Below are 50,394 nucleotides of genomic sequence, written 5' to 3'. Positions count from 1 at the left end.
TAAGATCATTAAATCTCAATTTAATCGTCTCCTAGAATCTTTATTAAATATTTTGATAGTCAATTCACCATCACTATACTCTCTCTCAAATCAATAAATGGAGCTGAGTATTAATTGAAGGTTGAGTAGCATGATTTTGAGGTGAATAGTCTCAAAATCTAAAAGTTTTCCAGCACTAGATGCAGAATCCTTAGCCAGAACTGGAGCAATGGATAGATTTAATCAACTTGCGCAGAGTAATACAAGGCTACCAATTCCAAAAACACATAAAGTGATATGTTTAACGTTAATGGAGTTTCTATTTTCAGAGTAGTGCTGCTAATTATCTACAACTGCATATAGAAACATCTTGCATCCCGCAACAGCATTGCTCTTGTATTCAAGATTATTACTGCTGTATCCGGATCATCTAATTTTGGTGAACTATATTTCCGTATCACTCAAGTTAAGCTCTTTAAAGCAGAAATTCCTATTCAAGATTGGTAGCCTTCACACAAACTTCAGGTACCTCGAAAAACCTATTAAGAGACAGCTAAGAAATCATTAATCTGCTGTCAAGCTACGTGTAAGGAAGAAATTAACGAAACGCTAGAAAATAACTACGGTAGTAAAGTATTTGAGTAAAAAAGTTTATTCGCAAAAAGTCTTAGTCTCATAAGCCTTTCCGAAGGCATGTTTACTTCTCTTTGCAAGGATTGAACCCTAGCTCATATCTAAGCTACATAAGTGCGGCAACCTTTGAAGACGGAGGCAGGTTCCGAAGTTTTATGATTCAGCAAGGCTCTTTTTTCCCAGACCTTCAGGACAGGGAGTTACCCTTGAAGCTGCTTTTCGGCTGGAGGGTTTAAGGCATAAAGCGAATAGGCTACCCCATGCCATTAGGGTTGTAGGTCGGCTTATGATTGACCTGACCGCAGTAGTAAGAGCTTGCCATTTATGCCCAGCTTGATGTTCTTGCCAAGCTCGATGAATTAGTAGCTTTTGTATATGTTCCCCAGTCTTCATAGCTTTTCTTTCTGTACTTTGAGGTAGAGCTGGTGGACAGCCCCGCTCTAGGTCATCGCTACCTTGGAGGAGACGCTGCTGTTGAAATTCGATCGCCACCAAACTAAAAAATTCTCTTTCAACATTGCTTTGAACATGAGTAATTGAAGCGTCATGAAGGCGATATCTATAGAAGATTTCAGGCAGATAACAGACTCTACATGTTTCTCCGATCCGCAACTGCAAATCAATATCTTCTGCCGTTTTGAAATATTGCCGACAGCCACCTATTTTTCTCAAGACTCTGGTTCGTACCGCATAAGTACAAAAGTGAGTTGAAGTTACACCAGCCCGCAATTCATCAGTAATTTCTCTGTGATCGCTGTGAACATCAAACTGAGCAATCAGACGCCCAGATAGATCAATGGTTGAGAATCCGCCACACACCGCATCATACTCTGGATGTTGAAACAACCAATTCACCTGTGTTGCTATTCGTCCAAGAGGATAGTGATCATCAGCATCGCACCGCATGATAATGTCGGACTTTGCAGCTGCCAATCCAGCGTTCAAGGAGGCTGAAATTCCTTGGCAAGGTCCATCTATAACTCTGATTCGCTCATCCTTGACAGCAAGCACGTGACTAAGTGACCTGTCTGTAGAACCATCGTTAACAACGATTACTTCTAGATCAATGGTTTGCTCTTGCAAGATCGAATTTAAAGTACTCGATATGAATGCTTCAGCGTTGTACATCGGTATAACAACACTCACTAATGGCATAATTATGTATTTCCAAAGAATAGAATAAGTGTTGTAGACAGCATGAAAACTCTGTTATGGCATCTCTCAGTAGATCACAAGAGGATTCTAAGCCGTGAAGCGAAGACATCTCCACTTTTCATAACCTATCTCAACAGGTTTATCTAAGATATGAGTAAAACCATTACTGGTTCATCAAAGTTCTTTAGTAATCCTATTAAGCGTTTAAGTGAAGTATGGGAGGCCTACTCCTATGCAGGAATAAACCTCCTGAACTCTCTGTTCACAGACTATTTCAGCTCACCATAGCAGACTTAATACTGATGCTTCAATGTGTTGTACTAGACACCGATGTAAGACTCTGCCTTCACGAGAGAAATGGGCTTACCATCAAAATGTGAGGGAATTTCGACATCCATGAGCTTCATGATTGTCGGAGCGATATCAACGGCTTGTCCATCTGGAATACTAGAACCTGGAGTAATTCCTGGTCCTTTTGCCATCAAGAATCCTCGTGACAAATAGTGCCCTCCGGTTCGATCATAAACAACAGGCCCAATGCGCCCACAATCTGGGCTATCCACTACATCGCTGATACCGGGTTTCCAAAGAACTACAAGATCGGAATCTGGCAGCTTCGGATCGTTATCGGCAGGCGATCGTCTTGTCCGCACAACCTCATCAACAATAGGTTCTCCCGTTCTGGCATCTTTGACTCGATAGAGAAATTGGGTAATCTCTTCACACAAAGCATCATACTCAGAATGCTTGACAATACCGTCTTTCTCACGCCCCTCTAAGTTGATCCGGATATGTCCATCTGAGAAAGCCGGTAGCGCAAAAGCTTTCATCTGAGGCCAAGCAGAGCGATACCACATACCTGGCATCCAGTTTAAGTTGGCTGACGAACCCTCTAGCTTAGACATATCTGTGAGCTGAGGTTCGGGCCAGAGACGAGAGAATAGCCCAGGCACCAGCTTTTTCACAAGTCGCTGCATCAGGGTGGGATTTGCCATGGTCGTGGTCTTCAGAATCTCGACCGGCCAAGGTAAGGAAGCGTCGGTAATGATAGGCGGTGGCGCATCTCCCGATTTGCCGGGTGCCAGAGCAACTTTTCCAGGGAAGCTAAATCGATAGAGAAGCTCAGGCAAAAAGACCAAGCTAAAGAGGTCAGTGTTATTAGCAGCAATACCGTGAACTGCGTAAACAAACACGTAAGCATCTTCGGGGGCTTCGGCAAGAATCTCCCCAACCGCCTGATCCACTGCTTCGTAGCAAGCCAGCATAGGGTCTTTCGCGGGATCATTGTCGCTTCTAAAGTGATCATACAAAGGATGATCGGACTGGCTGAGGTACCAGAAATTATGCCCTGCGCTATGGGTTTCCCCAAACGTGGTTAGGAACAGATCCCAGTCCTGACGCTTCATCAAATCGCGAATGATTTCTGAACGAGTTGCGACTGCATCTTTGATTCCCTTCTCAACCCATTCCTCATACTCTTTATCCCACCAGAATCCAGCATCTTTGTAGAATACGGGATGTTCCCCATACTTCTGGATAATCTCTGGCAGAAGTTCAGGAGGACTAGAGCAATTATCTGTTGCCGGAAAATGCCCCCCCCAACCCAAGACTTGCAATCCATTAACTTTGTCGTACAGCGAGGCGGACAACAGATCAAATAGGATGACACGGCGGTCTTCCATCAATCCGTAGAAGGGCGGATACTCCTTGAAGTCATAGGCCCCTCGAATGTCAAGGCTCATATCATAGGTTTCTGGATAAAACTTTTCAATCCCCCAGTAACCCGTCTTGTTGCTGGTGCAGCCAGTCCAAGTGTTCGCCCAAAGCCGTTCAGTAATGGAGGTTTCTCTGACTTGATCACAGTAAGTGACAGTGTTGGTCAAATGCCCGTAGGCTCCTTCGCTGCGGAGTTGGCTCAGGTTTTTGAGATGTCCTTGATCCATCCATTTTTCCATGACCCGATAATCAGCCGCATCTAGCCCAATTGCAATCACACGCTTTTTCATGATTGTTCTCCGTTGTGAATCTTTTACAAACTTTTGAGTTAAGCCTTTTGAGCTACCCCTGGTAGTAGCTTCAAGGCAGAAGACGTCAGTAGCTTCCAACCTCCTGCTGCGAAAGGAAGCGCCGCGATCGCCTTCGTTCCATAAAGACTGGCGGTTCCAAGGTGTCCACTATTGAAAGCCCACCAGCCATACTGAAGCATGAAGCGGTATTGAGATGCAGCATCTTGGGTCGGTCGCCAAGGCTCTTCTGCCTCAAAATGCCCCTCAATCCCTCGTCGTAACCAGGCTCTTTCACAGATCTCTCTGGCTGCTTGACGCTGCAAGACTCCATTCTTTTCACTAATAGAACTCTTGAGCAGCCGATATTTCAAGATTGTGTCTTTAAGATTTGCTAGCGCACCAACTTCACCTAATTTGAGCCACACATCCAAATCTTCAGCGCATGCCAGAGTTTCGTCATACCCGCCAATTTCTATTAGCGCTGTCCGACGAATCATAGCGCAGGGATTACAGATACTCCCATGTCCTGCTAGCGCCAATTTCTGAATCTGATTGTCATGCTCAGGAAGAAGAAGCCGCGTCAAAAAACGTCCCTTTTCGTCAATTAACTCGTGGGCGCCCCCAACACAAACAACGTTGGAGTTGGCGTTAAGAAACTCGACTTGCAGGGTAAAACGATTGGGCAAAGCAACATCGTCAGCATCCATGACTGCAATGAGTTCACCCGTTGCCTGTGCTAGTAATTCGTTCCTCGTTCGGATAACGCCTTTGTTCTCTCGACTGATTAAGTGAATCCGCCTATCTTTAGCAGCATACTCCTCCAAAATCTTCAGGGAGGCATCTTTTGAGCCGTCATCTAAAATGACGAACTCAAAATCTTTAAAGGTCTGCGACAGAATACTCTCTACCGCCTGAGCGACGTAGCGTTCAGCATTGTAAACTGGCATCAGAACTGAAACTAAAGGCTTGTGACTCATTGGAATTTAACTAGAAATTTCAACAGGGTGTATGGATCAAGGTATGCGGATAGACAGTCTATAAAATGTGACTTAGCTAAAGAAGTTGAAGAAGTAGAGGCTTCCGACGACTGAAGTTGCTAGAGCAATAATTGGCAAATCTACTTCGGGTTGCCAGATTGAGAGGCGTGCAAAGAAGATAGCTTTAAGAGGATAGAGAACCCAGGCAAAGCAAGATATTCCAATAATTACGCCGTTTTCGCCCCATATGTACCCTCCTACTACCATTGCCGTTAGCTCTACTGCTACCTGAACTGCCAGAAGGCTAGTCATCGTAAACGTTTTACCCATCGCCATTAAAGCATCGTCGTAGGTGAAAATCAGGACTCCAATTAGTGCGTTAATTGGAAGAACCTTCAGCATCCATCCTGCCTTGGCATAGCGATCGTCATAGAGAAAGCTAATGAGTGTCTCCCCAAACGCCATCAAGAACAAAGAAGCAACCCAGCTACCTGCAATTAAGAAGAGTCGAGTTTTTCGCAGTGTAACGTAGAGCTGTTCTGGACGCTCCCGAATTAGCTCGGAGTAGGAGGGGAACAGGACTTTACTCCCTAACTTCATAATTGTCTCGTTCACCAGACGAGCCATCGTAATGGCAACTGTATAGATTCCGAGCGCTTTTACATCTAGCAAACGACCGATGACTATGCGATCGCCCTGCCCTGCAAAAAAGGTCAGAACCGTACTCAGAAATATCCATCGACCAAACTGCTGGAGCGATCTGAATGCTTCCTTATCCCAGTGAAAGTAATTTCTTTCCCCTTTGAGGTACACATGGCTAAGGATCATTTTGGCAAGAGCAGCCACGATCCCACCACCTACCAGAGACCAGACAGACGGAAAAATCCAAGCCCAAACCACCATCACAGTGAGTCCTAAGACATAAGACCCTAAATCAAGTAGGGTTAGTCTACCCACTGATAGTTTGCGGTTTTCAGTCGCTAGCTTAGTGGAGTTAAATCCTGCGATCAGAGCCGTTAGCCCGCTGATGGGCAACAACTGCATGAGCATAGGTTCGCGATAGAACTGTGACGCAGGTACAGCGATTACACAGGCAAAGATCCACAGCATTATTCCCCGACCGACCTGGATTGTCCAGGCAGTATTAAGGAATGCAGGCTCGTCACCCCGCTTGTTTTGGATAATGCCTGGAATGATACCCACATCCGAGAACATTTCCAGCCCCATGATAAAGACCTGGACGAGGGACATGAGTCCAAATGCCTCAGGAAAAAGCAAGCGAGTAAGGACAAGATTTCCCCCTAGGCGCAGAACATATTGAGTGCATTCGCCGGCGAGCGTCCAGGCAGAGCCACTAATGGCTCTGCTCTTAAGCGATGGAGGTGGGTTGTTCTCGGCTTCAAGTGGCGAGTTTTCTGATTCTGCCCTAGACATTCCGTGCTCCTAGCGACTTGAGTGATGATGCAATGGTCATTGAAAAATCCATGATTTTATGCATCTCATTGAACCCTGATTCTCTCTGGGCCTTCTGGCAAAAGTCCAGCTGCTTTGGGAGCTGCTAGATACCCTACGTCAAAAACTCGCATAGGGATATGCTAACCTCAACCCCTAAATCTCAGAAGAGTAGGTTTACTGTAAGGCTCACCTGCTGGTACTCAAAGTTCAGATTGGATAGAGTTCGGACGAAGACATTGAGAGATACAGATAACCCGAACCTAGGGCACAGGTTAATCTGTGAATCGATATCATCCATCAAATACCAAAGGTGTAGGGTAAAGCCACTAGATAAGTCGATCTTCACCTATTCTTTGCTTCTGATCGCTGTTATTTTGAGCGATCGTAAAGCTTAAATAAAGCGCAGCTTCATTTGAAGGGTAAGTCTCCCTCCTATCCTGTAATTACCAGCAATACCCGTCAGAATTTAGAATTATCAGTGCAAATCTTCATATACTTAAAAAGTTTGTATATGAGGTCAACATCTGAAATTCCACTGGATTACTGCTTTCATGCAAAGACTTCTGAAAAAGAGACTAAGCTTAATCCATACAAAGGTTATAACCTATAGGGACTACACTCCTAGAGTTATGTGAAATCTCTCTAAAACAACAGACTTAAAAGCTTAAGATTAAATCTTTTAAGCTACATAACTGACCAATTTTAACGCTTTGGTAAGTTGCATTAGTTCTCTTTTCATGTTAATTGCCTTTGGAAATCCCAGCTCGGAGATATATAGTATCAAGCTCTATAAATTAAGAGGATTTAATCTTATTTTTCTCTAAAATTATTGCAATAGTTTTAGAGAAAAAGTTGGAGTGGTAGAACAATTTTCACTTCTCTTCAAACGTGGGATAAATCAATTCTCAACCCATGAAGACTGACAAGAAGTCTATGAGTAATCTGTAAAGGCAAAGTCAATGAAGTGAATAAACGGATTACCTCTGTAAAGCCTGCATGAAATGGTAATGGAATCACAGTACGTCTGCGATCGTATAGAGATGTAGGCTGTGCGGAGAATCTTACAAGCTCAGTAGTTTCATCTATATCACTGTGAGGATGCTAAATGGACAGACTTCATCGACATCTTGATGAGATCAAGTAACAGCCTTTTCAGTAATCCTATGGGTGGAACAAACCTTAACCTCACAAAAGCCATGTAGGATGCGCAGAATCACGGATGTAGATTTCTCTTGCCATCCGCATAACTGGATAGGATTCTAATTTGTACGGAGAGAGCAACCAGAAAAGTTTGAATCCTCTTCTGGGTTGTCCTAGGATAAAGGCTGAACTTAGAGCCCTGCGTAGTCTGCCGCCACAGGAGATTTATTTAGCGATGGCAAATCAAAAAGTCCTGATTATCGATGACAGCAAGACTATCCGAATGCAGGTTAGGGATATGCTCCCAAAAGGCAATTTTGAAGTTTTGGAAGCCGTCGATGGCGTTGAAGGGCTAGAAATTGTTAGTCGAGAAAATCTCAGCTTGATCTTAGTAGATTTCTTTATGCCTCGGATGAATGGCTGGGAGGTGGTGCAAAAGCTGCAAGATAATCCCAGGCTGAAGAGCATCCCAGTTGTGCTGATGTCTGGACGCAGAGAGGATGTCGAGAAAGCGGTTCCTGACCAGTTTGGCTATTTTGAATTTATCGGCAAGCCCTTTGAGCAGCCCGTGCTAGTCCAGGCTATTAAGTCAGCGATGGCAAAAGCTAGAAGTCGCCAGCAGCTACTTCAAAAAGCTCCACCAGCCGTTTCGCCAATTGAGCCTGTTGCTCCAACCGCTCAACCTATGGGAGTGCCTACGCCATCTTCTGCCAATCCTGAAATTCAAACGTTACAGGCTGAGGTTAAAGCACTTCGCCATGAAAATGTGCAGTTAAAAACTGAAGTGGATGGATTGAAGAAGCAAGTCGCCCAAATTATGACATTTATTCGTCAGAAAATGAAATAAAAGAAGAGCAAAGGTAAGCTACCTTTGCTCTTCTTTAAGAAATTGCTGCTTCGGTATCGGAGAGATAAGCGTTAGAGAAATCACTAATCTTCGGTTTCTAACCCAGCAACAATGACGGCACAAATGCTAAAAGCTGCCACCAAAGGCATAGGGCAATCTAAAAGGTAGGTAGAAACGATCGCTACAACGCTGGCTCCGATCGCCGTCAAGTATCCAACCTTCTCGTGAGTCGTCAAGCCATTCTCTTGCTTCAGATGATGAAGCACCTGGGCAGGAATAGGGACAGGCATTACGCCATTAGGTGGGAACGCCCAGAACTCGTTGCGTCGTTCTGCGAACGGTTCAGACCAACCATTTTCAAAGCACCAGTTTTCGATCCAGGTTAGACAATAGTGATTCATAAAGCCATTTTCTATGGGGTAATGATGAGCTAGTTAAAAGTAATGACTAAATATCAGCTCAAGCTTCTGTAGGAAGGAAAGCACCTCAAGACTCCTGAGCGAGTTTATTTATTTGAGAGCCAGGTTAAAGAACAAAAATCTTTATTTATAAAGACTATCAGAGCTACCTCAAAGTCAGGTTTGAGGGAAATTAAAGTTTACGCAATGGGCGATCGAGTTTAAGTTGAGTAAAGTGCGATCGCTAACTCTGGCTATTTTTGCTTAATTTTTTGTCAAAATCAGCTTGCAGAGCGTGACTGAATCCGGCATGATTTTCAGCATTGGTTTATTCACTAATTTTCAAAGAAGTTTTGTTAACAAAAGTTTCATTCTATTTTCTAAGGTCAATATTTCTCCTATGAACAGCCTCGCGCGAAAAGATTTTTTCTTCTGTTTGGGAATTTGGTTGGCGATCGAGATTGTCTGCTTTGCGCTATTACCGATGTTGAACTTAGCAGAATCCAGCCCACCGCTTGAGGTGTGGTTTATGGTGAGCTTAGTTTGCGGCATTGGCGGAGCAGCGCTGATTGCTTACGGTACCCATATTGCAGCAAGAGGAAGAGCGCCCAGACGAATCACTCGTCTGACTATTTCGCTCTTGAGCTGGCTAGGGCTGGTGGGAATTGCTTTTCCATTAATGTTTGCGAGTGCCCAAATTTTTGCCAAGCTGTTTGCCCTGGCAAAAATCTAGCGGTTTGTGGCTAACGTTTTAAGGTGTCGGCGCTGTGGGTTCAGGCTGAACGGGTACAGGTTGAGTAGCCTGTTCAATTTGAGTCGTAAAGTAACCGACCTTATAATTCAGCTGCTGAGCAATCTGAAGCGCCTGTCGGAAGGCAGCGATCGCCTGACTCGTATTACCTGAGGCGCGGTAGAGCTGACCCATTTGATCATAGGTGTTCAGCTTACCCAACGTGTTGTAGGACTGCTGCTGCACGTCTATGAGAAGCTGATACACGACAATTGCATCTTCTGGACGGTTTAAGGAGCGGTAGAGCGCTGCCAGCCGCTCTAGGGCATCACTTGCCTGAGCATATTGCTGAACCGATCGCGCCGTTGCAAACGCCTCTTGATAGCTGGGAGCCGCTAGGTCAGCTCTTCCCATGGCAACATAACTGTCTCCCATGTCAATTTTAAGTAGAGGAATGGGGATAAAGTTCTTTTGCTTTCTATAGAGATCAACCAACTGCTGCTGCATGGCAACTGCCTGAGTCGGCTGGCTATTTTGCTGATAGATATATGCCAACTGTTTTAAGTAAATTTCCTCGTTGGGGCGATCGCTCTGCTGTTGAGCAATTCCCAAAAGCTGCTCGTAGGCAGCGGCAGCACTAGGGTAATCAAAATAGGCGAGCTGCATTTCTGCCAGTGCCGTAAGGATTTGCTGCTCTAGCGCCTTATTTTGCTGCTGCCGAGCCTGGGCAAGGAGTTGATCATATAGCGTCACGGCAGGTGTACGGGCACGCATGGTCTGGTATGCCTGGGCAATTTTGAGCAGCAGGTCATAATCTATAGGGGTCTGAGCCTGCACCTGCTGTTGAATTTCTTGCAGCCGCGCGGTGATCACTCGAACCTCGGTCGTTTCGCTTTGTCGCCATGCCACCTCGCCTACCCGGCTAAGGGATTTAACTTCTTCGGCAGTTCCCAAGAAGCGACGCAGCCGTAGCTCCCGGTTCCAGGTTTCTAGTGCGCCTGGTAGATCGCCTGCCTGCAGTTTAGCTAATCCCTGACGCTGCAATTCATCTAGAGCCGTTGTCAGGACAATCTTTTCTTGAGCGCTCAGCGGACGATCGACTACCATTTCAGGCAGCAGCGGATCAGGGGCAGTAATTTCTAGAGGACTGGGTGGGAGAGCATCAGAGGCTTCTTCTGCTAGAGCGGGTAAGCCCATACAGAGCAGAGCGAGCGCTACTCCCAAAGCTCTAAACACCCTTTTCTGCTTGCCCTGATTGATCGATCGCCCTACTTGAAAATTCATAGACCCGACTTCCAAAGCGATTAGGTTTAGTGACAAAATCTAGCCAACTTAATTTTCGCCAATTTCAACCCTACTTCGGGACTTTCAGAAAAGTCTTAATCTGAAATAGACATTTATGAATCGGCTTAAATTAATTATTCTAAGGTATGGTTGATTCTGCCCACGTGATTCTCTGACGTTAAATCTTTTGTCTAAAGAATTTTTCTAAAGAAGTAGGTTTTAGGACGTATCTTTGCTTCAGAGCTTCAAATTATGGGAATTATTTGGGTGAAAGGTCAAGAAATGCCAGCAAGGGTGAACAAAGCGTGAGAGTTTTGGTAGTTGGGAACGGTGGACGAGAACACGCCCTTGCATGGAAGCTTCTGCAATCGCCACGAGTCCAAGAAGTTTTCTGCGTTCCTGGCAATGGGGGTACGGCACAGCTCGATCGCTGTCGCAATATTGCCATGGGGGTTAGTGATTTTGAAGGTATTGCCCGTCTGGCATTGGTCAACAACACGGGCTTGATTGTCGTCGGGCCGGAAGTTCCCCTAGCAGAAGGAATTACGGACTACTTACAGCAGCAGAATCTAACCGTCTTTGGTCCTACTCAGGCTGGGGCGCAAATTGAGTCTAGCAAGGCTTGGGCAAAGGCGTTGATGCGAGAAGCCAAGATTTCAACGGCGGCATCAGAAGTGTTCACAGATGCCGCTAGTGCGATCGCCTACATCAAATCTCAGGATGCCGAATCTCAGGATGCCGAATCTCAGAGCGTAAGAACTCAAGGCACACCGATCGTTATCAAGGCAGATGGCTTGGCTGCTGGGAAGGGCGTAACGGTGGCTATGACCGTAGAGGAAGCGATCGCTGCTGTAGAAGAAAGCTTTGGTGGTCAGTTTGGGGCAGCGGGTCAGCAAGTTTTGATTGAGGAATACCTGATAGGGCAGGAAGTATCTATTCTGGCAATCACAGATGGTCTGACGATTCGTCCGCTGCTGCCCGCCCAAGATCACAAACAAGTTGGTGAGGGCGATACGGGAGCCAACACAGGCGGCATGGGTGCCTACGCCCCCACGCCAGTAGTTTCTCTGTCGCTAATGGAGCGGATTCAGACTGAGATATTGGAGCCAGCGATCGCCGCTTTACGCCGCCGAGGCATTGACTATCGGGGCGTTCTCTATGCAGGGTTAATGATCACGCCTGAGGGAGAGCCAAAGGTGATTGAATTTAACTGTCGCTTTGGCGATCCTGAAACTCAGGTGGTGCTGCCGCTGTTGGAGACTCCGCTAGATGAGGTGCTGCTTGCCTGCGTCGAGCAGCGTTTAGAACAGTTGCCGCCCCTAGCCTGGAAAGCTGAATCCGCTGCCTGTGTGGTAATTGCGGCAGGCGGCTACCCTGAAACCTACAAGAAGGGCTATCCCATCCAGGGCATTGAACAAGCAGAAGCATCGGGTGTGGCATCTGGAACGATCGTTTTCCATGCTGGAACTAAGCTGAAGCAAGATCAGCTGGTGAGCGATGGAGGGCGAGTCTTGGCGGTGACGGCTCTAGGGGAAACTTTTGAGACGGCGATTGCCCATGCCTATGAAGCCGTGGAATGTATAGAGTTTAGAGACTTGTATTACCGCAAAGATATTGGTCATCGGATTCTGAAGAGCAGAGCGAGGTAACTGCCCTGCGCCTTTATGGGTTAGAGTCGAACGAGGTAAAGTATTCTTAAGCAACGTTAAAATTAAGCAAAGTCAAAGTAAGCAACCTTGGTAGCCCTGCTGATCAAAATTCGAGAAACGATCGCCCGCTGGTGGTCAGACTTCACCCTTCAGACTCGTCTTATGGCGGCAGCAACTCTGGTGGTGTCGCTGCTGATGAGCGGTTTGACCTTTTGGGCGGTCAACACCATTCAGCAGGATGCTCGCTTGAATGACACTCGTTTTGGGCGAGATTTAGGGCTGTTGCTGGCAGCCAATGTCGCTCCTTTAGTCAGCGAGAGCAACCGGACAGAACTTGCCCGTTTTTCCCACAGCTTCTTCGGCAGCACCTCTAGCGTTCGCTACATGATTTACGCGGACGAAGACGGCGAGATTTTCTTTGGCATTCCCTACTCAGAGTCTGAGGTTCAAAATTCTCTGACGATCCGACGGCGGATTCAGCTTCCTGAAAATTATGCTGAGAACGCTGAGGAACCCATGGTGCGGCAACATATTACGCCCGATGGAGAAGTGACAGATGTATTTGTGCCCCTGAATCACAACGGCAAATATCTGGGCGTAATGGCGATCGGCATTAACCCCAATCCCACAGTAGTTGCCTCTTCGTACTTGACGCGAGACGTGACGATCGCCGTATTTATCTCGATCTGGGTCATGGTGATTCTGGGCGCCGTATTTAACGCGCTCATTATCACGAAGCCGATTAAAGAGCTGCTGTTGGGCGTGAAAAACATTGCAGCCGGAAATTTTAGGCAGCGAGTCGATCTGCCTGTGCGGGGTGAGTTGGGAGAGCTAATTCTCAATTTCAATGAAATGGCAGAGCGCTTAGAGAGCTATGACGAACAGAATATTGATGAACTGACCGCCGAAAAAGCCAAGCTGGAAACTCTAGTATCGACGATCGCTGATGGGGCGGTTTTGCTAGATACCGACATGAACGTTATCCTCACGAATCCGACGGCTCAGCGGATTTTTGGCTGGGAGAGCCATGAGGAAATCATCGGTAAAAATGTGCTCTACCATCTGCCCAACGCGGTCAAAGTGGAGCTGACTCGCCCCCTCTACCAGTTGGCTTCTGGCAGCGCCTCCGATGAGCTGAAGGACGGCGCAGAGTACCGCATTACGATTCCTGATCCGATCAGTCGCACGGTACGAATATTGCTGAATACGGTCTTTGATCAGTACCGTGAGAATATTCGCGGCATTGCTATTACAGTGCAAGACATCACTCGTGAAGTCGAGTTAAACGAAGCTAAGAGCCAGTTCATCAGCAACGTCTCCCACGAATTACGTACGCCTTTGTTCAACATAAAGTCGTTTATCGAAACGCTGCATGAGTACGGCGAAGATCTGAGTGAGGTAGAAAAACGCGAATTTCTAGAAACGGCTAACCGAGAGACCGATCGCCTCACCCGTTTGGTTAATGACGTTCTCGATTTGTCTAAGCTAGAGTCTCACCGCCGCTACAACCTGGAACCTGTTGAGATTGTTCAACCGATCGAGCAGACTTTGCGAACCCATCGCCTCAACGCCAGAGATAAGGGAATTGAGCTGATGCAGGATATTCAGCCAGATCTGCCTTCTGTGTTAGGTAATTACGATTTGCTGCTGCAAGTGTTCTCTAATTTAGTCGGGAATGGGCTGAAGTTTACGGAAGCAGGTGGCTCAGTAACGATTCGAGCCTATGCCTTGGAGCCAGAGCCTAGTCATCAGCTCAGCCATGACTCATCCAGCCATCACCAGTCCGTCCAACCCGTTCAGCCCCAACCCATGCAGGTTCGAATTGAGGTTGTCGATACAGGAATCGGCATCGATCCAGAAGATCAGCAGGCTATTTTCGATCGCTTCTTCCGAGTCGAAAATCGAGTCCACACTCTAGAGGGTACTGGGCTGGGATTATCGATCGTGCAGAACATTATCGAGAAGCACCACAGTCAAGTGCACTTAGTTAGCGAAGTGGGAGCTGGCACCACCTTTTGGTTTGATTTACCGATCTATCAAGAAGGCACAGTGCTGTTTGATGAATTGCCGATTCCTGAAGCCATTGCCTCAGCGCAGGCTGCCTCATCTGTAAGTGCTACTGCTTAACATCGCCATTGAACAGCTCAAAAATCTGGCGACAAAAGAGCTTCAGCTTCTCTCTAACCTCATCTGTTGGCGCCTTGGAGCCGATAAACCTCCAGTCTTTGATGGTGGACAGCCTCCACTGCTCGCCCAAATGCGTGAATCCTGCTACCTCTAGACCGATCGCCCGTCGAGATGCAGCAGCATCCTCTACTGAATCACTGTAGAAGCGAATTTGCACCAAAATACTACGGCTTTGAATAGAGCGACTCCAGCCCGGTAAATGAAAGCCAATATCAATGGAGTCAGGATCGGTTTGTTCTCTGGTATCAGGATCATTTGCCCAGGGCTTCAGGTCTGCGCGCGCATCGGGAAACTGCGCTTTAAATAGAGTCACAACAGCCGCAATTTTAGTGGCTAAGTCTAGACCGATCGCCTGCTCTGCTGCGTTCACTCCAATCTCTCCTTCATCCTTTGTCACATTATGGGCAGATCACGCTAGGAATGGGCAGTACCGACTGATACGATTTGGGCAGATTTTGGCTAGCCAAGATTTTCAAGGGAGTCAAGGAGGTGAAACCCCTTTTGCAAAGATAGAGTCTGGCAAAGTAGCTTCTCAGAAGCAACACAGTATTTGTAAAGAATTGTAGACTTAGGAAATTTTGTAGCAAAGATCACGAATGTTACCGATAGAAAATCAGCAGTGCTGAGCCAAAATGCAGGTTGAACCTGCTACATTAAGCTGAAATTTATGCCTGATTACAAAACCTTCCATCAAAGAGCTGATGACTCATTTGAGAAAATTATGGCTCGAATCTTACCTGAAGCAAAAGTCACCTTCACCGCCGACCAACTTAGTGCGCTAAAGCTTGCCTGTCATCAAGTGAATTGGAAAAATAGCCACTCGATTGATATTCGCTTATCCATTCCTAGCTATCCTCGTCGTTTTTATGTGGTTTTTCTAGCGGGTAGAGAACGCCGCTCGGCTCAAAGATACTCCCTAGGCAATAGTCATAAAGCCCTTGCTACTCTGACTGCTTTAATAATCTTGTCACTAGGATGCACAGTCATCTATGGGTTGCTTCAGCTCGCTCTTGCCGCGTCTCAGCGTGACAATATTTACCCAACTGCGATTCCCTGGCTACAAACCCAAGACGCCTGTGAGCAAACGGGCAGATTTTGGGAAGAGGGAAGATGCTGGGACGCGATGCAGAGTCCAGATTTTTAGTTGTGAGCAACAATGGACAACTTTGAAAAAATTGCTCCGCTCTCTCGAAGGGGGGAAGCGCGATCGCTATTCTGAGGATATTGTTACAAAGGTATACTAACGTTCCATGTTTTTCTAAGGATGCGTTAGCGTTAATTTACTGGATTTCGATCGCCTATTTTAGAGTTAGCTATGCGTCCTGGATCTGGAGATTGTGTAGAACCTGAATCCCTGCTCAGCTTTTGTCGCTACAGAGTTGAATCAGGGCTAAATCGGTCTTATCGCATCAATCTTTCATCCTTCAGAGCCACCGCAGAGTTGATCGCAAGCTTTTAGTTGCAATTATTGTCAGGAGCAGATTCATGATTATTGCCCATCAACCTAGCGCGAACCCGATTAGTCAGGGTTCTAGGGAAAAGTCTTTGGTTCTTTGGTTTGAAGAAGTGGGCATTGCAGATATCCATTTAGTAGGTGGAAAAAATGCCTCCTTGGGAGAAATGATTGGGCAGCTCCTATCCAAAGGGGTGAATGTCCCAACAGGATTTGCCACCACTGCTTATTCATTTCGCTACTTCATTGAAAATGCAGGATTGGAAGCGCGGCTGCGGCAGCTTTTATCTGACTTAGATGTTGATGATATTGCCAATTTGCAAGAGCGGGGTAAGCAAGCCCGATCGCTGATTCTCAACACTCCTTTTCCAACTGAGCTAGAAGATGCCATCACGAAAGCCTATCTCGAACTCTCTCAGCGCTATGGAGTTGATCAGGGAGCAGATCTGGATGTAGCGGTTCGCTCTAGTGCTACAGCTGAAGACTTACCAGATGCTAGCTTTGCCGGACAGCAGGAAACCTATCTCAATATTCAAGGTGTGAATGCGGTGCTAGAAGCCTGTCATCGCTGCTACGCCTCTTTATTCACCGATCGCGCTCTTTCCTATCGAGTCACCCAAGGCTTTGATCATCTGGATGTGGCGCTGTCTGTAGGCGTACAAAAGATGGTGCGATCGGATTTGGCTACCGCTGGCGTTATGTTTTCGATCGACACAGAGACAGGCTTCAAAAACGCGGCGCTCATTACAGCAGCCTATGGTCTGGGCGAAAACGTGGTTCAGGGTGCTGTTGTGCCAGATGAGTACTATGTCTTCAAACCGACGCTCAAGACTGGATTTAAGCCGATTCTGGAGAAGCGGCTGGGCAGTAAAGATATGCGAATGGTCTATGACACGACTGGCGGTAAGCTAGTTAAAAATATTCCTGTGGAGGAGAGCGATCGCCAGAAATTTGCTCTCAGCGACGACGAAATTCTTACCCTGGCACGTTGGGCTTGTACGATTGAAGACCACTATTCCAGCGTGCATGGCGGGGATACGCCAATGGATATGGAATGGGCAAAAGATGGGCATACAGGTGAACTGTTTATTGTCCAAGCGCGTCCAGAAACGGTGCAGTCGCGCAAATCTGGAACCGTTCTGCGTACCTACAAATTGAAGGATTCCCATCCGCCAGAGCCGCTGTTTACCGGACGGGCAGTGGGCGACTTGATTGGGCAAGGTCAGGTGAGGGTGCTGACGCAGGTCGATCGCCTGGATGAGTTCCAGCCCGGAGAAGTTCTAGTCGCCGATAAGACTGATCCCGACTGGGAGCCGATTATGAAAAAAGCTAGCGCCCTGGTGACAAAGCAGGGCGGGCGTACCTGCCATGCAGCGATCATTGCCCGTGAGCTGGGCATCCCGGCGGTAGTGGGTTGCGGTGATGCGATCGAGACTTTGCAAGATGGTCAGGAGATTACGGTTTCTTGTGCTGACAGTGATGAAGGCAAAATCTACGCGGGGCTATTGCCCTATGAAGTTGAGGAGCTGCATCTGGATGAGCTGCCTCAGATCCGCACCAAGATTTTGATGAATGTTGGCAATCCGCAGGAGGCATTTTCTCTAGCGGCACTGCCTTCTAACGGTGTGGGACTAGCAAGATCAGAGTTCATTATTGCCAATCAGATTAAGGTTCATCCTCTTGCTCTGATCTACTTTGATCAACTGCGAGACAAGGGCGCTAAGTGGGAAATTTCTCAGCTCACAGCGCACTATGCCCACAAGCCTGATTTCTTTGTGGATAAGTTAGCTCAGGGCATTGGCAAGCTGGCAGCCGCTTTTTATCCCAATCCGGTGATCGTCCGTATGTCGGATTTGAAAAGCAATGAGTATGCCAACTTAATTGGCGGCAGACAGTTTGAACCCGATGAGGAAAATCCGATGCTGGGCTGGCGCGGTGCCTCTCGTTATTACGACCCCAAGTACAGTGAGGCATTTGGGCTGGAGTGCAAGGCGATGAAGCGCGTCCGGGATGAGATGGGTTTGACCAATGCCATTTCTATGATTCCGTTCTGCCGCACTCCCGAAGAAGGGCGAAAGGTCTTGGCAGAAATGGCGAAGAACGGGCTGGTGCAGGGCGAAAACGGATTGCAGGTCTATGTCATGTGTGAGCTGCCCAGCAACGTCATCTTGGCGGATGAGTTTGGCGACATCTTTGACGGTTTCTCGATCGGCTCCAATGATTTGACGCAGTTAACTTTAGGGGTCGATCGCGATTCTTCGCTGGTAGCTCACGTGTTTGACGAGCGCAGTGAAGCCGTCAAGACTATGGTGCGGGTTGTGATTCAAAAGGCGAAGGCAAAGGGTCGTAAGGTCGGCATTTGCGGTCAGGCACCCAGCGACTACCCAGAGTTTGCCAAGTTTTTGGTAGAGCAAGGGATTGATAGCATCAGCCTCAATCCTGACTCGGTGGTAAAAACGCTGCTGGCGATCGCTCAGACTGAATCTGAGGTAGTGAGATAAGCCAGATGGCTCTGTGAGATTGATCGGAAAACGTTTGTGGTCAAGCTTTTATAGCTGTCGCCAGTTTACTTAGGACATTTTGGGTGGGGCGCTTCGCGCCCCACCCAAAATGTCCCCGTCCTAACCGCCAAGGCGGTTGCCATATTTTTAGTCCCTTTCCTGTTTAGGAGAGGGATTTTTCATGTCTCTACTCAGCCATGCCTTATATAAGCTTCTCCCTTTTACTTTTCCTTTGCGGTTACAAGATGCATTAACTTTTGCAACAGGTGATCAGGACGCACAGGTTGGGGTAGCCAGCCGTCTACATCTAGGTCTCCAGTATTAAGTTTAGAGTTTTGCTCTTCGGAGCTAAATTCTGGAACGGTTGACATTAAAGCAATAATCTTCAAGTGCTGAGTGGACGGATTACGTCGCAAGCGATGAATCAGCCGATCGCCATCCATGTCGGGCAGCTGCATATTGGTGATAACGGCGATCGGTCGCAGAGCCTCAATCTGGCTGACTGCGGTAGAGCCTTCCAGCATCCAAATCACCTGATAACCCGCGGCAGTGAGGACATCGCAGATTAGGTTTGCCGTTTCCTCATTGTGTTCGATCAAAACCACCCGTCCTTGCGGCGGTTCGGGCAGACCTTCCTTGAGTAGAGGCTCTTGCTGATCCGATCGCTGCATGGGAATACAAACGGTGAAAACTGTACCAATGCCTTCGATCGATTTCACCTGAATCGAGCCGCTATGCAAATCGACAAGCTGTTTAGTCAGCGCCAAACCCAACCCTGTGCCTTCATACTGACGACGGTAGCCCGTGTCTAGCTGCTGAAATTTTTGAAACAGCTCAGGAATTAAAGGTTCAGGAATGCCAATGCCTGTATCCTTTACCTGAAAAACTGCCAGATTATCTTCCACAAATACGCACAGCGTCACTTTGCCGCCCTTGGGCGTAAACTTGATAGCGTTGCCCAGCAAGTTGAACAAGATTTGCCGAATTCGATGCGGATCGGCAATGAAGCGATCGCCCGCAGGTTCAATTTGCAGATCAAGTCCTAGGCTCACCTCTTGTAAGACAGCCTGCCCAGTGAAGGTTTTCAGAGCTTGCTGAGCTAGCCGAGAAAGGGAAAATTCCTCCAAATTCAGAGCAATCTTACTGGCTTCGGCTTGAGACAAGTCTAAAATGTCGTTGATCATCGCCAGCAGATGCTTACCGCTATCGTGGATGGTCTGCAAAAAGCTTTGCTGACGATCGCTCAACGTCTCTGCTGACCAGCGCTGGAGGGTTGCCGACATGCCGATAATACAGGTCAGCGGCGTACGCAATTCGTGACTGACGGAAGCCAAGAATTCGCTCTTGGCTCGGTTGGCAGACTGCGAGGCAAGTACCATGTCTTGCAGGGCTTGTGTTCGTTCAATGACGCGCTGTTCCAGAGTTTGTTTTTGCTGTTGCAGTTCAGCATAGAGCTGGGCTTGGCTAATGGCAATTGCCAGATGTTCGGCTATCTGCTGCAAGAATTTCTGCTCACCCTCCTGCCACTGGCGTGGCTCAAAGCACTGGTGGGCAATCAGCAATCCCCAAATCCGATCGCCAATGGTGATCGGCGCAACCAGCTTTGATCGGATCTGTGCCCGCTGGAGAAACTCAAGAAAACAGGGCATTTTTCTGTAGCGAGCCTCCACATCTTGGACAGCAATTGCCAAATTTTGCCGCTGGACATTTTGGTAGCGCGAAGTTTGCACAAAGCAATGTGCCTCAGAAAAGTCCAGAACTGAAGGAATTTCTGTAGACAAGCGGGCTTCGTAAATAACTGAGCCGCCCTGCTGAGCGGGGTAATCAGACGATTCTTGAATCTCTACAGGTTTGGCGTCAGAAACCGCTTGATTCAGGCGATAGATTACCAGGCGATCGACCTCTAAGCACTGCTGCATCTGCTCTACAGCCGTTTGCAAAATAATAGGCAGCTCTAGACTTTGACGAATTTGAGCCGCAACCTGATTGAGTAAACGCTCTTGCTTTATCTGCTGAAGCAACGCCTTTTCAGTCGAGGAGGCGGAACTGACCTGATCGAGAGGCTGAGGCATGGGTAGCTGAGCTGAGAGGGCTGCCACTAAGCGCAGCGTAAATTCACTTTGAGTCCCGGCATGATTAGGCTGAACCTGCGTATGAACCTGCTGAAATGTCCTCTGTAGCAGAGCTTGAGGTCGCGCTAGCGCGATCGCCTGATCTAGAAAATCGCGGATTGCCTCTGGCTCAAAGGTCAGCGTCATGGGGGCAACGGTTTCCGTTTGAGAGAACGCTATCTTGCCCAGCAATAGAATGCTAAAAGCGGGCGAGACCATGAGCGTAAAATGAGTGACATGCAGGTGAGTCGCGATCGCCTCTGCGGTCAAGCCTTCGTTTAGCAGATTGACTTCTGAAAAGACCTCTGCCCTCAGCTCTTCAGCCATTTGCCGAATCAACGTTTGCAAGAGGGAAAATGCCGAAAAGGGGAAAGATTGACTAAGATTTGAACAGTAATTGGGCATCATCACGCCAAAATCAAGGCTCTGCGTCATGTCTAACTGCTAGAACAGGGAGCATTTAGGTAGTGTTTCAAATGTGTTGTTGATTTTTTTGAAAGGGGCGCGGAGCGCCCCTTTCAAAAAAATCAACAACATGTCTAGAACATCACCAAGCGTTTGCTAGTTCATCCAGCGAAGAATACTTATATATCTAGCTTAGCGGATGCCCTGTGCCTAAAAAGGTTCGCTGTCCTTAACGATCGTTTTTCTAAAGCTTTCACCTCAGTTTTTGCAAGGAAAAGCCTCGATCGCTACATAATTCCAGCTAGGATGCTCTAGTGCCCTTTTCAATAAATCCGCTTAGGCATATGGTTGCTGCAAACGTTTCTCCTAACAATTCTTCCAACACGCTATCTCGCCTGATCAACGGCATCTTATCCATCAAGCCCCTCTCTGATCTGGCTAAGCATCAGGCGAGATCGATGATGATTAAACGCGCTGAGTCGATTGGGGTGTATTGGCGCAAAGAAGTGGAGGTTTTGCGATCGCGCCACAGTGCAGCCGAGTTTTCGCCTGAATGGGATGATGCTCTACGCCAGACTCTTAACCCTGATCTGGTCTATCCAGACTACTATTTGCGATCGTTTCATGCCTATGAGCAGGGAAACCTGAGCTGGGAAGCCGCAATGGAGGTCGAGGTGGCGGCTCATGCCGTTCATGCGCGGATTTTTCCAGATGCGGGGGCACAAGGCGATGCCATGCTGCGGCAAAGCTACCATGCCGTGATGCAGCCAGCGATCGCAACGCCGCCTCAAGATATTCTCGATCTCGGCTGTAGCGTCGGCATGAGCACGTTTGCTCTACAAGATATCTATCCGCACGCGCAGATTACAGGTTTGGACTTGTCACCCTATTTTTTAGCGATCGCCCAATACCGCGCTCAGAATGTCGTCAGCACCGAAAAGCCGATTCACTGGCTCCATGCCGCTGCCGAATCAACTGGGCTGCCGGATGCCTCATTTGACCTGGTATCCACCCATCTGATGTTTCATGAATTGCCTCAGAGTGCAGCGATCGCCATTCTGAAAGAGGCGCGTCGCTTGCTGCGTCCGGGCGGGCACCTCAGCATCATGGACATGAACCCGAAATCGGAGATATACGCCAAGATGCCGCCCTACATCTTGACGCTGCTCAAAAGTACGGAACCCTATTTAGATCAATACTTCACGCTGGATCTAGAGCAGGCGATCGCCGATGCCGGATTCACGCCACCGACCCTGACCTGCAACAGTCCGCGCCACCGCACGGTGATTGCTCAAGTCCGCTAGGGGGAAGCAAAGGATGGGTGGATGAGTCGATGGGTGGATGAGTCGATGGGTGGATGAGTCGATTCCCATCTACCCACACACCCATCTATCCCTCTATCCCTTGACGCAAACCACCTGCTTTAGGGTGGCGACGACATCCACCAGATCTGCCTGGTTTTTCATCACCTGGGCGATCGGCTTGTAGGCTCCCGGAATTTCGTCCAGAACGCCCTCGTCTTTGCGGCACTCTACGTCTCGCGTTTGCTGGATCAGGTCATCTAGGGTGAAGTTGAGCTTGGCTTTGTTGCGCGACATCAGCCGCCCTGCCCCATGAGAGCAAGAGCAATAGCTATCGGCGCAGCCTTTCCCTTTCACAATGAAGGACTGTGCCCCCATTGAACCCGGAATGATACCATAGTCTTCCTCACGGGCGCGCACAGCTCCCTTGCGAGTCACATAGACCTCTTCGCCAAAGTGGACTTCCTTTTCGGCATAGTTGTGATGGCAGTTGACTTGCAGCAGCGGCTTGGTAGGCTTGCCGCCCGCTACATGCTTCTCCACCACCTTTTGGAAACGCGCCATCATCACCTCACGGTTAAATTTGGCGTATCCCTGTGCCCATTGCAGATCGCGCCAATAGGCGACAAATTCTGTTGTGCCCTGGACGAAGTATGCCAGATCGGGGTCGGGCAACTGGGTATCGCTCAGCTTCATTAGGTCTTTGGCAGTGCCAATATGACGCTGTGCCAGCATATTGCCGATGTTGCGGGAGCCAGAGTGCAGCATCAGCCACACCTGATTATTAGCGTCCAGACAAACCTCCAGAAAGTGGTTGCCGCCGCCGAGGGAGCCAAGCTGTTTCATGGCTTTTGACTCTAGATGCTGCACTCCCATATGCAGTTCTTTAAAGTCTTGCCAGCCCTGCCAATTAGTGACAGATTTCTCGATCTCCTTGTTTTCGCTGAAGCCAACAGGAATTGCTGCCTCTAGATCAAGGCGAATTTGCTTCAGCTTGCCCTCCAGGCGATCGCCCTCAAAAGGCAATTTGATCGCCGCCATGCCACAGCCAATATCCACCCCAACCGCTGCGGGGACGATCGCCTCCTGCGTCGCCACCACCGAACCCACCAATGCCCCTTTGCCGAGATGAACATCCGGCATCAGCGCCACATGCTTAAACACGAAAGGTAGAGAGGCGACATTTTTCGCCATTTTGATTTCTTCATTGCCTAGCTCATGATTTGCCCAGGAAAGGACGGGCGCACGAGTTTTAAAGGGAACCTGTTCGTAAGGCATTTGAGTTTACCTGCGCTTGTTTATTGATGCTTATAGTGTTGTTTTCAGGTCTTATGTGCCTGCTTCCAACGAGCTTTTTCTTCGAGCTGTGCCCGCTGATTCTGTCTGCGCGTTAGAGGGTTCGGCTCTTGCTGGAATTTTGGGTGGCTAAGCGGGAAAGGTTTAGTCTTCCCTAGGCGATCGCCTCCTGCACTCTGGTCGTTCCTGTTGACAGTCCTGAAAGCGGCGAGCCTCAAGTATCAGCAAAGACTTTCTGAAGACTATCTTCACCTGCCCAGATTTGTAGCTCTCGCAGACCGGGCGTATTGATGGTCAATGCGTTTCAGCATAGTAAGAATCAGCCTGTTTCCCCTAACCCACCCTCGCCTTCAATAGACCAGCATTTGGTAGTAACAGTACGCAGTACACGGTACAGATGTAACAGTACTGGGCGTAACTTGTGAGAGAACCCCTGCCCCTAGTGGGTCAACGGATTGGAACCCTTGGGTACCAAGTAAGCTATGCTCGCTTCTATCGAGTTGGCTACCAACAGGCTGATTTTTGATCAAGATTTCATTCAGCTACTCCATCAGTTCTATATTCCAATTAGCTTGCTGAATTTGCGTATCTAACTGCCGAATTTCGCGGGCAAGGCGATCGGTTTGGGTCTGCAAATCTGCCACATTAACGGTGCTGATCAGCTTAATTTCTGAAGCGCTGTAGCGGTTAACGGTGCTAGCCGCCGCATCAACCAAAGTGTTGTAGGCGCGTTGCTTCAGTAACAGGGTATCTCGTGCAGCCAGAGCATCGGCGATCGTCTCCTCGTTTTGAAACACGGTCAGGGCATTGGTTTTGTTAATTTGCTGAATCAGGCGCGTCAGCTGAGTGACGATTGCATCCACTTCGGCAATGAGAACCTGTGGATTTTCAGGAGGGGCTTCACCCTCTTGAATAACGGCGCTTCTAACTAGGCGCTGCTGCAACTGTGCCAGCCGCTTTTGGCAGTCGGCTCTCAGAATCAGGGCTTCAGCAAGTTTCATGGCAACAGCTCTCACCAGATATAGACATATACTACATATATGCTACAAGCACTACAATTGTCAATAGCTTGCTGCAAGGAATCCCCGTTTTGAGTTGGGATTTATTAAACTTTTCAACAGAGCCTCGCAAACCTATCCTCACAGTGATTCTTATGGCGGTTCGCAAAGACACGATTTTTGAACGCTTTCTTGCCCCAATCTTCCAGAATTTCTTGATCGATCGCGATGCCCTGATGCGCTACTACAAGAGCCGCGATTGGGAACAGGTCAGCAATCGCTTCCGCCAGCCCAACTTCACCTATCCTAACTACTACCAGGCACACAACTTTCATGGCGTGGAAGGGGGCTATCTTAGCCTAGGAGCCGCTCTGTCCTATGATCCGATTACCCAGTATGTGCTGCCGCCCAATGAAGCCTGGGTGCGGCAGGAGTTGATCGATCGCATTCGCTGCTATCCGCGTCGCATTCTGGATTTGGGCTGTGGCACAGGTTCGATGACGCTGATGCTGAAGCAGAAATTCCCCCAGGCTGAGGTGATTGGGCTAGATTTCTCGCCCTATATGCTGGCTGTTGCCGACGACAAGGCCAACGCTGCTGAAGTAGCGATCGCGTTTTTGCAGGGCAACGCTGAAGCCACAAACTTTGCCACCGAAAGTTTTGATGTGGTGACGGCGGCACTTCTATTTCACGAAACGCCACCCGAAGTTTCAAAAAATATCCTACGCGAGGGCTTGCGTCTGCTGAAATCCGGTGGAGAAGCGCTAATTTTTGACGGCAATCAGTCCACGCTGCGCCAAACTGAATGGCTAACGGAAATTTTTGAAGAGCCTTACATCAAAGCCTATGCCAAAGGCAACCTTGATGCCTGGATGGGGGCGGCTGGATTTGAGGATGTGCGAACAGAGCAAGTGTGGTGGGTTCATCAGATAACGCGTGGAGTGAAGCCCTTACCCGCTCGATCGCCCGATCATCCCAATGTAGCGGCAGAAAACAATCCTGCCTTCGCGTTCTAAAGCAAATAAGCTAAAAGAGCTGCCCCGTCTATAAAACAGACAAAGCAGCTCTTTTAGCCGCATCTTACTTGTTAGGCTGAGGAGTCATCCGCAGGTAAGGCTTAACCGCCGTATAGCCCTTAGGGAACTTCTGTTCTAGCTCTGCCGGATCGGTGATGGAAGGCACAATGACGCAATCGTCGCCATCTTTCCAGTCTGCCGGGGTCGCAACACTATAATAATCTGTCAGCTGGAGTGAGTCAATCACCCGCAGTAGCTCGTCAAAGTTGCGTCCGGTGCTGGCTGGATAGGTCAAGGTCAGGCGAAGCTTTTTGTTGGGGTCGATGATGAATACCGATCGCACCGTCAGCGTGTTGTTGGCATTGGGGTGGATCATGTCATAGAGATCAGACACCTTGCGATCGGGATCTGCCAAAATCGGGTAGTTGAGCGCGGTGCCCTGGGTTTCTTCAATGTCACCCACCCAGCTCTTGTGAGAGTCTACGTCATCAACGCTAAGCGCCAATGCCTTAACGTTGCGCTTGTCAAATTCGGGCTTGAGCTTTGCCACTGTACCCAGCTCAGTGGTGCAAACTGGAGTAAAGTCTTTGGGGTGAGAGAAGAGAATAACCCAGCTATCGCCTGCCCATGCGAAGAAATCAATGTCGCCGTGGGTAGAGGCTTGAGTAAAGTTGGGGACTGTGTCGCCGAGTCGGAGTGCCATAACTGAACTTCCTGTCTGTCGCTTTAAGTACGAAATTCGCTTTAACTGCAAAATTCTAGACCATTACTGATCATCTCACAAACCCCGGTATTCCGCCCGGAGTTTAGACCTTTCTTTATGTTTCGAGAGTTCTAAATATTAGATTTATTGCAAATTAAGCTGCAAGTTAAGCTGGGTGGAGGCGCAGCCTTCACCAAACTTAATCCCAAAACTTTAATCTGCGAGAAGTCTATTTCAGAAAGTAGGTTCAGAGGCGATATCTTTAGCTACTATTACTTTCTCTGAATATCGTGCTTTGAATATCGTGCTCTGGACATTACACCCCCTATGGCAGAACCGACCTCCAAAAACCAGCAGCCTAAAGATCAGCAGCATCCCCAGTGGGAGAGCGATCGCCAGGTTGCCAATACGCTTCTAGCCGGAGAGCCTAGCGATTACAATTTGGCAGAACTGGCTCGTCTACGCATCCGCTATCGGGGCTTTCCCGGAGCCAGAGATATTCAGGCCGACATGGAAAAAGTACTGAACCGATGGCAGCTTACTGAGGAAGCGCTATTTGCCAAAACCCGCCAAATTCATCAGACCTCTCAGATTTACCGAGGGCGCAGCAACCAGCGAGAAGACTGGAGCTAACTTGCTTTGGCGGTCGTATATGTGTCGCGCATATTTGCAGGTGCATATATGCGCAGGTGTACCTTGAATCAGAGAATCAGAACATTTGTCGCTTCGCCATGCCTCCCCTAGATCCTACAGATTGGTTCAGTACCCTAGCTCGATTGAGCCTTGCCCTTTTTGTGGGTGGCTTGGTGGGGCTAGAGAGACAGATCGATCGCAAACCCGCAGGTCTGCGTACCCACATGCTCGTCAGCCTAGGAGCCTCTCTATTTGTGATGACAGGGCTGCAACTCAGCCCCAATGCTCTCGAAAACACCAGCCGCATCATTCAAGGCATCGTGTCTGGCATTGGCTTCTTAGGAGCCGGAGAAATTTTTGCAAAATCCAGAACCACTCCCGATGAGGTCAAAATCCAGGGACTCACCTCCGCAGCGGCAATCTGGGTATCGGCATCTTTGGGCGTGGCAGCGGGTTGTGGGCTGTGGTTTATGGCATTGAGTGGGGCGATCGCCACCATCTTTGTCTTACTGGTGATTAAACGCACCGAAAAGAAACTCGATCGCAATAGCTAACCTCAGTGGATCGCAAAGCTTACACTCGATCCCCCCAATCCCTTAAAAAGGAGGCTACAGAAATTTCACTTGAGTTCGAGAAACAAGTCTACCAGCGACAGCACAATTTCTACCACAATCAAGATCACCACATACCACTCCATCCGCAGGCCTGTATTGTGCTGAAGCAAATCCAGCACTGTTTCTGCCGTGCGCGAAATCAGATCTAGCTTGCGTTCTAGTACGGTGTGCCGCTCCCGAATTTCATATTCGTTTTCCAAGCGTGCATAGAGCCGCTCTAGGGCAGGAGAGTCCCATAGCAGCTCTGGCTTGTCAATAATTTCTACCCGCCCAACAATCTTGTGCTGAATCATCAGAGTTCTGCCGAGCTGTCGCAACAGCTCCTTCCCCCAGCGCTCGTCTCTGGCACTGCGTTGAAGGCTATCGGCAAAGGGTTCAATTTGGTCAAAGACTTTGGCGGTGCCACCTTCATAGTGAGCCAAAACAACACTCTTACCCAGCACGTCAGCAACGATTTGGAACCGACTAATATCAAATTCTTGCAGCCAAATTGTGCCGTTCTCAATTCGCCCGCCAACGTTATCCTGCATCAGAACGGCTTCCTCTGTCTCAGGCTTGGCAAATGGCTCAATTACTAACGGCTTTAGGTAAGACAGAAAAGAAGCCTCTTCAATCGGGTTTAGCCCAAACAGGACAACGGCTCCGTATCGGAAAAGCACTGCACAACCCCGATCGCCCGCTTCTACCACCAGGGGCAGCGTTGCCAAATGAGCTGTCGTTTCCAGTGATTTGAGATCTAGCCGCTCTCCCAAAAACAGAGCGCGACCCTTGACCATAGCTTTGTCGGTGAAGAGTAGTTTCTCCATACTCCGATTATGAACGGTCTTCTTCAGATAAAACAGTGCCTGGTGTGGCGAAAGACAAAGTAGACAGCAAAATGCAGTACGGACAGCGCTCTTATTCAATCGCCTCTGGTTTTTTGTTGGCTTCGGGCTGGTAGTAATCTTGGGCTTGAATGGTGCCTATTCGATCGCGATCCTGATTGATGCAGGCTGGAGTTTTGGCATACTGGCAAACCCTTGCCCAGAGAACGGCGCGGGTGCCCGGAGCACCAGTGGAAAATAGGACGCGATCGCCACCAATCATTTTGATGATTTTTACCTTGCAGGTAGGGCAGACCTGAACTCCGGCTTCTGTCATAGCACTCTCTCTTTTCTAGTACCGCTCTAAAGTCCAAACAGGGTAGATATTTTTTGAGAGCCGCGCTTCGCGCGGCTCTCAAAAAATATCTACCTCACAATCAGTTTAAATGGGTATGCCTTTTTCTGAGTAATTGCTCAATCATGCTGGACAAAATCACGCTTTGCGACTCCCATATGAGTACGTAATTCTCAGTAGTTTTTTTGGTTTTCAAGTAATCTTTGAATAAGACTATCTGCTAGCCCTTAGACGAAATTCTCATCTTTTAGCGTGATTTTGCCAGTGAGTATACTGCTTTCAGACTTTCAAGACTAAAAACATGAGTAATAACCAGGATGACTTAGGCGGTACGATTAGGCACTCTAGCCTAGAGAGCATCTATCATCCGTCTATGCCTGAAGCTTATGGTTCTCGCTACATCCATCCTCCCATCCCATGCCACTTCCTTCCTTTTCACTGAAGTGATAAGGGATCTAGCAAGCGACCCCAATTCCCTCCGCATTAAGAAACTGCTTTTGTTTGCCTCTACACAAAATTGGGAAAATGATCTGCGCCAGCTAGAACAGATAGATTTTATAGATCTGGTGGGAAGCTTACTGGCGATCGCTCCCACGCTAGAACGGCTCCAGTCGCACATTCATGCTATTGCTGGCTCTCTCAATAAATCGGCTGAATATACTCTCGTAGCCAACACCATTATCAATCGCGTCAGTCGGCTGTATCTAGACTGTCCCGTAAGAGCGAGCGGACAAAAAGACTATGAAGCAGTCATACAAAGGCTGGCATGTGACCCTGACTCCCTTCGAATCAAGAAACTCCTGGTTCTAGCCAGTAGAAATATCTGGGAGACTGACGTAAAGCGGCTTGACGATCTGACTTTTCTGGATCTAGTTCAAGAAATCTATAGCCTAATGCCTACCCTAGAGAGTCTTAAGGCAGTTCTAGACAACTTGGCTAAGACCTTGAGTAAGCAAGCTGAGTATGGCGCGATCGCCGAGCGAGTTTGCCTCATCTTTCAGCCGCTTTATTCACCTAAACTGCCGCTAGCATCACAGGCGTATGAGCCGATAGAAATGACCTTGACAGAAGGCATGGAAGAATCATCCTTGATGCAACTACTCAGAGAGCCACCCATCGGGTCAGTTGAGTCAGCCATGCCGCCTGCTCAGGCAGCTGAATATGCTTACATCCGACAGTCGTTGCTCCCCGACCTCTTTGATTTGCGGCTTAACATCATCCAATCTGCTAACCCTCTACGGGTGAAAATTCTCCTCTTTTCTCTACTGCATGAAGTGTTTACACCCGGTGCTGAGCATGATTTACTGCTCAAAAATCATGAGCTAGATGACTTGTTGAATATCTTGCTGCAAACTCATAAACTTCTACATGAGCTGGAGTCGAGGCTGCTGAGTACCGCAAAATCACTCAAGGAGCCAAATGACTATATTCAGATTGCTCAGGTGATTGTGCGATCGCTTAAGCCTTTGTATATTTATCTGCCACTCAAGGCAGTTGCCGCCTCCGTACCCAAAGATGAAAGCCCCACCAATATCATCAGCGTAGAGGCAGATCTCCCTGAAATAACGGAGCCAGATGCTGTGAAACCAGATGCTTTGAAACCAGATGCTCTGAAAGGCGATCGCTCCCTGCATGAGCAATCTGAGTACACCTGTCAGGTGCTGTCTTTCCCCATCTGCAAAGAGGTGAACTCATGATCAAGGTGAATGAACTGCTCAAGCGCTACAAAGCAGGTGAACTTAGCTTCTGCGGCGAAAACCTCACGGGAATCAATTTGGCTCATGCCGATCTCATTGGCATCAATTTGCAGGAATCAGATTTACACAGCGCTACTTTTGTCCTGGCGTACCTCAACCGAGCCAAACTGACCAAAGCTAACTTGATGGCAACTCGACTGGGGGGTGTCAATCTCAGCCAAGCCGATCTGGTTCGAGCTAATCTGCGGGATGCCGACCTACATGGAGCTATTCTTCAGGGAGCCGATCTGCGTAGCGCTGACCTAACCCTGGCTAACCTGCTAGATGCCAACCTCATTGACGCTGACTTACGCAATACCAATCTGAGTGGCGCTAACCTGACGGGAGCCTGCTTGCGAGGAGCAAATCTGCGGGAAGAAAATCGTAAATATGCAGCAAATTTGCGAGGAGCCACCTTGAGAAAAGCAGATTTACGAGGGGCTAATCTGACGGGAGCCGACCTAGCACGGGTTGATTTGCGGGGTGCCAATCTCAGCGAGGCTACTTTACGAGGAGCCGATCTCAGCGGAGCCGATCTGACGGAAGCTACGCTCAAAGCAACCACCCTGACGGAAGCTAATTTAGAACGGGCCGTCCTGCGGGGTGCAAATTTGATGAACGCTAGGCTAGAGCGTACCAATTTGACGGAAGCTGACTTGGCTAGCGTCAACCTTCAAGGCGCAAACCTTGCTGATGCCAAGCTGATACGATCGCATTTGGCAAAAGCTAACCTGACGCTTGCTCGCCTAAACCGAGCTGACCTCAGCCGCGCTAACCTCTGGGGAGCCACACTCCGCGATGCGCACCTAATTGAAGCCTATTTAGCGAGAGCAATTCTCACCAACGCCGATCTCACAAATGCCAACCTGATGAGAGCAGAAATGAGCAGCGCCAACTTAACAGAGGCAATTTTGACAGGCGCAACCTTACCCGACGGCAGAATTCACCAATAGGCTGAGCTATTCACTCAGCCGCAATCTATCCTAAATGTCCTAAGCAAACTGGCACAGCTACAAAACCTAAAGATAGGCTATCCTGATCTCTAGCTGCGCTGATTTGCTTCTATGGTTTCTAGCCCTCAATCCATTCGGTCTACTCCTGGATTAACGTTAGGGAAACTGCGACGGGTTCACCATATTGCTTTGCATGTTCAAGACATCAACGCCTCTCGCTGTTTCTATGGCAAGCTGTTAGGGCTACGTGAGCTGCAAGGCGACGAAGTACCCGAAACTCTACGGCAAGCTTTTGAAGCTGGAGAAGTCGCCAACTTCATCACGCCCGATGGCACTATTCTGGATCTGTTCTGGAAACCCAACCTCACTCCGCCTCACCCCGATCCAAATCAGGAGTTTACCCGCGCTGGGCACTTGGCGTTTGACATTGATCCTCAGTGGTTTGACCAGGCGGTGGATGTGCTGCACCAAAATGAAGTTGCGATCGCTCATGGCCCTGTGACTCGCCCCACGGGTCGCGGTGTCTATTTTTACGATCCAGATGGTTTTCTGGTAGAAATCCGCTGCGATCCGTCATAGGTTCAGAAGTTTCTTAAATTATCCCTCCCTATTTCCCCCTCCAATTCTCTTAACTCTCTCATGACAGAAACCTCAGAATTTATGATTGGCGATCGCGTCCGGGTGAAATCTATTCCCCCCTATGTCAAAACCGCAGAACCTATGCCGATGATGCGTCCCTCCAACGTAATTCATCTGGGTGAGGAAGGAATTGTGATCGATCGTCGTCCGGGAGGATTCTGGGGAGTACGGTTTTCAAGAGGCATGTTTTTGATGGACAGCCAGTTTATTGAGGCGGCAGAGTAAAATCTAATCCTGACATTGCTTCTAGATGTTTTTGCGTAATGGCTTGTTGGGTAATGGTCTAAAGGAGTGAACGAAGGCGGATCGGATGGCTTCATTTCGTCATTCAGCAACGCTTGCTTAGTTCATCCAAAATGCTTAGCTCATCCAAAATGCTTAGCTCATCCAAAATGCTTAGCTCACCCAGATCTCCATCTAGACGAGCAGAAATGCCCACAGGCAGGGCGGCATTCTCGCCATCGTGCCCAAATAGCAGACCTGAAACGACCGGGATGCCTAAACCGCCCAAACGATCGCGTAGCACTTCAGCAACGGTGAAACTGGGAATATGGGCAGGCGGCTCACACTGACTAAATCGCCCTAGGGCAATCCCTCGCACGTCCTTAAGAGCGCCGCTCATACGCCACTGGGTTAACATGCGATCGATCCGGTAGGGCGCTTCAGAAACATCTTCAAAGGCTAGAATCACGCCTGCTAAGTTGGGTTGAGCTGGAGTATTTAACAGGTGCGTTGCTACAGTGAGATTGGCGGGCAGCAGAATGCCCTCGGCTTTCCCTCCTCCCCAGCCCTCTCCCTTTAAAGGTGGTAGCGATCGCCCTTCTACCCAATCAAATAATCGCTGGAGTGACCATTCGGGTTCAGCGGCGATCGTCGTCAACAAAGGGGCGTGAACGCCAGAAATTCCCTGAATACTGAGGCTCCATAGCAGGCTTGTGATATCTGAAAAGCCAATCAGCCACTTAGGTTCAGTCGTTTTATAATCAGCGGATTCAGGTGCAGCCCACCGCCAATCTTCCAGAATTCTTGTGCCACCGTAACCGCCACGGGTACACAGGATACCCCGACAGTCCGGATCGGTGAGGGCATGGGCAAGCTGCGATCGCCTCTCTTCATCAGTTCCCGCCAAATAGCCCCAGCGCCGATCGTAACCCGGACTTATCTCAACTTGGTAGCCGCGCGATCGCCAAATTTTTACGCCCTCTTGAAATGCTTTTTGCTCTCGTAAAGCTCCGCTGGGCGCAATTACCCGCAGTAAATCCCCTGCCTGAAGCGGAGCAGGAACCCTTGCGGCGACTCGTACTTGAGCATCTTTCAAAGCGTGCAGCAGCTAAGTGGACGCTTACGATTGTTCCGCATTTGGGAATCAGAAGCAACTGGTTTTGGAAAAACGGTTTCCCCTGCTACAAACCTTTCATGCTCTGAGGTAGGGGCTAATAGCGTTCTAACGTAAATAGTTTTGAGGTCTGGGCATTTGAGGTCTGGGCATCGTTAGCATTCATGTAGAGGTGATATTTATTACGACCTGCTTCTTTAGCACAATAGAGAGCCGTATCTGCATTCTTGAGCAACGTTTCTGTATCCTCTCCATCTTGAGGATAGGCAGCAATGCCAATGCTGATGCTGATGTGCAGCCGATGACCTGCCAGATTAAATTCTTCACGCAGAGATTCCAAAATTCGTTGGGCGATCGTCGTTGCATCCCTAATGTCGTGGATATTGGGTAGTAGCAGGGTAAATTCATCGCCTGCCCAGCGGGCAACAATATCGCTTTCTCTCAGACATTGGGTGAGTCGTTCTGCTACGCTTTGCAGCAGTAAATCTCCGGCCGCATGTCCTAGCGTGTCGTTGATGTTTTTGAATCGATCTAAATCTAAAAACATGACGGACAGCTGAGTTTTGTCTTGTTTTGCCCGATCCAGCGTTGCCTTTAGCCGCTCATTAAACAGCATCCGATTGGGCAGTCCAGTCAATAAATCGTGGGAAGCCTGATAGCGAATGATAGCCTCATTGCTATGACGAAGGGTGACATCTCTAAAGCTCCAAACTCGACCCACAATTTTGCCATTTAGCCACTGTGGCAAAGAATAACGCTCAAAGATTCGACCATCTTTCAGCTTCAACACGTCTTCATAGGTAGCTGCCGATGAGCTAAGTGCAGCCTCGGCTGAGCTAAAGCCCTCACTCGTAAAAAACGCATTGGGATCTTGAAGTTGATCCAAAATGGTATGGAACGGAATGGAGTTCTGTTGATCCAGATGTTTCGCGGTAGGTTGCGCGGTAAATCTTACGGTAGGTTCTGCCGTGATACCCCACATTTCTACGAATTTTTGATTAAAGCCTTCGATCCTACCCGTTTTGCTAATGACCAAAATGCCGTCTACGGTCGATTCGAGGGTGGCTTGCAGCCGCGAAAGAGCATGTTCTAGTTCTAAGTGAGTGCAGTGGCGATCGCTAATGTCTCGTTTAATCGCCACATAGTTTGTGATTTCACCCATGCCGTCATAAACCGGAAAAACAGTCGCATCTTGATGGTAGGTTGAGCCATCTTTGCGTTTCCCAGTGCAGCAACCTGTCCAGGATTTGCCGGAGGCGATCGTGCCCCAAATATCTTGGGATACCTCTTCATACGGCTCTATTCGCAGCAAAGTAGCAGGCGTTTGCCCCAGAACCTCCTCGCGCCGATACCCTGTAATCCTCTCGAAAGCCCGATTCACATAAACCAGCTGGAACTGAAGATCACAGATCTCGATCGCGTCTGTTGCTTGCTCTAAGATGGCGGTTGCCAGTGACGGATGAACCATGTCATGAGGAAAAGCTTTAGCGAGAGAGGAAGTTGAGAGCATAAGATTCAAGAAACATTGATCTAAAACCGCTCCCACAACTGGCAGCACATCTTCCGTCATTAGCATTTCCATCCCAATCCTCGGTTTTACGCACCCTGACTTGAACTTGGCAGAAAATCTTTGACTCGTCTGTGGCTAATCTTTGACCGGGTAAGTATCCGTGTTTGAAAAGATTTTTTATATAATATTATATACATGTAAGCATCAGTATAGCCGTCTTCGGATTTGCCGCACTAAGCCCTTTGGCGGATATGCAAGCAAATGTTTATTGGTTTGAAAAGGTCACTACAGACAGCTTTCAAACCAATAAACCGACAGAATGCGATCGATAAATTGGATTCAGAAGAGCAAGCATGAACCTTGCAACTTTTATGAACTCAACATTTCACCAACTCAAAGACGGGCATCACCCAAAACACAAATTTATACCGCTTCTCCCCGCCACAAAAAGCCATAGCTTAGCGGGTAGCACACAGTAAACCAAAGCGGATCAGACCTTGACGATAGCCCTGCTGCATCAGACCTAGGGAAAGCGCAGCTTGGATAGTTGTCCAGCCAGAACTGAGTAGACCCAAGACCGCAGCGGGCGTGATGGCAGAATCAATGACAACATCCCAGAAAGGCGCAACGGCTGTAGACCAATCGGCAGTGCGAATGGTTTGGAACCCTTGAGCTTGGGCGATCGCCTCATATTCCGGCAGAGAAATTACGTAAGGCAAGCAGTATACCTGGTAGATTTTCTCTAAAAGCTTTTGCTCATCGGAAGTCAAAGGCGGATTGGGAGGCGCGATCGGACGGTGGCACCAGGTCACAAAAATAAACTTGCCGCCCGGTTTCAGCACCCGGTAGCATTCCTGCAAAAATTTCTGCTTGTCAGGCATATGTTCGCCGCTCTCTAGCGACCACACCAAGTCAAACGACTGATCGGCAAACGGCATTTCTAAAGCATCAGCCACCTGAAAGACTGTGCGATCGCCCAAACCTGCGGCTTGGGCACGCGCGATCGCCCGATTTGACTGCACCGGACTCAGCGTAATGCCCGTTGCCGCAGCGTTATATTTCTGGGCTAGGTATAGCGAACTGCCGCCAATACCGCAGCCCACATCCAGGATCTGAGTCGCCTGTTGGACATCCGCCCACTTTAAAAGCTCTTCAATCAGGTCAATTTGCGCTTGCCGTCGCTCTTTGCGATCGGTGCCTGCTTCACCGTAGTAGCCGTGGTGCATATGCTCACCCCAAATCTGCTCCCACAGACCGGAAGATGCGTCGTAAAACTGCTGAATTTGCTGCTGAAGAGTGGGCATAGATAAAAAGAGTGCATGGCTTCTTGCTTAGTTTACGACGTGCCTTGCCCTCAGTTTGCGAATCCTCCCAGCCAAATCTCCCAGCCAAACCTCCCAGTAAAACCCGCAGTTCGATCAGCGCCTCGATCAGCTCACTCATACGAAGCGCCGAGGGGATAGGGGGGACGGCATTCCCCGCCGGGAGTTTTGGGAAGATCCTCAAGGCTATTGGTCTGTCTTCCAGACCTTCATTTCTCGTTAGCCTACTTAGGTTAACGGGAACAACTAGAGAGAGAAAATCCAGACGGGATAGGGCCAAACCTGTGTTGAAAACTCATCAAACACCCCATCCAATCCCTGTGGATCAGCCTGCTCCGGCTGGCTCTACAAGTCAATCCAAAAGCAAATCCAAAAGCAAGTCCAAAAGCAAATCTAAAAGTAAATCTAAAAGTAAATCTAAAAGCAAATCTAAGTGCCAAACTGTTAGCGCTAAGCCACCTCTGAGCTTGAAAGAGCAGAGGGCTGAAAAGCGAAAATACGATCGCATCCGCAAAGAAATCATTAGCTTTGCAGTCAGCGCGCTCTGCTTCGGCGGCATCATTGGCGTATTGGTGGGCATCCTTGGCGGCATCAAAATGGCGATCGCCAGCACACTAGGTGTCGTCATCTTGGCACTCGCCTTCAAATACCCCCGCTTCGCCCTATGGGCATTTTTGATCTACGTCCCCTTTGGCGGCACCATCACCTACGCGATCGGCAACAGTCCCTTGCTGCAATTGGCAAAAGATGGACTATACATTCCGGCTCTAATTGGCGTCATGCAGCACTGCAAACGCGATCGCCTCCCCTTTCTGATCCCTAAGCAAATCTTGCCCGCGCTGATGGCGCTACTCATGCTGTGCGGCATGACGTTGCTCGTGGTCAACGGCTATCAGCAGTTTTTTGGCAAAGGCGGAGAACAGCCGATCGCCATGGGCATTCTAGGACTCAAGGTGATGTTGGGCTATCTGCCGCTGATCCCTTGCGCTTACTACCTGCTGCGTACCAAGCAGGAGTTTTATTTCCTGATGCGTCTGATGCTAGTGCTAATCATTATCTGCTGCGCGCTGGCAATGGTGCAGTACCTCATGCTGCTGACGGGTAAATGTGCTGGAACCCGACTCTCCACAGGCAGCAGTCTATTCAAAGCCTCGCTAGAAGCCCGATGTGTGGTGGGTGGAGCATTACTCTATAGCCCGCAGGAAGGAGTGATTCGCTTACCCGGAACCTTTGTAGCCCCCTGGCAGTGGGGCTGGTTCTTGATTTCCAGCAGCTTCCTAGCGTTTCCTTCTGCCTTCAACGAACCCAAACCTCTCTGGCGAATTCTGGGGCTGGTGGCGCTGGGCAGCGTCTTTGTCATGGCGGTGATTTCGGGACAGCGGATTGCTCTGGCATTGGTGCCTATCATCATTGCTCTGCTGCTGCTCGTGACCGGACAAGTCGCTAACCTCAAACGATTTATCCCGATCGCCGCTGGATTAGCGCTCATTCTCAGCGTTGTTGCCCTGCAAAACCCCGCAACCGTGCAAGAGCGCATTGATAGTTTTGTTAGTCGCTGGAACGCTGCTCCACCCTACGAATTCATTTTTGGACAATTTCACTGGGCGATGAAAGACGGCAATCTTCTGGGCAATGGTCTGGGACGTGCCACCAACTCAGCTCGTGCCCTGGGCGAAACTCAGCTCGTCGAAACCTACTACCCAAAAATGATCTATGAGATTGGACCTTTTGGCACGATCGCCTTCCTTGTCCTAGTTTCTGTCCTCACCTACACCGCCTTCAAAGCCTATGGCTTGGTGCGCGATCGCAGTCTACGAGCCTATGGAGCCGCCCTTGCCTGGTTCATTTTATTCATCAGCTACAACACCTACTACTACCCGCTAGATGTCGATCCGGTTGCGGTTTACTACTGGTTCTTTGCTGGAGCCGTATTGAAACTCCCCGAACTTGATCGGCTTGCCCAGCTCGAAGTCGCCCAGCCAGAGGTGCTGTCGTCCCCAAAACGCGCCCGGAAAAAACAGCTAAAGCGATCGGCTTTCACCTAGTTTAGGAAACTAATCCAAAATGCTCCTCTCTCTCATCATCCCCACTTACGGACGCGAAACGGTTTTGTGCGAGACGATCGCCAGCGTATTGCAGCAAAACTATTCCCACTATGAAGTGCTGGTGATTGACCAGACTTCTACCCACACGCCAGACACTCAGGCTTATCTAGAAACTTTAGCAGCAGCGCAGAAAATTCGCTGGTTTCGGTTGAATTGGGCAAGCCTGCCCGGAGCGCGTAACTACGGCGTGAGGCGGGCTTTAGGAGAAATTATTTTATTTTTGGACGATGATGTGCTGCTGCCGCAAGGGTTTCTAGAAGCCCATGCGCAAAACTATACCAATCCTCAGATTGGCGCGGTTGCAGGCAGAGTGTTCGATCGCCTAAAGCTAGCTGATGCAATACCCGGACTGCAAATTGAGTACCTGCCGCCTGAAGCCATGGATGCCGGAATTGCTTGGTATCACATTGATCTGGTTCATACCGTCAAACCCCAACAGGTGATTACGGCAAGGGGCTGCAATATGTCCTTTCGGCGATCGCTTTTCTATGACCATGGCATCTGGTTTGACGAGCGCTTCAAAGGCAGCGCCGTGCGAGAAGAATCTGATTTTTGTCTGCACATTCGCCAGACGGGGTTAAAAATCTGGTACGACCCAGCTGCGCATCTGGTGCATTTGGGCGAGGAAACGGGGGGATGTCACGATGTCAGCACGCGATCGCTGCAATACCAGATCACTTTTTACCACAACCATTTTCTGATGGCGCTGAAAAACCTGACGCTCTGGCAAGGGCTACGTTTGGCTGCCAAGCTGTTTGACTGCCATGTATTGGGACATCCGCCCTGCTACAAAAGCGGCTCTCCGCTCAAAATCATCACGCGCGGTCTGTTTTACGCTGTGGGTTTTGGCAGCGCAGTGGGAACGCTAATCAAGTCCCTCAGCCATAACGGACAGGTCTATAGCCAGGGCGATCGCGCCTTGAAAAATAGTTAAAACCCTGTTCCCACTCCCTGCTCCCCCTATCTCCCCATTCTCTATGGCATCCCTGAGCCACCCTACTCAACCGATCGCCTCCCTATTCACTCCGTCACCGCTGCGAATTCTGGTAGTCAGCCACACCTACATTGTCGATCTCAACTGCGAGAAGCTGAGGGCAATGACACAAGAACCCGGTGTCGAAGTGACGGTGGTTGTGCCCCGGCAATGGCGACCGGGCGGAGTGCAAAATCACGTTGTCAAACCTCGACCCTGGCAGGACGGCAATTTTCGAGTGGTGCCTGTGGCTAACTTCAGTCAAAACAATCAGGGGCTACTGTGTTTTGGAGCAGGAATTGTGACGCTGCTGCAAGAATTTCGTCCTCACATCATCCAGGTAGAGCAAGGCTCAAAGTCGATCGCCTATGCCCAACTCATTACCCTCAATCGCATACTGGGACTCGGCGCCAAAAATCTGTTCTTTACCTGGTGGAATTTGCCCTACACCCTTAGGTTCCCGGTTTCAGCATTGGAGGCCTACAACCTGCACCATACCGACGGGGCGATCGTCGGCAATCAGGATGGCGTAGAGGTTTTGCGCCAGCGCGGCTATGCAGGCGCGGCTCAGGTGATACCGCAGTTAGGAATCGATGAAACCCGGTTTTGTCCGCAGCCGCAGCCGGAACTTGCCGCTGCTCTGGGCATTCAGCCCCACGAGTTTGTGGTGGGGTTTGTCGGGCGGTTTGTGCCTGAAAAGGGATTGCTGACCCTGTGTGATGCTTTAGCAGGGCTGGTGGACGGCAGACCTTGGAAATGGCTGCTGCTGGGGCGAGGTGAGCTGAAGACGGCTTTGATGGCAAAAGCTGGGGCGGCAGGAATAGGCGATCGCCTCATCTGGGTTGAGAGCGTCCCCCATGACGATGTGCCCCGCTACATTAACCTGATGAACGTGCTGGTGCTGCCCTCTGAAACCAGTGAACAGTTCACCACGCTAACTTCTAAAGGCTGGAAAGAGCAGTTTGGGCATGTGCTGATTGAAGCCATGGCGTGCCAGGTGCCCGTGATTGGCTCGGATTCTGGCGAAATTCCCTACGTGATTGACGAATCTGGACTGATCTTTCCTGAAGGCAATGTCGTTGCCCTGAGAGAAAGTCTGCTGTGGCTGATGCAGCAGCCGCAGGTGGCAACACTCTTCTCAAAGCAAGCCTACGATCGCGCTCTAACCTGCTACACCAATCGGGCTTTGGCTCAGCAGCAGCTTGGATTTTATCAACAGTTGCTCAGCGGGGAGAAGTCATGAGTCGATCGCTGCGGGTTTTACAAATTGTGCCGTCAATCTCGCTAGTCTACGGCGGTCCCAGCCAGATGGTATTGGGTTTTTCGCAGGGTTTAGCAGCACAGGGCGCAGAGGTGACGATTCTGACCACCGATGCCAACGGCGATGTGGATCAAGACCCGCTAGACGTGCCGCTAAACTGTGCGATCGCGCAAGATGGCTACCAAATTCGCTACTTCCGCTCTGCGCCCTTTCGCCGCTACAAGTTTTCTTTAGGGCTGCTCACCTGGCTGGCGCTCTATGCCCATGAGTTTGATATTGCCCATATTCACGCGCTGTTTTCTCCAGTTAGCTCGATAGCGGCGGCGATCGCCCGTTCTCAAAACTTGCCCTATGTCCTGCGTCCTTTAGGCACTCTCGATCCGGCAGATTTGCAGAAAAAGCGGCAGTTAAAGCGACTTTACGCGGCGCTCCTGGAACGCCACAATCTTGCCGGGGCGGCAGCGCTACATTTCACCAGCGATCAGGAAGCCAAAGTCTCCGAGCGGTTTGGGGTGGTGACGCGAGACTGGGTGATGCCTCTAGGCGTAACCGCTGGGGATGCAGTCAGCGCTGAGGCGATCGCTGCAACGCGACAAGAATACAGAGTTTCGAGCGATCGTCCCCTGGTTTTATTCATGTCTCGGATCGATCCCAAGAAGGGGCTGGATTTGCTGCTGCCCGCCCTCGAACAGCTCTATGCCGAAGGTCGCACATTTCATCTAGTGATAGCTGGAGCCAATCCGCAGGATGCTAGCTACGAGAATCAGATTCGCGCTCAGGTGCAGGCTTCGCCTCTAGCAAACTGCACCACCTTCACAGGATTTGTCTCTGGCGAGGCTAAATCCGCGCTGCTTCAGGCGGCTGACCTGTTTGTGCTGCCCTCCTACTATGAAAACTTTGGCGTTGCCGTTGCCGAAGCCATGGCAGCAGGGGTGCCTGTTGTGATCTCAGATCAGGTGCATATCTGGTCAGGCATTCAGCGATCGCACTCTGGCTGGGTTGTCCCCTGCGCCATCCCGGCGCTCACAGAAGCAATTCGTCTGGCGCTGCATCATCCCGGCGATCGCCGTCAGCGGGGAGCCAACGCTCAAGCTTATGCCAGACAGCACTTTAGCTGGGAAGCGATCGCCCAGCAGATGCTAGGAGCCTACGAGCAGGTTGTGCATTACCAGCCCTAGCTCATAACGCCTAAGGTCAACACCACAAGGATTTTATAATCCGAAATCGCACCCCTTAGGTTAGACTCAGCATCAAGTCTTTTTTTGCAGATGCTATGCGATCGCCTTCTGCTCGGCTGAGCTTCCAGACACTGCCGCTACGCTTCCTGTTGATGGTGCCCCTTATCCTGCAAATTATCTTGCAGCTAGGGTGGTTTGCAGAGCTGAAGCGTTATCCCTCGTACTGGCTGAGTTTGATATCACTGGCGATCGCTGCTCTTGTCGGTTCCCTGACTGTCCTTAGAGTTTCAGGGCTTGCCCTGCATCGGGTAGAAGAGGCTACTCAGGCTGCTTTTGAAAACAGTATGTTTGAAAATGCGCTAGATGGTATGTTTCAAACCAGTTTGGAAGGCAACTATCTCAGGGTCAATTCTGCCTTAGCCAAGATGTATGGCTACAGCTCCCCAGAAGCGCTGATTGCAGACCAGCCCAACGCGGCCAATCATCTCTATACTGAGGGCGATCGCCGTAGCGAATTTGTGACTTTGATGCAGCAGCAGGGTGCAGTCTCTAACTTTGAATCTCAGATTTATCGACAGAATGGCGACATCCTCTGGATTTCAGAAACGGCGTGGGTTGTGCGAGATCAGGTGGGGCAACCTGTCTACTTTGAAGGCACTGTTAAAGACATTACCGCAGCAAAATACATTGAAGCCGATCGCCAGCGCATCGAGCAAGAGCGGCAGCAGGTTGAAGCCGAGCTAAGCGCCCAGCAGGCTTTCTTACGCAAAGTCATTGATGCGGTGCCCAGCGCCATCTTTGTCAAAGATCAGCAGGGTAAATTTTTGGTGGTTAACCAGGCGGGCGCGGCAATGTACGGCAATACCGTCGAAGAAACCTTGGGTCTGCGGGATGTAGACTTTAATCCTCACCACGAAGAGATAAAAGATTTTTTGGACAGCAACCAGCAGGTGATGGCGACGCGCCAGCCGCTCAGCTTTTCGGCTCAGCCCATGACCAATGCCAAAGGAGAAGTGCATTGGTATAAAACGGTGATCAGCCCTTTCATTGATGACAACGAGCAGGTGCAGGGCATTATTGGCTCTGCGACCAACGTGACTGAACTGAAGCAGGTTGAAGAGGCGCTGCGACTGAGTGAAGCCAAAAATCGCGCTATGCTATCAGCGATTCCAGATGTCATGGGGCACCTTCGAGGGGATGGCACTCACATCAGCTATGTGATATCCAAACACAGCACCCACGATCTGCTGCCCTCCGGCTATAACGTTGTGGGTAAGAGCATTTTTGAAACGCTGCCGTTGGATCTGGCACAGCAGCGCATGGAGGCGATTCAACGAACGCTGGAAACTGGGGAGCTTCAATCCTATGAACAGATTGTCCAGATGGGCGATCGCTTGCAATACGAAGAGGTGCGAATTGTCGTTAGCGGTGACGATGAAGTGCTGGTGATCATTCGAGACATCAGCGATCGTAAACAGGCTGAACTCGCCCTGCAAGCTAGCGAAGCCAAAAATCGCGCCATTCTGTCCGCTGTTCCCGATCTGATGATGCGAGTCAGCGCTGAAGGTTACTACCTGGACTACGTCAGATCCGATCAGATTACGGATTTGATGCCTACTGACTACACGCCTTTGGGTAGGAGCATTTTTGAGGTGATGCCCCCTGACGCAGCCCAGCAGCGACTGCACTATATTCAGCAGACTCTAGCAACGGGCATGCCTCAAGTCTATGAACAGGAAATCCATGTGGGCGATCGGCTGCAATACGAAGAAGTGCGGATCGTGGTCAGCGGCGAGAACGAAGTGCTGGTGATGGTGCGAGATGTGAGCGATCGCAAACGAGCCGAACGGGCGCTGGTGCAAAAAAATCACGAGCTAGCAGAAGCCTTGCAGCAGCTGCAATCCGCTCAGCAAGGGCTAATTCAGGCGGAGAAACTGGCGGCTCTGGGGCAACTCGTGGCGGGCATTGCCCACGAAATTAATACGCCGCTAGGAGCCATTCGCGCCGCTAGCAGCAACACCGCCAAAGCCCTAGAAGAATCGCTGCAACAGTTGCCCAAGCTTTTCCAAGTGCTTTCAGCCGATCAGCAAGCTCGCTTTTTTGCGCTGGTCGATCGGATCTTGCACAGCAATATCCAGGCAACGGCTCGTGAAAAGCGCCAATGGAAGCGATCGCTCACCGAGCAGTTAGAAGGTCACGGCATTGCCGATGCCCGCACCGTTGCCGATACGCTAGTGGATGTTGGCATTTATGACCAGACTGAGCCATTCTTGCCGCTGCTCCAAGATGCAAACGCCGATTTTATTCTTCAGCTTGCCTACAATCTGGCTCGGTTGCAGGGCAATAGCCAAAACATCACCATTGCCGTCGAACGCGCCGCCAAAGTCGTGTTTGCGCTGAAGAACTATGCTCGCTACGATCACAGCGGACAAAAAACGCTAGCCCAACTCACAGACGGACTGGAAACGATCCTGACGCTCTACCAAAACCCAATTAAGCAAGGCATCGAAGTGACGCGTTGCTATGACGCTCTACCGCCCATGCTCTGCTATCCTGACGAGCTAAATCAGGTCTGGACAAATCTGATCCACAATGCTATTCAGGCAATGGAGGGCAAGGGTCAGCTGACTATTGGCACAAGGCAAGCCCTTCAGGCGGGAAGAAACTTCGCGATCGTCACGATTGCCGACACGGGCTGCGGCATTCCGCCAGAGGTGCTGCCCCGAATTTTTGAGCCGTTCTTCACCACCAAGCTAGCGGGAGAAGGCAATGGGCTAGGGCTGGATATTAGCCGTAAAATCATCGATCGCCACTCAGGACACATCGCGATCGAGAGCCAGCCTGGATGCACAGTCTTTGAAGTCTGGCTACCTATCGAGTGAATGTCATCGAGCAAATGTCATAGAGTAACTCCTGGGAGAATATGCTGGTTTAAGTGATGGCAGAGCAGCTTTAAATTAATGGTAGAGAAGCCGACTAAAGCGATATTGTTTGTAGATGACGAAGGAGTGATCCTGGAAACGCTGAAGGAGCAGCTTAAGCGATTATTTGGGCATCAGTATATTTATGAAGCCGCAAGCAGCGCTGACGAAGCCTGGGAAGTTTTAGAAGATTTATTGACGGAGAACGTCGAGGTTTTAATTTTAGTTTCAGATTGGCTGATGCCCGGTACCAAGGGAGACGAATTTCTGATTCAAATTCATCAAAAATATCCCCATATCGTCAAAGTGATGCTGACCGGACAGGCAGATGAAGTGGCGATCGCCCGTGCCTACGAACAGGCAAACCTCCATCGCTGCCTCAGTAAACCCTGGTCTGAGGAGGATCTAGCCGATGCGATTTTGTCCGGGCTTGAGCAAGGTGGATTGCGCCAAAAGTAACCATGCCTCAATTTGCAATTCTCTGTATCGACGATGAAAACATAGTGCTAGAAAGCCTGAAGGAGCAGCTCAAGCGTCCTTTTGGCAAAAATTATTACATTGAAGTGGCTCAGAGCAGCGAAGATGCCCTAGACATTCTGGAAGAATTGCAGCTAGAAGAGGTCGAAGTAGCGCTGATTATTTCCGACCAGATTATGCCAGGAATGAAGGGCGATGAGCTGCTGATCCAGGTTCACAGCCGCTTTCCTCAGATTCTTAAGGTGCTGTTGACCGGACAAGCCAGCGCCGAAGCTGTGGGCAATGCCGTCAACCATGCCAACCTGTATCGATATATTGCCAAACCCTGGGACGAGGCAGACCTGATCTTGACGGTGACAGAGGCTCTGCGCCGCCATCGTCAGGATCAGCAGTTGGCACAGCAAAATCAACAGCTTCAGCAGATTAACCACGAGCTGGAGCAGCTCAACTCATCTTTAGAGCAGAAAGTGAGCGATCGCACCGCAGAGCTAGTCACCGCCAAAGATGCTGCTGAGGTAGCAAACCGGGCAAAGAGCGCCTTTCTTGCCAACATGAGCCACGAGCTACGGACGCCGCTGAATGGCATTCTGGGCTATACCCAAATTCTCCTGCGCGATCGCACCCTGACGACCAAGCAAAAAGCCGGAATCCAAGTCATTCAACAAAGCGGATCGCACCTGCTAACGCTGATTAACGACATTCTCGATATCGCCAAAATTGAGGCGGAAAAGCTAGAGCTAGTCACACAAGATTTCTATCTCCCTGCCTGCCTAGAAAGCGCGATCGATCTATGCCACATCAAGGCTGAGCAGAAAGACGTAGCGTTAGTTTATCAGGCTGAAGGGTTGCCCCAAATAGTCCATGGCGACGACAAGCGGCTCCGGCAAGTTTTGCTGAATCTATTGAGCAATGCCATTAAATTTACGCAGCAGGGCACAGTGACGCTGAAGGTGACAAGCAGGAGGCAGGAGGCAGGAGCCGGGAGGCAGGAGGCAGGAGCCGGGAGCCGGGAGCCAGCTTATTTAGTCTGCTTTCAGATTGAAGATACGGGCGCGGGAATTGCCTCAGACGATTTAGAAGATATCTTTTTGCCGTTTGAGCGGGTGGGCGATCGGCATCAGCACATTGAAGGCACAGGGCTGGGGCTAACCATTACCCGCAAGCTTGTAGAGCTAATGGGTGGAGCGTTACAGGTCAAAAGCCAGCTTGGAAAAGGCAGTCAATTTTGGTTTGAGCTAGCGTTACCAGGGGCGATCGGGACCCTCTTGCCCTCGTTACACTCTCTGGCAACTATCCAAGGCTATGAAGGCGCAAGGCGCAAAATTTTGGTGGCGGACGATCGCCCAGACAATCGAGCGGTAATTATTGATTTGTTGCAGCCGCTAGGATTTCATCTGATTGAGGTCAACAATGGACAAGAGGGGCTAGCCTGTGCCTTACAGCAGTGTCCTGATGCTATCATTGCGGACTTGGTGATGCCTGGAATGGATGGGTTTGAATTGACTCGTCAGTTGCGTCAGATTCCAGAATTTCGGGAAATTCCAATCATTGCTTCTTCTGCTAGCGTGTTTGAATTTAATCGCAAAGCGAGTCAGGATGCAGGATTTAGTGACTTTTTACCCAAACCTATTCAAATAGAAGATTTGTTGAAGATTTTGCAGCATTATTTAAGCCTAGAGTGGATTTGCGAGAATGAACCAGATTCACCGCCTCCGCTCTATTTAACAAAAGAGCTGATTATGCCCCCTCGGTCAGAGCTAGAGATTTTGTATGAGGCGGCGCAAATTGGGCATATTGAGAGAGTTATTCAAGAAGCGGAGCGCTTAGAAACCTTAGATCTCTGTTATGAAGCCTTTGCTGACCGGGTAAAGCAATTTGCTGAACAGTTCGATGATGTGGCGATCGTTAAATTGATTGAGACTCAGACTGATCGAGTCCCAGACTGATTGAGACTCAGGCTGATTGAGACTCAGGCTGATTGAGACTCAGGCTGATCGAGCGCCAGATTGTGCCAACTGCGTCAAGCTCCTCAAGTTCGCTTCTTCCGCCAATTGTGTGCGACCCATGAATCTAGCCTCAAGACCCCGAATTTTGATTGTCGATGACCTCCCCACCAACATTAAAGTCCTGTCGGACTTGTTGCTCGACTATGGGTTTGAGGTGCTGATTGCCAAGGATGGTGAGAATGCCCTGCAAAAATTGCAGCGGGTGGTGCCTGATTTAATTTTGCTGGATGTGCTGATGCCTGGCTTAGACGGGTTTGAAACCTGCCGATTGCTGAAAGGCTCGCCGATGACGCAAAATATTCCCGTAATTTTTATGACGGCGCTCTCCGATCCGGTAGACAAAATTAAGGGCTTGATGCTAGGAGCCGTGGATTACGTCACCAAGCCGTTGCAACATGAAGAAGTGATTGCCCGTGTCAATGTCCATCTGAAGCTTCGCATTCTTACCCGGCAGCTAGAAGAACAAAATGCCTTGCTGCAAGAGGAAGTGCGATCGCGCAAACTTGCAGAGACTGCCCTACGCAGTTCGGAGGAAAAGTTTTCCAAAGCCTTCCGCTCTAATCCAGGGCCAATGATCATTACCACCCTGGCTGATAGGCGATTTTTGGAGGCAAACCAAAACTTTTGCAGCATCACCCACTATGCTCAGGAAGAAATTCACGGCAAAACGGTCAGCGAACTCAACCTATGGGTAGATCCAGAGGCGGGCGATCGCTTTTTTCAAACCCTGCAAACAGAAGGTGTTGTCCACAAGCAAGAGCTAGAAATTCGCACCCAGCCCGGAGAAATTCGTACGCTTCAAGTGTCTGCTGAAGTTATTCAGGTGAACGACACACCCTGCGCTTTAGCAATGACCTATGACATCACCCACTGTAAGCAGGCGGCGGCTGCCCTGCAAGAAAAGGAGCAGTTTCTTCGCAGCATCTATGAAGGGATAGGCATTTCCATTTTTATCGTGGATGTGTCGGAAAGCGGCGAATTTCGCAACGCAGGAGTTAACGCCCGACATGAGGAAGTAACGGGTTACGGCAGCCATGATTTTTTGGGTAAGTCCTACGAAGATCTATTTCCGGCAGACATTGTTGCCGCTTGGTATCAAAATTACCGAGCCTGCATTGCAGCGGGCAAAACCATTCTCTACGAAGAGTTTGTGCCGTTTCAAGGGATTGATCACTGGTGGCTGACCACACTTACCCCCCTACGTAACTCCCAGGGGCGAATTCATCAGCTTGTGGGCACTTGTTTAGAGATTACCGATCGCAAAAAGGCGGAGGCAGCCCTACGCAAAAGTCAGTCAGACCTGGCTACTGCTCAGCGAGTTGCCCATATTGGCAGCTGGGAATACGACTTCATCGCAGGCAAAATCACCTGGTCAGAAGAGAAGTTCCGTATTTTTGGGCGCAATCCCAGTTTGTCAGAACCTAGCGTCGAAGAACTATTGATGTATTACCATCCAGACGATCGTTTGCGGGTGAAAGAGCAAATCGATCGGGCGATCGAAAGGGGTGAGATGCTGGAGTTTGAAGCTCGGATCTGCCGTCCAGATGGCGAAATTCGGTATACAAGGGTTAAGGGAGAAGCTATTCGGAGTGAAGCTGGACAGGTTGTAGGGCTATTTGGCGTAGTGCTGGATATCACCGATCGCCAGCAGGCTGAAGCAGCACTCCGTCAGAGCGAAGCGCGCTACCGAGCGATCGTCCAAGATCAGACTGAGCTGATTATGCGCCTGCAAAAAGATGGCACCATTACGTTTGTTAACGACGCATTCTGCCGCTATTTTCAGCTCACACCTGAAGCGATCGTGGGCACCCGGTTTCATCCTGAAGTGTCAGAAGACGATCGCGCCAGAATTGCCGCTCAGCTCCATTCCCTAACGGCAGAATGCCCGGTGAAAACGATCGATCACCCGGTGATTGTGGACGGTCAGGTGCGCTGGACGCAGTGGATTAACCGCTGGATTGGCGATGACCAGGGCAATTTTTTGGAATTTCAGAGCGTGGGAAGGGATATTAGCGATCGCAAGCAAATGGAGGCGGAACTGCAAAACGCCAGGGATGTGGCGGATGCTGCAAACCTTGCCAAAAGCACTTTTTTAGCCAACATGAGTCATGAGCTGCGTACGCCGCTCCATGCCATTCTGGGTTTTACAGAGCTATTGGCTCTAGAAGAAAACCTGTCTGAATTTCAGACGGACAGCCTCAAAATTATCAACAACAGCGGCGAACATCTGCTGGAGTTAATCAATGACGTGTTGGAGGTCTCCAAAATTGAGGCGGGTAAGGCAGTCGTCAGCCTAAGCATGGTTGACCTACGAGGTCTCTTCAAAAATCTGGAGGATATGCTTCAGCTCAGAGCTGTGGCAAAAGGTCTAGAGCTGCTGTTTCAGCTAGCAGACGACTTGCCGCATTATGTCCAAACCGATGAGGGCAAACTCCGGCAAATTTTGCTCAATCTACTGGGAAATGCCATAAAGTTTACGCCGTCGGGTCGCGTAACGCTGCGGGCTGAAGTCAGGGCGATCGTCCCTCCTCGCCTCGATTCCGCTCTATCCCATCAGCTGATCTTTGAAGTTGAAGATACCGGATTAGGCATTGCCGACGACGAACTGAATACCTTATTTGATGCCTTTACCCAGACTGAGGCAGGTCGTCAATCTCAGAAAGGGACAGGTCTGGGGTTATTTATTAGCCGTCAGCTTGTGCGGCTTTTGCAGGGCGACATTGCGGTTGAGAGCAGGGTTGGACAGGGAACTTGCTTCAAGTGCAATATTGCTGTGGGTTTGCCCAGCGCCCAGGCAGATGCTCCAGATCAGCCGATGCGTCGGGCGATCGGGTTACAGCCCAACCATCCCAGCCTACGAATTCTAGTGGCAGAAGACACGCTAGCCAATCAGCTCTTGTTTGTTCAGTTGCTCTCTAATATCGGCTTTGAAGTGCGAACCGCAGAAGACGGACGGGAAGCGATCGCCCTTTGGAACAACTGGAACCCTCACCTGATTTTAATGGACATGCGGATGCCCAATATGGACGGCTACGAGGCAACCCGGCAGATCAAAGCTACTGCAAGGGGCTGGAAAACGGTGATTATCGCTGTTACGGCTAGCGTTTTAGAGGAGGAACGCACCGATATTCTTGCGGCGGGCTGTGATGATTTACTGTGCAAGCCCTTCAAAGAGCAGATGCTATTGCAGAAGTTAGCTGAATATCTAGATGTGCATTACGTCTATGCCGAATAGCACATGCCGGATAGCACAAACTGATCTATCCATAGCTGTCGCCAGCTTGCTTATATCAATTTATAGCGCTACGAGAACGAGTTAGGACATTATTGTAGAGGTAGAGAAGCGTT

Annotated in this window: 38 protein-coding genes; 22 read left to right on the top strand and 16 right to left on the bottom strand. The window is 49.6% G+C overall.

The features are described from left to right. Positions 1-765: 765 nt before the first annotated feature. From AC5JMP_RS12795 to AC5JMP_RS12780, 4 genes are all read right to left on the bottom strand, one after another. The gene (locus AC5JMP_RS12795; protein WP_495851856.1) at positions 766-1,767 is read right to left on the bottom strand and encodes a glycosyltransferase family 2 protein; all 1,002 of its coding nucleotides are present in this window, start codon (positions 1,765-1,767) and stop codon (positions 766-768) included. A 320-nt stretch (positions 1,768-2,087) separates the two neighbouring features. After that, positions 2,088-3,773, bottom strand: a complete 1,686-nt coding sequence (locus tag AC5JMP_RS12790; protein WP_495851855.1) for an alkaline phosphatase family protein — start codon at positions 3,771-3,773, stop codon at positions 2,088-2,090. Between the two features lie 38 nt (positions 3,774-3,811). Then, complete coding sequence (locus AC5JMP_RS12785) at positions 3,812-4,750, bottom strand: glycosyltransferase family 2 protein (RefSeq protein WP_495851854.1); 939 nt, start codon at positions 4,748-4,750, stop codon at positions 3,812-3,814. 72 nt (positions 4,751-4,822) lie between these two features. Next, positions 4,823-6,184, bottom strand: coding sequence for an oligosaccharide flippase family protein (locus AC5JMP_RS12780; RefSeq protein ID WP_495851853.1), 1,362 nt, complete (start codon positions 6,182-6,184; stop codon positions 4,823-4,825). 1,396 nt (positions 6,185-7,580) lie between these two features. On the opposite strand from AC5JMP_RS12780, the gene AC5JMP_RS12775 reads away from it, so the two are divergent. Then, positions 7,581-8,192 (top strand): response regulator, encoded by a 612-nt coding sequence (locus AC5JMP_RS12775; RefSeq protein ID WP_495851852.1) that lies wholly within the window; start codon positions 7,581-7,583, stop codon positions 8,190-8,192. 83 nt (positions 8,193-8,275) lie between these two features. On the opposite strand, the gene AC5JMP_RS12770 is transcribed toward AC5JMP_RS12775, so the two are convergent. Beyond that, complete coding sequence (locus tag AC5JMP_RS12770) at positions 8,276-8,593, bottom strand: slr1957 family protein (RefSeq protein WP_495851851.1); 318 nt, start codon at positions 8,591-8,593, stop codon at positions 8,276-8,278. Between the two features lie 397 nt (positions 8,594-8,990). Between AC5JMP_RS12770 and AC5JMP_RS12765 the strand changes: the two genes are divergently transcribed. Beyond that, a complete protein-coding gene (locus AC5JMP_RS12765; RefSeq protein WP_495851850.1) occupies positions 8,991-9,323 on the top strand; it encodes a hypothetical protein in 333 nt (110 codons plus the stop codon). An 18-nt stretch (positions 9,324-9,341) separates the two neighbouring features. Here AC5JMP_RS12765 and AC5JMP_RS12760 read toward each other — a convergent pair whose 3' ends face one another. Next, a complete protein-coding gene (locus AC5JMP_RS12760) occupies positions 9,342-10,604 on the bottom strand; it encodes a tetratricopeptide repeat protein (RefSeq protein ID WP_495851849.1) in 1,263 nt (420 codons plus the stop codon). A gap of 305 nt (positions 10,605-10,909) precedes the next feature. Between AC5JMP_RS12760 and purD the strand changes: the two genes are divergently transcribed. Further along, positions 10,910-12,253: a phosphoribosylamine--glycine ligase gene (purD, locus tag AC5JMP_RS12755; protein ID WP_495851848.1), complete on the top strand. Its 1,344-nt coding sequence runs from the start codon at positions 10,910-10,912 to the stop codon at positions 12,251-12,253. A gap of 87 nt (positions 12,254-12,340) precedes the next feature. Continuing rightward, entirely contained in the window at positions 12,341-14,380 is a 2,040-nt protein-coding gene (nblS, locus tag AC5JMP_RS12750) for a two-component system sensor histidine kinase NblS (protein WP_495851847.1), read from the top strand. Here the strand turns inward: nblS and AC5JMP_RS12745 are convergent. Continuing rightward, positions 14,370-14,810, bottom strand: coding sequence for a Tery_1686 family protein (locus AC5JMP_RS12745; RefSeq protein WP_495851846.1), 441 nt, complete (start codon positions 14,808-14,810; stop codon positions 14,370-14,372). The two genes, nblS and AC5JMP_RS12745, sit on opposite strands and share 11 nt — an antisense overlap. 351 nt (positions 14,811-15,161) lie before the next feature. Here AC5JMP_RS12745 and AC5JMP_RS12740 point away from each other — a divergent pair, with 351 nt between their 5' ends. Continuing rightward, on the top strand, positions 15,162-15,584 hold the full coding sequence (locus AC5JMP_RS12740) for a hypothetical protein (RefSeq protein ID WP_495851845.1): 423 nt from the start codon (positions 15,162-15,164) through the stop codon (positions 15,582-15,584). A 341-nt stretch (positions 15,585-15,925) separates the two neighbouring features. Next, entirely contained in the window at positions 15,926-18,394 is a 2,469-nt protein-coding gene (ppsA, locus tag AC5JMP_RS12735) for a phosphoenolpyruvate synthase (RefSeq protein ID WP_495851844.1), read from the top strand. A 221-nt stretch (positions 18,395-18,615) separates the two neighbouring features. Here the strand turns inward: ppsA and AC5JMP_RS12730 are convergent, their stop codons facing one another. Then, positions 18,616-20,940, bottom strand: a complete 2,325-nt coding sequence (locus AC5JMP_RS12730) for a hybrid sensor histidine kinase/response regulator (RefSeq protein ID WP_495851843.1) — start codon at positions 20,938-20,940, stop codon at positions 18,616-18,618. Positions 20,941-21,254: 314 nt separating this feature from the next. Here AC5JMP_RS12730 and AC5JMP_RS12725 point away from each other — a divergent pair, with 314 nt between their 5' ends. Further along, positions 21,255-22,214: a class I SAM-dependent methyltransferase gene (locus AC5JMP_RS12725; protein WP_495851842.1), complete on the top strand. Its 960-nt coding sequence runs from the start codon at positions 21,255-21,257 to the stop codon at positions 22,212-22,214. A 93-nt stretch (positions 22,215-22,307) separates the two neighbouring features. On the opposite strand, the gene AC5JMP_RS12720 is transcribed toward AC5JMP_RS12725, so the two are convergent. Beyond that, entirely contained in the window at positions 22,308-23,489 is a 1,182-nt protein-coding gene (locus AC5JMP_RS12720; protein ID WP_495851841.1) for an RtcB family protein, read from the bottom strand. Between the two features lie 560 nt (positions 23,490-24,049). Beyond that, complete coding sequence (locus tag AC5JMP_RS12715; RefSeq protein ID WP_495851840.1) at positions 24,050-24,508, bottom strand: DIP1984 family protein; 459 nt, start codon at positions 24,506-24,508, stop codon at positions 24,050-24,052. Positions 24,509-24,660: 152 nt separating this feature from the next. Here AC5JMP_RS12715 and AC5JMP_RS12710 point away from each other — a divergent pair, with 152 nt between their 5' ends. Next, entirely contained in the window at positions 24,661-25,521 is an 861-nt protein-coding gene (locus AC5JMP_RS12710) for a class I SAM-dependent methyltransferase (protein ID WP_495851839.1), read from the top strand. Between the two features lie 64 nt (positions 25,522-25,585). On the opposite strand, the gene AC5JMP_RS12705 is transcribed toward AC5JMP_RS12710, so the two are convergent. Continuing rightward, entirely contained in the window at positions 25,586-26,224 is a 639-nt protein-coding gene (locus AC5JMP_RS12705) for a peroxiredoxin (RefSeq protein WP_495851838.1), read from the bottom strand. A 327-nt stretch (positions 26,225-26,551) separates the two neighbouring features. Here AC5JMP_RS12705 and AC5JMP_RS12700 point away from each other — a divergent pair, with 327 nt between their 5' ends. Both AC5JMP_RS12700 and AC5JMP_RS12695 read left to right on the top strand, forming a co-directional pair. Then, complete coding sequence (locus tag AC5JMP_RS12700) at positions 26,552-26,857, top strand: DUF3288 family protein (RefSeq protein ID WP_495851837.1); 306 nt, start codon at positions 26,552-26,554, stop codon at positions 26,855-26,857. Positions 26,858-26,955: 98 nt separating this feature from the next. Next, a complete protein-coding gene (locus tag AC5JMP_RS12695; RefSeq protein WP_495851836.1) occupies positions 26,956-27,411 on the top strand; it encodes an MgtC/SapB family protein in 456 nt (151 codons plus the stop codon). Between the two features lie 65 nt (positions 27,412-27,476). Here AC5JMP_RS12695 and AC5JMP_RS12690 read toward each other — a convergent pair whose 3' ends face one another. Continuing rightward, positions 27,477-28,277 carry an RMD1 family protein gene (locus AC5JMP_RS12690; protein WP_495851835.1) on the bottom strand — a complete coding sequence of 267 codons (801 nt, stop codon included), beginning with the start codon at positions 28,275-28,277 and terminating at the stop codon, positions 27,477-27,479. A gap of 91 nt (positions 28,278-28,368) precedes the next feature. After that, entirely contained in the window at positions 28,369-28,611 is a 243-nt protein-coding gene (nblD, locus tag AC5JMP_RS12685) for an NblD family protein (protein ID WP_495851834.1), read from the bottom strand. A 404-nt stretch (positions 28,612-29,015) separates the two neighbouring features. Between nblD and AC5JMP_RS12680 the strand changes: the two genes are divergently transcribed. The 4 genes from AC5JMP_RS12680 (at position 29,016) to sipA (ending at position 32,182) form a co-directional block, all read left to right on the top strand. Continuing rightward, positions 29,016-30,326, top strand: coding sequence for a hypothetical protein (locus AC5JMP_RS12680; protein WP_495851833.1), 1,311 nt, complete (start codon positions 29,016-29,018; stop codon positions 30,324-30,326). After that, the gene (locus AC5JMP_RS12675; protein ID WP_495851860.1) at positions 30,326-31,318 is read left to right on the top strand and encodes a pentapeptide repeat-containing protein; all 993 of its coding nucleotides are present in this window, start codon (positions 30,326-30,328) and stop codon (positions 31,316-31,318) included. The genes AC5JMP_RS12680 and AC5JMP_RS12675 overlap by 1 nt, the downstream gene beginning before the upstream one ends. A 111-nt stretch (positions 31,319-31,429) precedes the next feature. Beyond that, positions 31,430-31,897 carry a VOC family protein gene (locus tag AC5JMP_RS12670; RefSeq protein ID WP_495851832.1) on the top strand — a complete coding sequence of 156 codons (468 nt, stop codon included), beginning with the start codon at positions 31,430-31,432 and terminating at the stop codon, positions 31,895-31,897. Positions 31,898-31,957: 60 nt separating this feature from the next. Continuing rightward, complete coding sequence (gene sipA / locus AC5JMP_RS12665; RefSeq protein ID WP_495851831.1) at positions 31,958-32,182, top strand: regulatory protein SipA; 225 nt, start codon at positions 31,958-31,960, stop codon at positions 32,180-32,182. Between the two features lie 103 nt (positions 32,183-32,285). Here the strand turns inward: sipA and AC5JMP_RS12660 are convergent, their stop codons facing one another. The 3 genes from AC5JMP_RS12660 to AC5JMP_RS12650 form a co-directional block, all read right to left on the bottom strand. Next, positions 32,286-33,275, bottom strand: a complete 990-nt coding sequence (locus AC5JMP_RS12660) for a S66 peptidase family protein (protein ID WP_495851830.1) — start codon at positions 33,273-33,275, stop codon at positions 32,286-32,288. Positions 33,276-33,390: 115 nt separating this feature from the next. Continuing rightward, on the bottom strand, positions 33,391-34,869 hold the full coding sequence (locus AC5JMP_RS12655; RefSeq protein ID WP_495851829.1) for a diguanylate cyclase domain-containing protein: 1,479 nt from the start codon (positions 34,867-34,869) through the stop codon (positions 33,391-33,393). Positions 34,870-35,261: 392 nt separating this feature from the next. After that, entirely contained in the window at positions 35,262-36,107 is an 846-nt protein-coding gene (locus AC5JMP_RS12650; protein WP_495851828.1) for a methyltransferase domain-containing protein, read from the bottom strand. A 338-nt stretch (positions 36,108-36,445) separates the two neighbouring features. Between AC5JMP_RS12650 and hpsL the strand changes: the two genes are divergently transcribed. From hpsL to AC5JMP_RS12610, 8 genes are all read left to right on the top strand, one after another. Further along, a complete protein-coding gene (hpsL, locus tag AC5JMP_RS12645) occupies positions 36,446-38,170 on the top strand; it encodes a hormogonium polysaccharide biosynthesis protein HpsL (RefSeq protein WP_495851859.1) in 1,725 nt (574 codons plus the stop codon). A 19-nt stretch (positions 38,171-38,189) separates the two neighbouring features. After that, positions 38,190-39,164, top strand: a complete 975-nt coding sequence (gene hpsN, locus AC5JMP_RS12640) for a hormogonium polysaccharide biosynthesis glycosyltransferase HpsN (protein ID WP_495851827.1) — start codon at positions 38,190-38,192, stop codon at positions 39,162-39,164. 100 nt (positions 39,165-39,264) lie between these two features. Beyond that, positions 39,265-40,446: a hormogonium polysaccharide biosynthesis glycosyltransferase HpsO gene (gene hpsO / locus AC5JMP_RS12635; RefSeq protein ID WP_495851858.1), complete on the top strand. Its 1,182-nt coding sequence runs from the start codon at positions 39,265-39,267 to the stop codon at positions 40,444-40,446. Positions 40,447-40,454: 8 nt separating this feature from the next. Next, complete coding sequence (gene hpsP / locus AC5JMP_RS12630) at positions 40,455-41,642, top strand: hormogonium polysaccharide biosynthesis glycosyltransferase HpsP (RefSeq protein ID WP_495851857.1); 1,188 nt, start codon at positions 40,455-40,457, stop codon at positions 41,640-41,642. A gap of 95 nt (positions 41,643-41,737) precedes the next feature. Beyond that, a complete protein-coding gene (locus AC5JMP_RS12625; protein WP_495851826.1) occupies positions 41,738-44,524 on the top strand; it encodes a PAS domain S-box protein in 2,787 nt (928 codons plus the stop codon). A gap of 78 nt (positions 44,525-44,602) precedes the next feature. Continuing rightward, a complete protein-coding gene (locus tag AC5JMP_RS12620) occupies positions 44,603-45,022 on the top strand; it encodes a response regulator (RefSeq protein ID WP_495851825.1) in 420 nt (139 codons plus the stop codon). Positions 45,023-45,024: 2 nt separating this feature from the next. Beyond that, on the top strand, positions 45,025-46,986 hold the full coding sequence (locus AC5JMP_RS12615) for a response regulator (protein WP_495851824.1): 1,962 nt from the start codon (positions 45,025-45,027) through the stop codon (positions 46,984-46,986). 118 nt (positions 46,987-47,104) lie between these two features. Beyond that, the gene (locus tag AC5JMP_RS12610) at positions 47,105-50,281 is read left to right on the top strand and encodes a PAS domain S-box protein (RefSeq protein WP_495851823.1); all 3,177 of its coding nucleotides are present in this window, start codon (positions 47,105-47,107) and stop codon (positions 50,279-50,281) included. Positions 50,282-50,394 lie beyond the last annotated feature (113 nt).

The sequence above is a fragment of the Drouetiella sp. genome (genome assembly GCF_059504425.1).
This window is presented reverse-complemented; position numbering and strand designations above follow the sequence as displayed.

What these genes read in the sequence shown, in the direction of transcription:
- AC5JMP_RS12720 (WP_495851841.1), bottom strand. Translation starts at nt 23,489, where the DNA reads ATGCCTTACGAACAGGTTCCCTTTAAAACTCGTGCGCCCGTCCTTTCC.
- nblD (WP_495851834.1), bottom strand. Translation starts at nt 28,611, where the DNA reads ATGACAGAAGCCGGAGTTCAGGTCTGCCCTACCTGCAAGGTAAAAATC.
- AC5JMP_RS12730 (WP_495851843.1), bottom strand. Translation starts at nt 20,940, where the DNA reads ATGACGCAGAGCCTTGATTTTGGCGTGATGATGCCCAATTACTGTTCA.
- ppsA (WP_495851844.1), top strand. Translation starts at nt 15,926, where the DNA reads ATGATTATTGCCCATCAACCTAGCGCGAACCCGATTAGTCAGGGTTCT.
- AC5JMP_RS12790 (WP_495851855.1), bottom strand. Translation starts at nt 3,773, where the DNA reads ATGAAAAAGCGTGTGATTGCAATTGGGCTAGATGCGGCTGATTATCGG.
- AC5JMP_RS12725 (WP_495851842.1), top strand. Translation starts at nt 21,255, where the DNA reads ATGGTTGCTGCAAACGTTTCTCCTAACAATTCTTCCAACACGCTATCT.
- hpsN (WP_495851827.1), top strand. Translation starts at nt 38,190, where the DNA reads ATGCTCCTCTCTCTCATCATCCCCACTTACGGACGCGAAACGGTTTTG.
- AC5JMP_RS12655 (WP_495851829.1), bottom strand. Translation starts at nt 34,869, where the DNA reads ATGCTAATGACGGAAGATGTGCTGCCAGTTGTGGGAGCGGTTTTAGAT.
- AC5JMP_RS12695 (WP_495851836.1), top strand. Translation starts at nt 26,956, where the DNA reads ATGCCTCCCCTAGATCCTACAGATTGGTTCAGTACCCTAGCTCGATTG.
- AC5JMP_RS12705 (WP_495851838.1), bottom strand. Translation starts at nt 26,224, where the DNA reads ATGGCACTCCGACTCGGCGACACAGTCCCCAACTTTACTCAAGCCTCT.
- AC5JMP_RS12740 (WP_495851845.1), top strand. Translation starts at nt 15,162, where the DNA reads ATGGCTCGAATCTTACCTGAAGCAAAAGTCACCTTCACCGCCGACCAA.
- AC5JMP_RS12785 (WP_495851854.1), bottom strand. Translation starts at nt 4,750, where the DNA reads ATGAGTCACAAGCCTTTAGTTTCAGTTCTGATGCCAGTTTACAATGCT.
- AC5JMP_RS12715 (WP_495851840.1), bottom strand. Translation starts at nt 24,508, where the DNA reads ATGAAACTTGCTGAAGCCCTGATTCTGAGAGCCGACTGCCAAAAGCGG.
- AC5JMP_RS12610 (WP_495851823.1), top strand. Translation starts at nt 47,105, where the DNA reads ATGAATCTAGCCTCAAGACCCCGAATTTTGATTGTCGATGACCTCCCC.
- AC5JMP_RS12775 (WP_495851852.1), top strand. Translation starts at nt 7,581, where the DNA reads ATGGCAAATCAAAAAGTCCTGATTATCGATGACAGCAAGACTATCCGA.
- sipA (WP_495851831.1), top strand. Translation starts at nt 31,958, where the DNA reads ATGACAGAAACCTCAGAATTTATGATTGGCGATCGCGTCCGGGTGAAA.
- AC5JMP_RS12615 (WP_495851824.1), top strand. Translation starts at nt 45,025, where the DNA reads ATGCCTCAATTTGCAATTCTCTGTATCGACGATGAAAACATAGTGCTA.
- AC5JMP_RS12710 (WP_495851839.1), top strand. Translation starts at nt 24,661, where the DNA reads ATGGCGGTTCGCAAAGACACGATTTTTGAACGCTTTCTTGCCCCAATC.
- AC5JMP_RS12770 (WP_495851851.1), bottom strand. Translation starts at nt 8,593, where the DNA reads ATGAATCACTATTGTCTAACCTGGATCGAAAACTGGTGCTTTGAAAAT.
- AC5JMP_RS12795 (WP_495851856.1), bottom strand. Translation starts at nt 1,767, where the DNA reads ATGCCATTAGTGAGTGTTGTTATACCGATGTACAACGCTGAAGCATTC.
- AC5JMP_RS12765 (WP_495851850.1), top strand. Translation starts at nt 8,991, where the DNA reads ATGAACAGCCTCGCGCGAAAAGATTTTTTCTTCTGTTTGGGAATTTGG.
- AC5JMP_RS12700 (WP_495851837.1), top strand. Translation starts at nt 26,552, where the DNA reads ATGGCAGAACCGACCTCCAAAAACCAGCAGCCTAAAGATCAGCAGCAT.
- AC5JMP_RS12690 (WP_495851835.1), bottom strand. Translation starts at nt 28,277, where the DNA reads ATGGAGAAACTACTCTTCACCGACAAAGCTATGGTCAAGGGTCGCGCT.
- AC5JMP_RS12625 (WP_495851826.1), top strand. Translation starts at nt 41,738, where the DNA reads ATGCGATCGCCTTCTGCTCGGCTGAGCTTCCAGACACTGCCGCTACGC.
- AC5JMP_RS12780 (WP_495851853.1), bottom strand. Translation starts at nt 6,184, where the DNA reads ATGTCTAGGGCAGAATCAGAAAACTCGCCACTTGAAGCCGAGAACAAC.
- AC5JMP_RS12760 (WP_495851849.1), bottom strand. Translation starts at nt 10,604, where the DNA reads ATGAATTTTCAAGTAGGGCGATCGATCAATCAGGGCAAGCAGAAAAGG.
- AC5JMP_RS12680 (WP_495851833.1), top strand. Translation starts at nt 29,016, where the DNA reads ATGGTTCTCGCTACATCCATCCTCCCATCCCATGCCACTTCCTTCCTT.
- AC5JMP_RS12650 (WP_495851828.1), bottom strand. Translation starts at nt 36,107, where the DNA reads ATGCCCACTCTTCAGCAGCAAATTCAGCAGTTTTACGACGCATCTTCC.
- AC5JMP_RS12670 (WP_495851832.1), top strand. Translation starts at nt 31,430, where the DNA reads ATGGTTTCTAGCCCTCAATCCATTCGGTCTACTCCTGGATTAACGTTA.
- AC5JMP_RS12620 (WP_495851825.1), top strand. Translation starts at nt 44,603, where the DNA reads ATGGTAGAGAAGCCGACTAAAGCGATATTGTTTGTAGATGACGAAGGA.